The organism is Vibrio sp. J2-4, assembly GCF_021728155.1.
In the GTDB taxonomy this organism is placed as follows: Bacteria; Pseudomonadota; Gammaproteobacteria; order Enterobacterales; family Vibrionaceae; genus Vibrio; species Vibrio diabolicus.
Window position 1 is genome coordinate 230,686 of sequence record NZ_JAKKCN010000001.1, and the last position, 57,671, is coordinate 288,356.

Annotated in this window: 53 protein-coding genes and 2 tRNA genes (2 of these 55 only partly in view); 35 read left to right on the top strand and 20 right to left on the bottom strand. The window is 44.9% G+C overall.

The window, feature by feature from the left end:
- From prfA to ybaK, 7 genes are all read left to right on the top strand, one after another.
- Nucleotides 1-939, top strand: the 3' portion of a protein-coding gene (gene prfA / locus L3V32_RS01055) for a peptide chain release factor 1 (RefSeq protein WP_237283668.1). It extends 150 nt beyond the left edge of the window; 939 of the gene's 1,089 nt are visible here — the last part of the coding sequence; its start codon lies beyond the left edge, outside the window; it ends in the stop codon at nt 937-939.
- Between the two features lie 3 nt (nt 940-942).
- Nucleotides 943-1,797, top strand: coding sequence for a peptide chain release factor N(5)-glutamine methyltransferase (prmC, locus tag L3V32_RS01060; RefSeq protein WP_237283669.1), 855 nt, complete (start codon nt 943-945; stop codon nt 1,795-1,797).
- A 40-nt stretch (nt 1,798-1,837) separates the two neighbouring features.
- On the top strand, nt 1,838-2,221 hold the full coding sequence (locus tag L3V32_RS01065; protein WP_005382225.1) for a SirB2 family protein: 384 nt from the start codon (nt 1,838-1,840) through the stop codon (nt 2,219-2,221).
- A 6-nt stretch (nt 2,222-2,227) separates the two neighbouring features.
- Nucleotides 2,228-3,037 (top strand): SirB1 family protein, encoded by an 810-nt coding sequence (locus L3V32_RS01070; RefSeq protein WP_005384098.1) that lies wholly within the window; start codon nt 2,228-2,230, stop codon nt 3,035-3,037.
- 53 nt (nt 3,038-3,090) lie between these two features.
- Nucleotides 3,091-3,942, top strand: coding sequence for a 3-deoxy-8-phosphooctulonate synthase (kdsA, locus tag L3V32_RS01075; RefSeq protein ID WP_237283670.1), 852 nt, complete (start codon nt 3,091-3,093; stop codon nt 3,940-3,942).
- A gap of 150 nt (nt 3,943-4,092) precedes the next feature.
- Nucleotides 4,093-5,775, top strand: a complete 1,683-nt coding sequence (gene ushA / locus L3V32_RS01080) for a bifunctional UDP-sugar hydrolase/5'-nucleotidase UshA (protein WP_150916425.1) — start codon at nt 4,093-4,095, stop codon at nt 5,773-5,775.
- A 102-nt stretch (nt 5,776-5,877) separates the two neighbouring features.
- Nucleotides 5,878-6,351 (top strand): Cys-tRNA(Pro) deacylase, encoded by a 474-nt coding sequence (ybaK, locus tag L3V32_RS01085; RefSeq protein WP_046874289.1) that lies wholly within the window; start codon nt 5,878-5,880, stop codon nt 6,349-6,351.
- A 64-nt stretch (nt 6,352-6,415) separates the two neighbouring features.
- Here the strand turns inward: ybaK and rluF are convergent, their stop codons facing one another.
- From rluF to L3V32_RS01100, 3 genes are all read right to left on the bottom strand, one after another.
- Nucleotides 6,416-7,573: a 23S rRNA pseudouridine(2604) synthase RluF gene (gene rluF, locus L3V32_RS01090; RefSeq protein ID WP_237283671.1), complete on the bottom strand. Its 1,158-nt coding sequence runs from the start codon at nt 7,571-7,573 to the stop codon at nt 6,416-6,418.
- Between the two features lie 95 nt (nt 7,574-7,668).
- Complete coding sequence (gene smrA, locus L3V32_RS01095) at nt 7,669-8,250, bottom strand: DNA endonuclease SmrA (protein WP_237283672.1); 582 nt, start codon at nt 8,248-8,250, stop codon at nt 7,669-7,671.
- Nucleotides 8,251-8,382: 132 nt separating this feature from the next.
- On the bottom strand, nt 8,383-8,523 hold the full coding sequence (locus L3V32_RS01100) for a DUF3149 domain-containing protein (protein WP_005382236.1): 141 nt from the start codon (nt 8,521-8,523) through the stop codon (nt 8,383-8,385).
- A gap of 260 nt (nt 8,524-8,783) precedes the next feature.
- Between L3V32_RS01100 and L3V32_RS01105 the strand changes: the two genes are divergently transcribed.
- Nucleotides 8,784-8,860 (top strand) — tRNA-Pro (locus L3V32_RS01105).
- A gap of 303 nt (nt 8,861-9,163) precedes the next feature.
- Here the strand turns inward: L3V32_RS01105 and L3V32_RS01110 are convergent.
- Both L3V32_RS01110 and L3V32_RS01115 read right to left on the bottom strand, forming a co-directional pair.
- Nucleotides 9,164-9,586: a hypothetical protein gene (locus L3V32_RS01110; RefSeq protein WP_046874287.1), complete on the bottom strand. Its 423-nt coding sequence runs from the start codon at nt 9,584-9,586 to the stop codon at nt 9,164-9,166.
- Between the two features lie 128 nt (nt 9,587-9,714).
- Nucleotides 9,715-10,587, bottom strand: coding sequence for a TraB/GumN family protein (locus L3V32_RS01115; protein ID WP_006743037.1), 873 nt, complete (start codon nt 10,585-10,587; stop codon nt 9,715-9,717).
- Nucleotides 10,588-11,082: 495 nt separating this feature from the next.
- On the opposite strand from L3V32_RS01115, the gene L3V32_RS01120 reads away from it, so the two are divergent.
- Entirely contained in the window at nt 11,083-13,734 is a 2,652-nt protein-coding gene (locus tag L3V32_RS01120; RefSeq protein WP_237283673.1) for a beta-N-acetylhexosaminidase, read from the top strand.
- A 438-nt stretch (nt 13,735-14,172) separates the two neighbouring features.
- Nucleotides 14,173-14,865: an oligogalacturonate-specific porin KdgM family protein gene (locus L3V32_RS01125; RefSeq protein WP_237283674.1), complete on the top strand. Its 693-nt coding sequence runs from the start codon at nt 14,173-14,175 to the stop codon at nt 14,863-14,865.
- 55 nt (nt 14,866-14,920) lie between these two features.
- Here the strand turns inward: L3V32_RS01125 and L3V32_RS01130 are convergent, their stop codons facing one another.
- Entirely contained in the window at nt 14,921-15,370 is a 450-nt protein-coding gene (locus tag L3V32_RS01130; protein ID WP_012842060.1) for a DUF411 domain-containing protein, read from the bottom strand.
- Nucleotides 15,371-15,391: 21 nt separating this feature from the next.
- On the bottom strand, nt 15,392-18,121 hold the full coding sequence (locus L3V32_RS01135) for a heavy metal translocating P-type ATPase (protein WP_237283675.1): 2,730 nt from the start codon (nt 18,119-18,121) through the stop codon (nt 15,392-15,394).
- A 479-nt stretch (nt 18,122-18,600) separates the two neighbouring features.
- Here L3V32_RS01135 and chiP point away from each other — a divergent pair, with 479 nt between their 5' ends.
- From chiP to L3V32_RS01155, 4 genes are all read left to right on the top strand, one after another.
- A complete protein-coding gene (chiP, locus tag L3V32_RS01140; protein ID WP_237283676.1) occupies nt 18,601-19,722 on the top strand; it encodes a chitoporin in 1,122 nt (373 codons plus the stop codon).
- 125 nt (nt 19,723-19,847) lie between these two features.
- A complete protein-coding gene (locus tag L3V32_RS01145) occupies nt 19,848-20,441 on the top strand; it encodes a DUF2057 domain-containing protein (protein WP_012842058.1) in 594 nt (197 codons plus the stop codon).
- Between the two features lie 178 nt (nt 20,442-20,619).
- Nucleotides 20,620-22,047 (top strand): glutamate--tRNA ligase, encoded by a 1,428-nt coding sequence (gene gltX, locus L3V32_RS01150; RefSeq protein ID WP_046874282.1) that lies wholly within the window; start codon nt 20,620-20,622, stop codon nt 22,045-22,047.
- Nucleotides 22,048-22,687: 640 nt separating this feature from the next.
- A complete protein-coding gene (locus L3V32_RS01155) occupies nt 22,688-23,650 on the top strand; it encodes an OmpA family protein (RefSeq protein WP_006743033.1) in 963 nt (320 codons plus the stop codon).
- A 113-nt stretch (nt 23,651-23,763) separates the two neighbouring features.
- Here L3V32_RS01155 and L3V32_RS01160 read toward each other — a convergent pair whose 3' ends face one another.
- The 3 genes from L3V32_RS01160 to L3V32_RS01170 form a co-directional block, all read right to left on the bottom strand.
- Nucleotides 23,764-24,270: a hypothetical protein gene (locus L3V32_RS01160; protein WP_031780328.1), complete on the bottom strand. Its 507-nt coding sequence runs from the start codon at nt 24,268-24,270 to the stop codon at nt 23,764-23,766.
- Nucleotides 24,271-24,547: 277 nt separating this feature from the next.
- Nucleotides 24,548-24,624, bottom strand: a tRNA-Arg gene (locus L3V32_RS01165).
- A 177-nt stretch (nt 24,625-24,801) separates the two neighbouring features.
- Complete coding sequence (locus L3V32_RS01170) at nt 24,802-25,935, bottom strand: flagellar assembly protein FlgT (protein WP_048626114.1); 1,134 nt, start codon at nt 25,933-25,935, stop codon at nt 24,802-24,804.
- A 169-nt stretch (nt 25,936-26,104) separates the two neighbouring features.
- On the opposite strand from L3V32_RS01170, the gene L3V32_RS01175 reads away from it, so the two are divergent.
- Both L3V32_RS01175 and flgP read left to right on the top strand, forming a co-directional pair.
- Complete coding sequence (locus tag L3V32_RS01175; protein WP_005382013.1) at nt 26,105-26,743, top strand: FlgO family outer membrane protein; 639 nt, start codon at nt 26,105-26,107, stop codon at nt 26,741-26,743.
- Nucleotides 26,744-26,752: 9 nt separating this feature from the next.
- Nucleotides 26,753-27,184: a flagellar assembly lipoprotein FlgP gene (gene flgP / locus L3V32_RS01180; protein ID WP_053807681.1), complete on the top strand. Its 432-nt coding sequence runs from the start codon at nt 26,753-26,755 to the stop codon at nt 27,182-27,184.
- 112 nt (nt 27,185-27,296) lie between these two features.
- Here the strand turns inward: flgP and L3V32_RS01185 are convergent, their stop codons facing one another.
- From L3V32_RS01185 to flgA, 3 genes are all read right to left on the bottom strand, one after another.
- On the bottom strand, nt 27,297-27,722 hold the full coding sequence (locus L3V32_RS01185; RefSeq protein WP_046874280.1) for a flagella synthesis protein FlgN: 426 nt from the start codon (nt 27,720-27,722) through the stop codon (nt 27,297-27,299).
- Nucleotides 27,723-27,749: 27 nt separating this feature from the next.
- The gene (gene flgM / locus L3V32_RS01190; protein ID WP_237283677.1) at nt 27,750-28,064 is read right to left on the bottom strand and encodes a flagellar biosynthesis anti-sigma factor FlgM; all 315 of its coding nucleotides are present in this window, start codon (nt 28,062-28,064) and stop codon (nt 27,750-27,752) included.
- A 116-nt stretch (nt 28,065-28,180) separates the two neighbouring features.
- Nucleotides 28,181-28,927: a flagellar basal body P-ring formation chaperone FlgA gene (flgA, locus tag L3V32_RS01195; protein ID WP_237283678.1), complete on the bottom strand. Its 747-nt coding sequence runs from the start codon at nt 28,925-28,927 to the stop codon at nt 28,181-28,183.
- 76 nt (nt 28,928-29,003) lie between these two features.
- Between flgA and L3V32_RS01200 the strand changes: the two genes are divergently transcribed.
- From L3V32_RS01200 to L3V32_RS01275, 16 genes are all read left to right on the top strand, one after another.
- Nucleotides 29,004-29,930, top strand: a complete 927-nt coding sequence (locus L3V32_RS01200) for a chemotaxis protein CheV (protein ID WP_005382022.1) — start codon at nt 29,004-29,006, stop codon at nt 29,928-29,930.
- A gap of 11 nt (nt 29,931-29,941) precedes the next feature.
- Nucleotides 29,942-30,769 (top strand): protein-glutamate O-methyltransferase, encoded by an 828-nt coding sequence (locus L3V32_RS01205; protein ID WP_005393137.1) that lies wholly within the window; start codon nt 29,942-29,944, stop codon nt 30,767-30,769.
- A 307-nt stretch (nt 30,770-31,076) separates the two neighbouring features.
- Nucleotides 31,077-31,472: a flagellar basal body rod protein FlgB gene (flgB, locus tag L3V32_RS01210; RefSeq protein WP_237283679.1), complete on the top strand. Its 396-nt coding sequence runs from the start codon at nt 31,077-31,079 to the stop codon at nt 31,470-31,472.
- A 5-nt stretch (nt 31,473-31,477) separates the two neighbouring features.
- Nucleotides 31,478-31,891, top strand: coding sequence for a flagellar basal body rod protein FlgC (gene flgC / locus L3V32_RS01215; RefSeq protein WP_005393132.1), 414 nt, complete (start codon nt 31,478-31,480; stop codon nt 31,889-31,891).
- Between the two features lie 17 nt (nt 31,892-31,908).
- The gene (gene flgD / locus L3V32_RS01220; protein ID WP_237283680.1) at nt 31,909-32,619 is read left to right on the top strand and encodes a flagellar hook assembly protein FlgD; all 711 of its coding nucleotides are present in this window, start codon (nt 31,909-31,911) and stop codon (nt 32,617-32,619) included.
- Between the two features lie 30 nt (nt 32,620-32,649).
- Nucleotides 32,650-33,963 (top strand): flagellar hook protein FlgE, encoded by a 1,314-nt coding sequence (flgE, locus tag L3V32_RS01225; protein WP_005393123.1) that lies wholly within the window; start codon nt 32,650-32,652, stop codon nt 33,961-33,963.
- A gap of 289 nt (nt 33,964-34,252) precedes the next feature.
- Nucleotides 34,253-35,002 carry a flagellar basal-body rod protein FlgF gene (gene flgF, locus L3V32_RS01230; protein WP_005382031.1) on the top strand — a complete coding sequence of 250 codons (750 nt, stop codon included), beginning with the start codon at nt 34,253-34,255 and terminating at the stop codon, nt 35,000-35,002.
- Nucleotides 35,003-35,020: 18 nt separating this feature from the next.
- Nucleotides 35,021-35,809, top strand: coding sequence for a flagellar basal-body rod protein FlgG (flgG, locus tag L3V32_RS01235; RefSeq protein WP_005382032.1), 789 nt, complete (start codon nt 35,021-35,023; stop codon nt 35,807-35,809).
- Between the two features lie 30 nt (nt 35,810-35,839).
- On the top strand, nt 35,840-36,619 hold the full coding sequence (gene flgH / locus L3V32_RS01240; RefSeq protein ID WP_006743029.1) for a flagellar basal body L-ring protein FlgH: 780 nt from the start codon (nt 35,840-35,842) through the stop codon (nt 36,617-36,619).
- A 43-nt stretch (nt 36,620-36,662) separates the two neighbouring features.
- On the top strand, nt 36,663-37,754 hold the full coding sequence (locus L3V32_RS01245) for a flagellar basal body P-ring protein FlgI (RefSeq protein WP_006743028.1): 1,092 nt from the start codon (nt 36,663-36,665) through the stop codon (nt 37,752-37,754).
- A 16-nt stretch (nt 37,755-37,770) separates the two neighbouring features.
- On the top strand, nt 37,771-38,697 hold the full coding sequence (flgJ, locus tag L3V32_RS01250; protein WP_046874278.1) for a flagellar assembly peptidoglycan hydrolase FlgJ: 927 nt from the start codon (nt 37,771-37,773) through the stop codon (nt 38,695-38,697).
- Between the two features lie 159 nt (nt 38,698-38,856).
- On the top strand, nt 38,857-40,797 hold the full coding sequence (gene flgK / locus L3V32_RS01255; protein ID WP_237283681.1) for a flagellar hook-associated protein FlgK: 1,941 nt from the start codon (nt 38,857-38,859) through the stop codon (nt 40,795-40,797).
- Nucleotides 40,798-40,810: 13 nt separating this feature from the next.
- Nucleotides 40,811-42,004 (top strand): flagellar hook-associated protein FlgL, encoded by a 1,194-nt coding sequence (flgL, locus tag L3V32_RS01260; RefSeq protein WP_005393113.1) that lies wholly within the window; start codon nt 40,811-40,813, stop codon nt 42,002-42,004.
- 423 nt (nt 42,005-42,427) lie between these two features.
- Complete coding sequence (locus tag L3V32_RS01265) at nt 42,428-43,582, top strand: flagellin (protein ID WP_006743025.1); 1,155 nt, start codon at nt 42,428-42,430, stop codon at nt 43,580-43,582.
- Nucleotides 43,583-44,088: 506 nt separating this feature from the next.
- A complete protein-coding gene (locus L3V32_RS01270; RefSeq protein WP_005393103.1) occupies nt 44,089-45,222 on the top strand; it encodes a flagellin in 1,134 nt (377 codons plus the stop codon).
- A gap of 116 nt (nt 45,223-45,338) precedes the next feature.
- Complete coding sequence (locus tag L3V32_RS01275) at nt 45,339-46,463, top strand: flagellin (RefSeq protein WP_237283682.1); 1,125 nt, start codon at nt 45,339-45,341, stop codon at nt 46,461-46,463.
- An 81-nt stretch (nt 46,464-46,544) separates the two neighbouring features.
- Here the strand turns inward: L3V32_RS01275 and crr are convergent, their stop codons facing one another.
- The 5 genes from crr to cysZ all read right to left on the bottom strand — a co-directional run bounded on the left by crr (nt 46,545) and on the right by cysZ (nt 51,475).
- A complete protein-coding gene (gene crr, locus L3V32_RS01280; RefSeq protein ID WP_005382041.1) occupies nt 46,545-47,054 on the bottom strand; it encodes a PTS glucose transporter subunit IIA in 510 nt (169 codons plus the stop codon).
- Nucleotides 47,055-47,175: 121 nt separating this feature from the next.
- The gene (gene ptsI, locus L3V32_RS01285) at nt 47,176-48,900 is read right to left on the bottom strand and encodes a phosphoenolpyruvate-protein phosphotransferase PtsI (protein WP_005393100.1); all 1,725 of its coding nucleotides are present in this window, start codon (nt 48,898-48,900) and stop codon (nt 47,176-47,178) included.
- Between the two features lie 140 nt (nt 48,901-49,040).
- Entirely contained in the window at nt 49,041-49,298 is a 258-nt protein-coding gene (locus tag L3V32_RS01290; protein WP_005382043.1) for an HPr family phosphocarrier protein, read from the bottom strand.
- Nucleotides 49,299-49,598: 300 nt separating this feature from the next.
- Nucleotides 49,599-50,567 carry a cysteine synthase A gene (gene cysK / locus L3V32_RS01295; RefSeq protein WP_005382045.1) on the bottom strand — a complete coding sequence of 323 codons (969 nt, stop codon included), beginning with the start codon at nt 50,565-50,567 and terminating at the stop codon, nt 49,599-49,601.
- 164 nt (nt 50,568-50,731) lie between these two features.
- On the bottom strand, nt 50,732-51,475 hold the full coding sequence (gene cysZ / locus L3V32_RS01300) for a sulfate transporter CysZ (protein WP_031780324.1): 744 nt from the start codon (nt 51,473-51,475) through the stop codon (nt 50,732-50,734).
- A 251-nt stretch (nt 51,476-51,726) separates the two neighbouring features.
- Here cysZ and zipA point away from each other — a divergent pair, with 251 nt between their 5' ends.
- The 3 genes from zipA (at nt 51,727) to L3V32_RS01315 (ending at nt 56,705) form a co-directional block, all read left to right on the top strand.
- Nucleotides 51,727-52,683 carry a cell division protein ZipA gene (zipA, locus tag L3V32_RS01305; RefSeq protein ID WP_053807087.1) on the top strand — a complete coding sequence of 319 codons (957 nt, stop codon included), beginning with the start codon at nt 51,727-51,729 and terminating at the stop codon, nt 52,681-52,683.
- A gap of 90 nt (nt 52,684-52,773) precedes the next feature.
- A complete protein-coding gene (ligA, locus tag L3V32_RS01310; protein WP_041852978.1) occupies nt 52,774-54,786 on the top strand; it encodes an NAD-dependent DNA ligase LigA in 2,013 nt (670 codons plus the stop codon).
- 509 nt (nt 54,787-55,295) lie between these two features.
- Nucleotides 55,296-56,705: a hypothetical protein gene (locus L3V32_RS01315; RefSeq protein WP_006742721.1), complete on the top strand. Its 1,410-nt coding sequence runs from the start codon at nt 55,296-55,298 to the stop codon at nt 56,703-56,705.
- A gap of 339 nt (nt 56,706-57,044) precedes the next feature.
- On the opposite strand, the gene L3V32_RS01320 is transcribed toward L3V32_RS01315, so the two are convergent.
- Both L3V32_RS01320 and L3V32_RS01325 read right to left on the bottom strand, forming a co-directional pair.
- Complete coding sequence (locus L3V32_RS01320; RefSeq protein WP_074191004.1) at nt 57,045-57,224, bottom strand: hypothetical protein; 180 nt, start codon at nt 57,222-57,224, stop codon at nt 57,045-57,047.
- 325 nt (nt 57,225-57,549) lie between these two features.
- Nucleotides 57,550-57,671: the end of an NfeD family protein gene (locus L3V32_RS01325; protein WP_005393089.1), read on the bottom strand. It continues 340 nt past the right edge of the window; 122 of the gene's 462 nt are visible here — the last part of the coding sequence; its start codon lies beyond the right edge, outside the window; it ends in the stop codon at nt 57,550-57,552.

Below are 57,671 nucleotides of genomic sequence, written 5' to 3' on the forward strand. Positions count from 1 at the left end.
TGCTTCCAAGCTTATCAACAAGCGCAAGAAGATCTTGTCGCCGCTGAAGAGATGGCAAACGAAGACGACGAAGAAATGCGTGAAATGGCGCAAGAAGAAATCAAAGAAGCGAAAGCGACTATTGAGAGTCTTACTGATGAGCTACAGATTCTTCTTCTGCCAAAAGATCCGAACGATGATCGTAACTGTTTCCTAGAAATTCGCGCAGGTGCGGGTGGCGACGAAGCGGGTATTTTCGCGGGTGACTTATTCCGTATGTACAGCAAGTACGCAGAAAAGCGTGGCTGGCGCATCGAAGTGATGTCTTCAAACGAAGCTGAACACGGTGGTTACAAAGAGATGATCGCAAAAGTGAGCGGCGACGGTGCGTACGGCGTACTGAAGTTTGAGTCTGGCGGTCACCGTGTACAGCGTGTTCCTGCAACTGAATCCCAAGGCCGTGTGCATACTTCTGCATGTACCGTAGCGGTGATGGCGGAAATCCCAGAGGCGGATCTGCCAGAAATCAAAGCAGCAGACCTGAAAATCGATACGTTCCGTGCATCTGGCGCGGGTGGTCAGCACGTTAACACCACGGATTCTGCAATCCGTATTACCCACTTACCAACGGGTACGGTGGTAGAGTGTCAGGACGAGCGTTCACAGCACAAGAACAAAGCGAAAGCGATGGCGGTTCTTGCTGCTCGTATCGTTCAAGCGGAAGAAGAGCGTCGTGCCGCAGAAGTGTCTGATACACGTCGTAACCTTCTAGGTTCTGGTGACCGTAGTGACCGTATTCGTACATACAACTACCCACAAGGTCGTGTGTCTGATCACCGCATCAACCTGACCATCTACCGTTTGAACGAAGTGATGGAAGGTGACCTGCAGAGCTTGATTGATCCTGTGATTCAAGAGCACCAAGCAGACCAACTTGCGGCGCTCGCAGAGAACGGCTAATCGATGAGCCAAGTTCAATCAATTGAGCAAGCACTGAAAAGTGCGACGGCGAAACTGGCAGAAGGCGGCAAAGAGTCGCCTTCTCTCGATGCAGCTGTACTCCTCTGCCATATCCTTGGCAAACCACGAACTTATCTACTGACCTGGCCAGAAAAAGCATTAGAAGCAGAGCAACAAGCAAAATTCGACGCTCTACTTGAACGACGTTTAACTGGTGAACCCGTCGCTTATATTATTGGTGAACGAGAGTTTTGGTCTCTACCGTTCAAAGTTTCTCCCTCCACCTTGATCCCAAGACCGGATACAGAACGTTTGGTCGAAGTTGCACTCGTTAAGACCTATGAGCAAACAGGACCTATTTTAGATCTTGGAACGGGGACGGGGGCAATTGCTATCGCACTCGCATCTGAAATGCCAAAACGTCAAGTGATGGGCGTAGATCTCAAGCAAGAAGCGAAAGCACTTGCAGAGTACAATGCTGAGCAGCTAAACATCAAAAATGTGACCTTTGCTCAAGGCAGTTGGTTCGAGCCTATTGCAGAGGGTACGAAGTTTGCTTTAATTGTCTCCAATCCGCCGTATATTGATGAAAAAGATCCACATTTATCCCAAGGTGATGTGCGCTTTGAGCCAAAATCTGCATTAGTTGCTAAGGAGAATGGTTTAGCCGATATCCGCCATATCTCGGATCTTGCTCGTCAGTATCTTGAAGTGGGCGGTTGGCTGGCATTCGAACATGGTTATGATCAGGGTGATGCCGTACGTGAGATAATGCGTGGTTTTGGTTACCAACAAGTTGCCACGGAAAAAGATTACGGCGGTAACGATCGAGTAACGCTCGGTTGTTTTGCCTGTTAATCACGGAAGTCAGCAAACACTAACTAAAAAGAGAAGAAAAATGTACGTAGCTCTAAAACACATACACTTAGTGACGATTGCGCTCAGCGCGACACTATTATCGATCCGATTCGTGTTAATGATGATGAACTCACCGAAGCGAAATAATCGCTTTTTGAAAGTGTTTCCCCACATCGTTGATACTGCATTGCTAGTGTCAGGTATCGCGCTTATTTTCATTACTGGTTTCATCCCGTTTACTGATGCCGCACCGTGGTTAACAAACAAAATCACCTGCGTACTGGCGTACATTGCACTCGGTTTCTTCTCGTTGAAGCTTGCGAAAAACAACCTACTGAAGATATTTGGCTTTTTCGGCGCATTAGGTTGGTTGGTCATGGCTGCGAATATTGCTGTGTCTAAGAGCCCTACGTTATTTGGATAAGACGTCATGTTAGAGTTTTTTGACGAAGATTTTGACAATATACCGTTGGTGGAAGGTGCGCTTGAGCTAAACAAAGCGATCAACCCAGAAACCAAAGTACATTGGGCGAAACAAGAGTTAGAGCGTCTTTACAAAGATGCAGAAGCCACGCTTGTTCATGAAACCGATGAAGAGCAGCGATTTGATGCATTCCTACGACTGTTTTTCCATGAGTGGGGATTCAAAGGCGACGAGCAGGAATACTTTATTTCGGACAACAGCTTTATCGATAAAGTGTTGGAGCGCCGAAAAGGTATTCCGGTTAGTTTAGGTTCGATTTTATTATATCTAGGAAAAAAGCTGGGTTTCCCGTTGAAGGGAGTCACTTTCCCTACTCAGTTTCTGCTAAAAGTCGATTGGATGCATAAAAAGCCAGACTACATTAACCCATTTAATGGTGAGTATGTGGGGGAAAGAATTCTCCAAGCTTGGCTTATTGGGCAAGAAGGACCGTTGGCTCAGTTAAAGCCAGAACACTTTGAAGAAGCTGACAATCCAACCATTATTGGTCGCTGGTTAGCGTTGATCAAAAGCGCGATGTTACGTGAAGAGCACTACACGCTGGCGTTGCGTTGTACGAACCTTGCGTTAACCTTTGTGCCAGATGACCCATACGAGATTCGTGACCGTGGTTTTATTTTCCAACAGCTAGAGTGCCCTCAAGTGGCGGTGTCAGATTTTCAGTACTTTATTGACCAATGCCCTGACGATCCGGCTTCTGAGCTACTAAAATCACAAGTTAATGTGATGAGTGAAACGCACGTCACACTTCACTAATTTTATCGATGTGCCGAACTGTGGCGTATCGTGGACAGAAAAAGAGAATCAAAATGGAACAGAAAATCGTTAATATCGGCGACATTCAGGTTGCTAACGACAAGCCATTCACCCTATTTGCAGGTATGAACGTTCTTGAGTCTCGTGATCTTGCGATGCAGATCTGTGAGCACTACGTAAAAGTAACGGAAAAACTTGGCATTCCTTACGTATTTAAGGCGTCGTTTGACAAAGCAAACCGCAGTTCTGTTCATTCATACCGTGGCCCAGGCCTTGAAGAAGGTATGAAAATCTTCCAAGAGCTAAAAGACACATTTGGTGTGAAGATCATCACTGACGTTCACACTGAAGCGCAAGCTCAACCTGTCGCTGACGTGGTAGACGTTATTCAGCTTCCTGCATTCCTAGCTCGTCAAACTGACCTTGTTGAAGCAATGGCAAAAACAGGTGCGGTTATCAACGTGAAGAAACCTCAATTTATGAGCCCAGGTCAAGTGGGTAACATCGTTGAGAAGTTCGCGGAATGCGGTAACGACAAGATCATCCTATGTGAGCGCGGCTCTTGCCACGGCTACGATAACCTAGTCGTAGACATGCTTGGCTTTGGTGTGATGAAAAATGCATCGAAAGGCAGCCCAATCATCTTTGACGTAACGCACTCACTACAGATGCGTGATCCGTCAGGTGAGGCATCTGGCGGTCGTCGTGAGCAGACAGTTGAACTTGCGAAAGCGGGTCTAGCAACAGGCATCGCAGGTCTATTTATCGAGGCGCATCCAAACCCAGACCAAGCACGCTGTGATGGCCCATCTGCACTGCCGCTAGACAAGTTAGAACCGTTCCTAGCGCAAATGAAATCTCTTGATGATCTGATCAAGAGCTTTGCAGATATCGATATCAAGTAAACGCCAGATGACTGGTGATCAAATGCAATAGCCAACCTCGTGTTGGCTATTTTTTTATCAGATGGCGCATCATTCTCAGTTTCTTGCTGTAAAGGCTCTAGGCCGCTGGGAATGTGCATCAGTGACTCCCAATAAGAAAAAGGTAAATAAATGAAGCAGCGTCTGATTATTAAAACTGCGTTGAGTGCCGCTATTTTGGCCTCGTTAGCTGGGTGTGCTACGCAACCTGCACCAGAATGGAATGCCGATACAACCTATAAATTGACCGTGCTACACACTAACGATCATCACGGTCGTTTTTGGCAAAATCGATACGGCGAGTACGGTATGGCGGCACGTAAAACGTTAATAGATGATTTGCGTGAAGAAATACAAGCAGAGGGGGGCAGTGTGTTACTGCTTTCTGGTGGTGATATCAACACTGGAGTGCCTGAGTCTGATTTACAAGATGCGGAGCCAGATTTTAAAGGCATGAGCAAAATTGGTTACGATGCGATGGCGCTAGGTAATCACGAGTTTGATAATCCATTGGATGTGCTTTTCAAGCAGCAAGAATGGGCAAGTTTTCCGATGTTGTCTGCTAATATTTACGATAAAAATACTGGCAAGCGCCTATTCCAACCGTACGCGATGTTTAACAAACAGGGTATTAAGATTGCAGTAATTGGTCTTACAACCGAAGATACAGCGAAACTTGGCAATCCTGAATTCATTGAACAAATTGACTTCCGTGATCCAAAAGAAGAAGCCAAGAATCTAATTGCTGAGCTGAAAGACACGGAGTACCCAGACCTTATTTTTGCTGTCACACATATGGGACACTATGAGAATGGCAATAGAGGCATCAATGCACCTGGTGATGTAGCGTTAGCTCGTTATTTGAATGAAGGTGATCTGGATATGATTGTTGGTGGTCACTCACAAGAGCCGGTTTGCATGGAAGGTCCAAACGTCATCAAAAAGAGTTTTAAACCGGGTGATGAATGTCAGCCTGATCAACAAAATGGTGCTTATATTGTTCAGGCACATGAGTGGGGGAAATATGTGGGACGCGCCGATTACGAGTTTCGTAACGGTGAACTCTCGATGGTGAGCTACGATCTGATCCCAGTAAACTTGAAAAAGAAAATTAAAGTTGATGGTCAGTCGCAACGAGTTTTGATCCAAGAAGAGATTGAACAAGACGAAGCGATGCTTGAGTTTCTTCGTCCTTATCAAGAAAAAGGTCAAGGCAAGCTAAACGTGAAGATTGCAGAATCTAACGGTAAGCTTGAGGGTGACCGCAGTGTGGTTCGTTACCAGCAAACAAACTTAGGTCGATTAATTGCAACGGCTCATATGGAACGGGCAAAAGCAGATTTTGCCGTAATGAATTCTGGCGGCGTTCGCGATTCGATTGCAGCAGGTGACATTACCTACAAAGATGTGCTGACTGTGCAGCCATTTGGCAATATGGTCTCTTACGTTGATATGACGGGCAAAGAAGTATTGGATTACCTAAATGTCGTTGCAACTAAGCCTGTCGATTCTGGAGCTTACGCGCAGTTTGCGGGTATTGCGATGAGTATCAATAATGGTGAGGTAACCAATGTGTTCATTGGTAATAAGCAACTTCGCTTAGATGGTAATTACCGCTTTACCGTACCAAGCTATAATGCTGCTGGTGGTGATGGTTACCCTAAAATCGACGATCATCCTGGGTATGTAAATACAGGTTTTACCGATGCTGAGGTTTTGAAGGATTATTTAGAAACACACAGCCCTATTGATGTTAATGAGTATGCCCCTTCAGGTGAAATCACGTATTTAGTTGATACGGCGATTGATCAGTAACCCAACTGAGAAAAAGCGATTGACTCAAACTCGCTGATATCATTAACTAAAAGCGCAGATCCAATTCAATCTGCGCTTTTTGTTTTTATGAGGAGAATCTTGATGACTCCGGCCATTAATCTTGCGAAAAAGAAAAAAATTCCACACACGATTCATCAGTATGAGCACGACCCTAGAGCCGATAGTTATGGCTTGGAGGCTGCTGAAGTACTGGGGCAGGATCCGAAAACAGTATTTAAAACCTTGCTGTTCTGCTTGAACGGCGAGCCAAAGAACCTTGCGGTTGCGATTATCCCTGTTGATCAAAAGCTGAACCTAAAACTGGCAGCGAAAGCAGCGAAGGGCAAAAAGGCCGATATGGCTGATCCGGAAATCGCGCAAAAGACCACAGGTTATGTTGTTGGTGGGATTAGCCCACTGGGGCAGAAGAAAGTCTTACCTACTTTTTTGCACGAAAGCGCAGCAGAGCAAGACACAATCTGTGTAAGCGCAGGGAAGAGAGGATTAGAGATTGAACTCGCCCCGAGAGATTTGCTTGGATTAACTCGTGGTCAGTTTGCACCTCTTTGTTTGTAAACTCATGACAAATAAAAAGGACGCTCATGAGCGTCCTTTTTTGATCTTGCCTGTCAGTGAAGCGTTACTTCTTTAGACTCAATGTACCACCGGTGCGTTTAGCTGGTTTGCTTGGCTTCGCGACATTTGGGTTCATGTAATGCTGCTTAGGCTTACTCGGTGATTGAGGCTTGTTTGCTGAGTGCGTATTGCTCGATGCATCTGGTTTACGGTGTGATTTACCATGCTCGCTTTGCGGTCTGCTGCGTTCACCTTGTGGTTTCGTTTTGTAATGTTCTTTTGCTGGACGTCCGCCTTCGTCTTCACGCTGACGGCGCTTTTGTTGACCTTTTTTCGAATTTGGAGCATGACGAAAATCGTCTGCGTTATTTCCGCGGTAGGTACGTGGCTTTTGATTTCGTCGAGATACCGAGTCTTGGTTTTCTTCACGGCTGTCATATAACTTCGCGTCGGTCGCTTTACGAATATTGCGGCCTTTTGAGTCAACACGAGATGCCTCTTCTGTACCCACCGAACCATCGCACATAGCAAGAATCTCAGCGACTTCATCGTCAGTTAAGTAACGCCATTTTCCGTTCGGAATACCGTCAAGAGAGATATTCATGATTCGAACACGACGAAGCTTAAAGACTTCGTAACCTAGTGCTTCACACATACGACGGATTTGGCGGTTAAGTCCTTGAGTGAGCACAATACGGAAAGAGAACTTAGTCTCTTTCGTTACCTTACAAGGTAGAGTGACAGTATCGAGAATCTTAACGCCGCTCGACATCTGTTTGAGAAACTCACCTGTAATCGGTTTGTCCACGCGTACAACGTACTCTTTTTCGTGGCTGTTGCCAGCACGGAGGATTTTGTTGACGATATCACCATCGTTGGTCAAAAAAATCAGACCATCAGAGGGTTTATCCAAGCGGCCGATCGGAAAGATACGTTTTTTGTGACCGATAAAATCAACGATGTTCCCGGGTACATCTCGTTCTGTTGTACAGGTGATGCCTGTTGGTTTATTGAGAGCGATATAAATCGGCTTCTCTTTTGCTGCAACTGGCTTACCATCCACACAAACATCATCACCAGGTAGCAGTTTTGTTCCCATTTCAGGCTTGTTTCCATTAATGGTGACACGACCTTGTTCAATCAGTCTGTCTGCCTCACGGCGTGAACAAAAACCTGTTTCACTGATGAATTTATTTAATCGTTTAGCGTTGTCTTGTGACATTTTTGTCTCCTAACGTTTCACAACGGCGAATGAAGTTTCCTTCCCGTGAAAGGGAAGGAAGAATAAGGGCGGGCATTCTAGCATTAGGGTGAAATTTAGCCCAACCGTTTTTGGTGACGTTCGCGAGTTTCTAATTTCTTTTCCGCACTTTTTCTAAGTAGAACGTAAACGGCTCCGGTCCCACCGTGAAAGCGTTGCGCACTATGCACGCACTGAACTTCTCTGATTTGTTGTAGCCAGCTGCTAACAAAGCTTTTCATTAGTGCTGGTGGATTTGAGCGTTCTCCTCGGCCGTGGACAATAACGACCGTTCGTATGTCCATTGATAGGCACTGTTTTAAAAACTTTACGACTTCATCACGAGCTTCTTTCAATGTTTTACGATGCAGATCTAGGCGTGCTTGGATTGGATATTTGCCAAGACGAAGCTTGCGATAAACCCCGTCTTGTACGCCATCACGTTTAAACTCAACAAAGTCCTCTGGTTTCAGCATTTCTGCGTGATCAAGTGACAGGTATTTTGGGTCATCTTCTGTTAGCCAGATTGCCGCTTCTCTCTTGGCGAGCTGCGCTTCGGTTACTTGGTGTACTTTTTTGTGTTCGGCGGTGTCTTGAGTGATCGGCTTTACATCGCCCATCATCTGTTGGAACAGATCAAAATCGTCATCGTGAGACATAGTAGTAATCTCATTAAGAACAGGGAGGAATAATAGGATTATATCAATGAGTGGTGCATTGAGATCAAATAAAAAACCGGAGTAGGCAAGTAACCGACTCCGGTGCAAAGCGTTTCTAGAGCTAAGCGAGATCTAGTGAGGAGATTTGTCGTTCATGATCTTGTATATGAAGAAACCGCCGTAAAATAACATCAGACCAATTGCCCCAAAGATTACTATCATTGACGATAGACCCACTGCATTACCAAATAGGAGATCAAGCCAAAAGTCCATACGTTTCCTCCAAGATGTTCCCGACAGGCATAAAACTAAATGGCAGTGCCTTGTTGCACACTGATCTGGATCAATTATGTTGCTAAGGTTAATAAACTGTATTTTGTTGTGAGTTATCAGTCACATTTTACGTGCTAGTGTTTAGTTATTCATCAAACGAATTAAGACCTAAGGTTTTTTTGTAAAAAGCACTTGCGTCACAGTTCAGAATCCGTAATATACGCATTCGTTGACGGGGACAAGTCCTCAGTTAAACATCTCGGTGAATAGCGCAGTTTGGTAGCGCATCTGGTTTGGGACCAGAGGGTCGGGGGTTCGAATCCCTCTTCACCGACCATATTGAGAAAAAGGCTCTACAGAAATGTAGAGCCTTTTTCGTATTTGGTGATATTTATTTGGAGCCAGAGGGTCGGGGTCTGGAATGCCAGTCCAATCGAACCCCTACTTCACCGACCACTTTTAGAAAGCCTGCTCAATGAGCAGGCTTTCGTCGTTTTTAGCGCTAGTAATTTTAGACTTCAATAGTATCGAGCCAAATGGGTTCACCTGACGTTAGAATATGGCACTTCACCGACACGTATTGGGAGGAAGGCTCTACAGAGATGTAGGGCCTTTTCATTTTTTAGAGCGAGTAAATTTATTACTTGATGTCACACGAGATGGTGCTGATAGGAGTTTCAGACGTTGTGAAGCAAACATAAGCGGTCTTTGGATGGTTTGGACCAACTTTGATGTAACCTGCTTTTAGTTCGTCTTCATCAAACGTGACAGAGTGAGATTTGCTCGAGCTTCCATCAAAGTAAACAGCTTCAAAGCCTTGATTCATCATATGTGCGACGCGATTTCGGGTATGGTTAGTGGAAAAAGTGATGTTCGCACAACGCATCATTGGTTTTTCGGTAATAAGAAACTGGCCACTCTCTTTATCTAATAGCCCGCCTTTTGCTTCCGGGGTTATATCAATAGCTTGAAAATTTTCTACGTTACATGACGGTTTAGCATAAGCAAGCGATGAAGTGAGCATCATGCTGCTCACGCATAGGAATAAAGCTTTAAATTTCATATGAGTTATTATGTATCCGCATAGGTTAGAGTCGTTTTAGCAGAGAGAGTAAACCATTGTCAGTGATCGTGTTAGCGTTATGCCTGGCTATTCATCATTGATGAGGCCGGCTGTCTTCAGATAAGTTTCTAAATATGGCACCTAGCTTGGCGGGTTTTACCGAGTGGTTTTATGTCAAAGCCCCTTTTTTTAAGCAGCTCAATCAGATTATCTTTACCAACTAAATGCAAACTGCCGACAACAACGGTATAGCGACCCGAACGTTGAGGTAGGACACTGCCAGTATCAAGCTTTTTTGCCCAATCTCGATTGCGCTCATATAAGAAAGCCTGATTAAAATCTTCTGTTGCTTGATCGGTTAATGATGCCTCAACCAACATGCTACCATCACCGCTCTTCCAACTTTCTATCAAACACTGAACCAATTCTTCCCCACCGTCATATTCTTCAATTGACGAGAGGAGCATCTCTTTACCGCCTTCTGATTGACCTGCTATTAAATCGATTTGGAATTGCACGGACTCCAGTGGAATGACCGGGATTTGTTTTTTATCAGCGAGTCCTATTAAGTGCATGTCGACCCCTTTATCAGAGACATACCCCAGTTTGTTGACTAAAGCGAGTTGGATGGTTAATGCAGCCGTCCATGGTGGAGAATTTAAAAGTTGAGTTTCAGGCAACCCTAAATCTTGTGCTATCTCGACTAAGTGGCGACGTTGAGCCTTATCTAAAACATCTTTAGAAAGGATGGTTGTTTGTGGGTAAACCAAGCCTTCAGAGTTTCTGACATCAGCTTCGATAATCAATCCAGCGCTTTGGCTTAAGTGCTGAGTAATAGTTTTAGGGAGTGGGTACATCGTTTTATCGCCCACATGCACAGAGCCAATGATCATCAGCTCGGTTTCCCCTTTTTTTGCTAACCAATGTTGCGGTTCTGCATAAGAGGAAAAGGGAGCAAAGGCAACAAGTAGGGATGATATGAGTGTCAAGAGACGAAACATAGAATGGTCCTCAGGTAAGATACCTTTAAACTTTATACGCAAAAATGCTTGAGGTTAAGTGCAATTTCTCTAGTGGGGATATTCGACAAAATCGTCATTTCTAAAAATATTGACGAGTTTTGACGACGAATAAATGAGAGTCACTTCACGAAAGATAAATAGGTCATTCGCTTACTAATGGTTCACAAAATAATTAGGCGTGATCCAAATCTTACAAAATCAGTCGTAACTCATGAATATGAGTGACCTAGATCGCAGCAAACTCGTCAAAACAAGTTGTTCGATTTTGACGTAGCTTGTAACTTCATGAAAGTTAAGTTTTTATGGTTTTTGCTGAGTATCATTTTTTGAACTAGATCACTTCCTATTTCTATTTATTTTACGCTTAGAAATAACTGGTTGTATGTTGAATGCAACTGTTAGGCCCCTCGCATTTGAGGAGCCGCGATTTTTATCATTGTCGTTTTGAACCACTGACTTTTTTGGGGAAGTAAGATGTTTAAACCTAGTCTGATTGCTGTTTCTGTTATCACCACATTAGCAGGTTGCTCTGCTCTGCAAAGCTCTGAGCAACAAGTTGTAAATTCACTGGCTAATAGCCTTGATATTCAATACCAAGTGTTGACTAACCACGGTGCAAACGAAGGTCTTGCTTGTCAGGATTTAGGAGCTGAGTGGGCTTCTTGTAACAAGGTGAGCATGACGCTAGTTAACCAAGGTGAAGCGGTTAACTCTAAAGATTGGGCTATCTACTTCCACAGCATTCGTCTGATTTTGGATGTAGATAATGATCAGTTCAAAATTTCTCGTGTAACGGGTGACCTACATAAGCTAGAACCAACAGATAAGTTTGATGGCTTCGCTGCGGGCGAAGAAGTGGTACTTCCACTAATTGGCGAATATTGGCAGTTATTTGAAACCGACTTTATGCCGGGCGCTTTCGTGGCTGCACCAAACGCAGAACCTAAGATGATCGCTTCTCTTAACACAGAAGACGTTGCGTCTTTCGTGACTGGCCTTGAGGGTAACAACCTAAAACGTACGCCAGATGACAACAACGTATTTGCAAACGCTGTGTCTCGCTTCGAGAAGAACGAAGACCTAGTAAAACAAGATGTATCAACCACGTTACTACCAACGCCAATGTCTGTTGAAGCAGGCAAAGGTACAGTAGATATCGCGGCAGGTATTGCGCTGCCTAAAGACGCATTCGATGCGACTCAATTCGCAGCAATTCAAGATCGTGCAGAAGTGGTAGGTGTGGATGTTCGTGGTGATCTTCCTGTAAGCATCACTGTTGTTCCTGCAGACTTCACCGGTGAATTGGCAAAATCTGGTGCTTACGAGATGAGCATCAAAGGCGATGGTATTGCGATTAAAGCGTTTGACCAAGCAGGTGCTTTCTACGCAGTACAATCTATCTTTGGCCTGGTAGATAGCCAAAATGCTGATTCTCTACCACAACTGTCTATCCAAGATGCACCGCGCTTTGATTACCGTGGTGTGATGGTGGATGTGGCTCGTAACTTCCACTCTAAAGACGCCATTCTTGCAACGCTAGACCAAATGGCAGCGTACAAGATGAACAAACTTCACCTTCACCTAACCGATGATGAAGGCTGGCGTTTAGAAATCCCAGGCCTACCTGAGTTGACAGAGGTTGGCGCTAATCGTTGTTTCGATACACAAGAGAAAAGCTGCGTACTGCCTCAGCTTGGTTCCGGTACAACGACAGACAACTTTGGCTCTGGCTACTTCAGTAAAACAGACTACGTGGAAATCTTGAAATACGCGAAAGTGCGTAACATTGAAGTCATTCCCGAAATCGATATGCCAGCACACGCGCGTGCAGCGGTAGTATCAATGGAAGCACGTTACGACCGCCTGATGGAAGAAGGTAAGGAAGCTGAAGCGAACGAATACCGCCTGATGGATCCTCAAGATACTTCTAATGTCACTACGGTTCAGTTCTACGATAAGCAAAGCTTTATCAACCCGTGTATGGAATCTTCCACTCGCTTCGTAGATAAAGTAATTTCAGAAGTGGCAGCAATGCACGCTGAAGCTGGGGCACCGCTAACGACATGGCACTTTGGTGGCGATGAAGCGAAGAACATCAAGCTTGGCGCTGGTTTCCAAGACGTTAACGCGCAAGACAAAGTTAGCTGGAAGGGCACGATTGATCTGTCGAAACAAGACAAGCCATTTGCTCAATCTCCACAGTGTCAGGCGTTAATCGCAGACGGCACAGTGAGCGATTTTGCTCACCTACCGAGTCATTTTGCACAAGAAGTATCAAAATTAGTTGCTGAGAAAGGCATTCCAAACTTCCAAGCATGGCAAGATGGTTTGAAATACAGCGAAGGTGAGAAAGCATTCGCAACAGAAAATACGCGTGTTAACTTCTGGGACGTTCTTTACTGGGGTGGTACATCATCAGTGTACGAATGGTCTAAGAAAGGTTACGACGTGATCGTTTCTAACCCTGACTATGTGTACATGGACATGCCATACGAAGTTGATCCGAAAGAGCGTGGTTATTACTGGGCAACACGTGCAACCGATACGCGTAAGATGTTTGGCTTTGCACCAGAGAACATGCCTCAGAACGCAGAAACCTCTATAGACCGCGATGGCAACGGCTTTACTGGTAAAGGTGAAATCGAAGCGAAACCTTTCTACGGTCTATCAGCACAGCTTTGGTCTGAGACAGTACGTAACGACGAGCAATACGAGTACATGGTATTTCCTCGCGTACTCGCAGCCGCAGAGCGTGCATGGCACCGTGCAGATTGGGAGAATGACTACAAAGTCGGTGTTGAGTACTCGCAAAACTCTAACCTAGTTGATAAAGCATCGCTAAACCAAGACTACAACCGCTTTGCGAACGTACTTGGCCAACGTGAACTGGCTAAGCTAGAAAAATCTGGTATCGACTACCGCCTTCCAATTCCTGGTGCGAAAGTAGAAAACGGCAAGCTAGCTATGAACGTTCAGTTCCCTGGCGTTGAACTGCAATACTCGTTAGACGGTCAAAACTGGCTGACTTACGCAGACAATGCTCGTCCAAGTGTGAAAGGAGAAGTGTTTATCCGCTCTGTATCGGCGACAGGGGAAAGAGCAAGCCGCGTAACTAGCGTGAAATAACCTTAATCTTCTCAGCTAAATTTAAGCAAACCCTCAATGTCATGTTGAGGGTTTCTTTATTTTTATGGGAAATTAAGTGTGACCAATGTCTGATTATTTTTCATTGATAAATAAGTTTTAGCTTGTAATGGTCAGGGTTATTGTGAACTGGATCGACTTAATTTGCTAAATGTCAATAAATTACCTGTTTATGATCACACTTCTATTTTTTGAATCATTATAGAAAAATACGGTAAGTGCCTGTATTTACCATACTTTTATCAGGGTTGTTGAGCGTCGGTTTGAACAAGATCACTTTTTAAAATGTTTTATTTTCCATCGCGAATTAATTGGAACAATATTGCGATCGCCAAAGAGGCACATTCCAAAGTTTGCGATAAAAGGGAAGAGAAGCCCTTTAAAACCGTCGCATAACGTGAATAAATAAAGGCAGTAATTATGAAAAACATTTTTGCACTGAGTGCTCTTTCTCTCGCTTTCGCTTCTAGCGCTTTTGCTGGTTCTTCTTACGTAACAGGTAACGTTCAATTCCACGATGATGGTCGAATCCATGGTTCGGACGTTACGTCTACACTGGAAGCTGGTCATACTTTTGATAACCAATTCGGCGGCTTTACGGTTTACACCGAATTTGATGGTATTCAGTTGGGTAAACTGGAAACAGAAAACGGTGGCGCGGGTAACACAACACCAGTAATCACTGTGGGTGGTGAGCAGTCATTTAACATTACCGATCATTTATGGGTTGCAGCGGGTTACCAACACTTGTTCTCTGCTGGCGAGAACGTACAGTACCGTCCATTGGTTAAGATCGGTTACAACTTCGATAACGGTATCTCGCTAAGTAACCGTACTCGTGCGCATATTGATGCGACAGACGCAGATGCGGATACAGATTACCGTATGGATAACCGTATTGGTTACGTGATGAATGAAGATGTGACGCTAAGCTACAACAACGTCTACATGATTGAAGCGGAAACGATGGACCACGAGCTTCGCGCAACGTGGACACGTAAAGGTGTTCAGCCTTACTTTGAGTTCCGTAGCCAAGCACACGGTGCAGAAAACGCAAGTGGTGATAGCCTAGTTAACAATGCGTTTGTATTTGGTGCCTCTTACGGCTTCTAATCTTATATTTGTCTATTAAGAAAAAGCCCAGCAATTGATTTGCTGGGCTTTCTTGTTATTTGTCGTTGCCTTCGTGGTGGCTATATTCGAACACTTGGCCTTTTTCGTTAAACGCGTAAACAGTGTAGCTGTCTTTTTTATCGCCATACTCCATACCAGGGGAACCCATTGGCATGCCTGGTACCGAGAGCCCTTTTGCGTTACGTGGTGGATTTTCTAAGAATGCTTTAATGTCTTCGGCTGGAATGTGACCTTCGAACACATAACCGTTGATTTCTGCTGTGTGGCAAGAGTAAAGCTGTTCGTTCTTGATGCCTAGATCGCGTTTTATGGCGTTCATGTCATCGTGCAATTTCTCTTCGACCGTAAATCCGTTCTCTTCCATGTGTTTTGTCCATTCACCACAGCAGCCGCAGTATGGCGATTTGTGGTTAATGACATCAGCTGCCAATACGTTGGCGGATGCGGTCGCAAGCATTGCAAAGGTCAATAATTTCAACTTCATAATAGCCTCAAATATAAGTGGTTATTTTACTGAAAAAAGTCGTAGTCGATTTGCATTACTAACGACAGTAATAGATGACAGCGCCATTGCCGCACCTGCGACAACTGGGCTGAGCAAAAATCCAAATGCAGGATAAAGTACGCCTGCGGCAACAGGGATCCCCAGTGAGTTATAAACGAAGGCACCAAATAGGTTTTGCTTCATGTTTTTAAGTGTAGCGCGCGACAGTTCAATCGCATGTACCACCGCCATTGGTGACGTGTTCAGGATGGTCATTTGCGAACTTTCAATGGCGACATCACTGCCGCTACCCATTGCAATACCAAGGTTGGCTAACGCGAGAGCAGGGGCGTCGTTAATGCCATCCCCAACCATTGCCACAACATGGCCTTGGGATTGAAGTTGCTCAATGTGCTGAGCTTTCTCATCTGGCATTACTTGAGCGATTACTTCATCAATACCAAGTTCTTGACCGATAGCGTTGGCTACGTGTTGGTTGTCACCCGTCAGCATTACCGTTTTGATGCCTTGCGATTTTAATGCAGAGAGCGCTTGTTTTGCATCCGATTTGATTGGGTCAGCAATGGAGATCAGGCCGACTAACTCACCATCGAGCGCAACGGCAACCGGAGTCCATGCGTTCTGAGCGCATTCGTCAATTGCATCCTGAAGAGCCTCTGTTGCAACGTTTTCCGCTTGCATAAATTGAAGCGAGCCAATAAGCAGCGGTTTACCTTGATACGTTGCCAAAATGCCGCGTCCGCGAACGTTTTCAAATTTATCGAGAGTCACTTCTTGTGTGTCGTGCTGATTAGCAAAGTCGCATACCGCTTTTGCTAGTGGGTGCTCTGACTGACGCTCGGCGGCGTACGCTAACCCCAACAGCTCTTCTTGGCTGGTGGTGTGAGTAAACACTTGCTGCACACTTGGTTTACCTTGGGTAAGCGTGCCTGTTTTATCGAACACAACCGTATCTATTTTACTCGCTAGCTGCAGGGCATCAGCATCTTTGATCAAAATGCCGAGTTCTGCGGCTTTACCCACTCCCACCGTAACAGAAAGTGGGGTTGCTAAGCCTAGAGCACAAGGGCAGGCGATGATAAGTACGGTTGTGGTGACCACCAGCATATAGCTCGCTTTTGGCTCTGGGCCAACGGCAAACCAAACAAGCGCGGCCAGTATTGCTATGCCTACAACGACAGGGACAAACACCGATGAAATCTGGTCTGCCAATTTAGCGATGGCGGGCTTGCTGCTCTGAGCGCTGCGCACCATACGAATAATACGTGCGAGCATCGTATTTGCGCCGATTCCGGTAGCCTCTATAGTGAGAGAGCCGTCGGTATTCAATGTCCCTGCGGATACATGTGCCTCTTGTGCTTTTAATACAGGAACGGGCTCACCAGTTAGCATGGACTCATCGATATACGATTCACCATTGATTACCGTACCGTCGACGGGCACTTTCTCTCCCGGCTTGATACGTAACTTCATTCCTAAAGTGATTTCTTCTACCGCGATTTGTTTATCACCTTGCTCAGTGATGACGGTCGCTTGTTGAGGCTGTAAGTTCACCAAAGCCTGAAGCGAGCGCGTTGTGTTTGCTTTCGCTTTGGCTTCTATATAGTGGCCAAGTGAAATCAAACCAATGATCATCGCGCTGGCTTCGAAGTAAACATGACGAGATGCCATTGGGAACCAATCTGGGAAAATTACCACAAGCATAGAATAGAACCACGCTGCGCCAGTACCGAGCGCAACTAAGGTATCCATCGTGGCGCGCTTGTGAGTGGCCGCTAACCAAGCGTTACTAAAGAACAGTTTTCCGGCAGTGGCAAGCAGCAGCAAACACACAATACCGATCGCGCCCCAAACCAATTGGTCATTGGTGTTGCGAATCATCATGTTGCCACCAGCAACACCCCAAATCATCAAAGGGGCACCCACAACAAGGCCGGCAATTGCATCCAACTTAAAGCGTTTTTGCTGTTGACGTTGTTGCTGCGCTTGCTTTTCTTGCTGTGTCGCGGCGTCTTGTAAAACCTCGCCTTGGTAACCCGCTTGTTTGACAGATTGCAAAATAGATTGATGTAACGAATCTGAGTCTTCAGTCACAAACACCAGTGCGCTTTGTTCTGCGAGGTTTACCTGAGCTTTTTCAACCCCTTGTACATTAGTCAGGGCTTTTTCTACTGATGCGACACAGCTTGCACAGGTCATACCTTGAATCAACATCTGTAGTTGAGCCGTGCCTGCTGGTTGCTCGTCAGGCCTTGCTTGGTCGCCTTTTTCGCTTTGATGTGTCTGGCTTTGGTGTTGATCGGGAGTGATTGCCTTGTGCTCTTCAGCAACTGAGTTATCAGTAACAGCGCTATTGTTGGCCGTATAGCCCAAGCTGGCAACTAGCTCAATGACTTGTTGCTCGGAGAGTAGGGTACGAATCTCTAAGTGCGTTGTTGAGGCCTCGAAAGAAATAACGTCTTGATGAGAGTCTAATAAAGACGAGAGTTTTTTCACGCAGCCGCCACAGCTTAAGCCTGAAAGGTTTAACTCGTACTGATTTCCTGCGTGGTAACCAAGAGATTCAATTGATGAGACAAGCTCTTTGAGAGAGGACTCGGTTTTGACCTCGACTTGCGTTGGGGACAATGTGAGGATCTCTACATCGTGATTCGCATGTAAAGCCTTCTCAACTTTTCTCGCACAGCCCATGCAGTTGAGCCCTGATAAAGGTATAACAAACTGATACATAATCTGCACCTCAATAATAGTGATACATTGAGCTTAAACCTTCCTGCAAGGGTAAGGTCAATACCCATTTTTTGCTCTCAACAATTTCGTCAAAATCGCTTGAATCACACAAGTTCACTGCCATTTTACTTGCGAGTGATCTCAAGGTTTTTTCTCTCTGAATATAAAGTTCCGTTAAAACACCTAAAAGATGAATGAAGTCGCTCACGCTTTTGAGATGCTCTCAATGTCAGTTCAGTGTCAAAAAGTGCTTTTAACGTTTTTGATTTTTTATATTTAAATTTAAGTTTTTGATTTTTAATTGATTATATTATTTTTGATCTTCTCATTTTGAAGTCGCTCAGATTGCTGTAGGGAAAGTTTTTTAGTGCGAAAAAAGTTTGTCATATTTGCCCCGTCCAAACATTGTTTCAAGTTCCTGCCATGTCCTAGTTAGCGAATTTGAAAATGGAAAAAACTAAAAAATATAGGGGTTAAAAATGTCTTACCTAAAGAAAAGCCTACTTGCTACGGCAATCACAGGCATGATGTTCAGTGGTGCTGCATTTGCTGATGGTGCAAACAGTGACGCAGCAAAAGAGTTCCTAACCAAAGATTCATTCTCTTATGAAGTTTACGGGATCATCGCGATGCAGGCCGCGTACCGCGATTACGATTCTGGCAACAAAGCAACGGACGATGATCTAGGTGGCATGCAGCTAAACAACGAATCTCGCATCGGTTTCCGTGGTAAAAAACAATTTGCTAACTTCGGTCCTACTTTTATTTGGCAAATCGAAGGTGGTTACGTTGACCCTAGCTTTGGCGGCGAGGGTGCAGGTCTTGGTGAACGTGACACATTCGTCGGTTTTGAAAGTGCATCTTGGGGTCAAGTTCGTTTAGGTCGTGTATTAACACCGATGTACGAATTAGTTGACTGGCCTGCATCTAACCCAGGTCTCGGTGACGTTTACGACTGGGGTGGTGCAATCGGTGGTGCTAAGTATCAAGACCGTCAATCAAACACCATTCGTTGGGACTCCCCAATGTATGCGGACAAATTCTCTCTAGATATCGCGGCAGGTGCAGGTGACAAAGCGGGTCTGGGTGAAGGTGATGACTACTGGGGTGGTGTCGCAGCGCACTACAAAATTGGTCCAATTCAGTTAGATGCCGCATACGAGGGTAACCGTAACATTAAGATGGAAGGCCAAACGTGGGAAAACAACACATACTTGGTGGGTGCTCAAGGTTGGTTTGATAACGGTATTTCTTTCTTCGCGCAATACAAATACATGGAAGCTGACGCAAGCAACGGCGTGAGTGAGAAGCAAGACGCAATGTCTGCCGCTATCATGTACACCACAGGTGATTGGCAATACAAACTGGCTTACGCAGCGAACTTTGATCTAGAGCGTGATGGTAAGACAATTAACGATACAGCAGACGATGTACTATCTGCACAAGTTATGTACTTCGTAGACCCATCGGCAGTGCTTTACGTACGTGCTCGTACTCTAGACTTTGGCGACGGTGCGTCTCAACTGGATAAACCAACAGAAGGGCGTTGGAAATCTGCGGACTACGATGAGTTCTCTGTGGGTGTTGAATACTACTTCTAATAAAGAAGCAGCTAAAAGGGCGGAAACGCCCTTTTTGTCTTGATACTGATTCAAATAAGCCTTTGGAATGACTGGCCTGTAAGTTTTAGAGGCTTATCTAAATTGGTATAAAGTGAGAAACCACGATGAAAAAAACAACGACACTTCTCGGACTTTGCGCAATGCTTTCTGCGCCTGCTTTTGCTGCTCAACTGACTCTGCAAGCTGAACTGGTTCCTCGCGTTCTCAACGGTGAGTTCGTGTACCCTGAGTGGATTTCCAAAAATAACAGCATCGAGCTGAAGGACGGGGAAAATCAGTTGGCGGTGACGGTTGGACAAATTGTCTTTGAAGATGGCAAGCGCCGTAAGTTCGATTCGCAGCCACTGGTATTAGAGTTTGAAGCAGAAAAAGACGCCGAGCTATCGCTGACTTACAAAGCGTTCCGTACCATCGAAGAAGCGAAAGCTTTTGAACTCGATCCAAAAGTGGTATTGAAAGACAAACACGGAAAAGAAGTGGCATTCTCTATGGTTCAACTTCGTAAAGGTGGCTTGCAAGGTTTTCGTGATTACGAGCGAGAAGTGGCTGACTATAACAATGCAATGAACAAAGAATCGACCAAGGCAAGCATTGCGTCTTCTCCGGCGGAAACCAAAACAATCAAAGCATCGTTTAATGAGTTAAGCCGTGAAGAGCAGCAAGAATTTATGCAATGGGCGATGCGTAACCTGAAGTAATTTCGTTCTGCACTTTAACAGTAAATAGGAGGGCAGTACCTTTATTGGTGCTGCCCTGTTTGTATTTCTGGTGTCAAACCGATTGTAGAATTGACTTACGGTGGTAAAATGTCGCCACTTTTATCCTTGACATTACAACGAGAGATCTCTCGTTGCTCATTACCCCTAAGGAACTCAAATGACGGTTAAAACTCGTTTTGCTCCTAGCCCAACTGGCTATCTACACGTTGGTGGTGCGCGTACTGCACTTTACTCTTGGCTATACGCTAAAAACCAAGGTGGTGAATTCGTTCTACGTATCGAAGATACAGACCTTGAGCGTAACTCTCAGGAAGCGGTTGATGCAATTCTTGAAGGCATGGAATGGCTAGGCTTGGAGTGGGATGAAGGTCCTTACTACCAAACTCAACGTTTTGATCGTTACAACGAAATGGTTGATAAGCTTCTTGCTGAAGACAAAGCTTACAAATGTTACGCGTCTAAAGAGCTGCTAGATGAAATCCGTGCAGAGCAAGAAGCAAATAAAGAAATGCCTCGCTATGATGCTAACCATCCAAAAATCAAAGCAGCAAACGAAGCGGCAAAAGATGGCGATCCATGTGTTATCCGTTTCCGTAACCCGAAAGAAGGCAGCGTAGTATTTGATGATCAAATCCGTGGCCGTATCGAAATCCGCAACGATCAAATGGATGACCTAATCATTCGTCGTACTGACGGTTCACCTACTTACAACTTCTGTGTAGTAGTGGATGACTGGGACATGGGTATCACTCACGTTGTTCGTGGTGAAGACCACATCAACAATACGCCTCGTCAAATCAACATCTACGAAGCACTAGGTGCACCAGTACCAACGTTTGCGCACTGTGCAATGATCTTAGGTGATGACGGTGCGAAACTGTCGAAACGTCACGGCGCTGTATCGGTCATGCAATACCGCGATATGGGTTACTTGCCTGCAGCACTAAACAACTACCTAGTGCGTCTAGGTTGGTCTCATGGCGACCAAGAAATCTTCTCTCAAGAAGAGATGATCAACCTATTCAGCCTAAACGCAGTATCTAAGTCAGCGTCTGCCTTCAACACGGACAAACTGCAATGGTTGAACAACCATTACATCAAAAATTCAGATCCTGCGTACGTTGCAGAGCACCTACAATGGCACCTAGATCAACAAAAACTAGACGTAACGAATGGTCCTGCTATCACTGACGTGATCAAGCTAGTGGGTGAGCGTTGCAACACGCTGGTTGAGCTAGCTGAGCAAATCCGTTACTTCTACGAAGATTTCTCTGAGTTTGAAGCGGGCGCAGCGAAGAAACACTTACGCGGTGTGGCTAAAGAGCCTCTGGAGCTTGCTCTAGCGAAAGCTGAAGCACTGACCGAGTGGACAACAGCAAACATCAAAGATGGCGTTATCGCAGCAGTCTGTGAAGAGCTAGAAATCGGCATGGGCAAAATCGGTATGCCATTACGTGTTGCTGTAACAGGCGGCGGTCAGTCTCCTTCTGTAGATGCAGTAATGGAACTGGTTGGCAAAGAGCGTTGTGTTGCTCGTATTAAGATGGCGCTTGAGTTCATTGCTGAGCGTGAAGCAAACGCATAATTGCTTTGAACTAAACGTTCTTTTGAATAAATAGTCACAAAGCCGCGGTAAACACCCGCGGCTTTTTTGTATCTGAACCTTAGATAATGAGAAACCTTCTCATATGTCGGTGAAGGATGTAGTATTTAGGACCGTAATTCACCTAGGTATGGATAAGATTTTTTAATCCAAATATCTTTGTCGTGAATAAAAAGTGAGCGGTTATATATCAAATATATGTCTGATTTTTATCCATGATCCTTAAAGTTCCCTTTTTTTTGTCTCATTTTTAAGAAAAAACTTTGCTTAAGTTGTAGTGTTCCAGAAAATAAAGCAAACGTTTGCGTCATGATTGTGTGGGGATTTTTTTGCTTAAGATCACATGTTGTTGAGATTTTTGATGACAATAAATTGACAGAATTGGGATTTTTCTCGCGATTTCTTAGCGTTATAGTTCACCCCGTCAGTGATACCGAGATGGCGATATGTATCACTGAACAGGAAATGTACGTAAGTAGCTTTCATAAAAAAAATGCATGTGCATAAAAAGAAGCTGACTAAGTATCTCACTCAAGGAATGAATAAAAAGAATTGAAATACAACGTCAGTCAGACGGCGCATTTCGGCATCTAACAAAAGAACTTCTTTAGAGGAATCAATAATGAAAAAATTAGCAGCGGTAATTTCAGCGTCTCTACTTATGGCTTCAGCAGCACAAGCAGAAGTATACGTTGGTGGTAAGATGGGTAAGTCATGGATGGAAGACGCGTGTGTAGCGGGCCAGGCTTGTGACAAAGACGACTCTACTCTTGGCGCTTTTGTTGGTTACGAAATGAATAAATACTTCGCAGTAGAAGCAGGTTTCGACAACATCGGTGATTTTAACCAAACTTCTTTCGGTGGCCATGTAGAAGCAATCACTCTTGCACCTAAATTCAGCCTACCAATCACTGAAGACATCGCACTTTACGGTAAAGTGGGTGGCGCTTACGTAATGTTTGATGGCAAAGATGATTACTCTTACCTAGGCGCAGCTGGCCTTGAGTTCAACCTAAGCCAAAACGTAACTGCTCGTGCGGAATACCAAACTCTGACTGATATCAGCAACGATGTAACTCGTGCGACAGGTAACACAGCAACACTGGGTGTTTCTTTCAAATTCGGCGGCAACGATGAGCCAGTAATCGTAGAAGAGCCAGTTGTTGTTGAAGAAGTAGTTGTAGAAGAAGTCGTAGAAGAGCCAGTAGTTGTAACGAAAACATTCGAAACTCAAACAATCGGCACTGGTAGCTTCGATCTAAACAGCACAACTCTAAAACCAGAGAGCGCTGCAAAACTTGATAACCTAGTTGCTTTCCTAAACGAGCACCCACAAGCGAACGTTGAAGTTGTAGGTTACACAGATACTTCTGGCCCAGCAGCTTACAACCTAAAAGTTTCTGAGAAACGCGCTGAATCTGTAGCTAACGCACTTGTTGAAAAAGGCATTGATTCATCACGTATTCAAGCTCGTGGCGAAGGTGAAAACAACCCAATCGCTTCAAACGACACTCGTGAAGGTCGTCAGCAAAACCGTCGCGTAGAAATCGTTGTTCCAGAATTTGAATACCAAGTTCAGCAATAAGCTCCTATCCGACCGTAGTATAGAAGACTGAAGCTGAAAGCCCCAAAGAGTTCGCTCTTTGGGGCTTTTTCATTTCTATTTGAAACGGACTGAAAAGCTAAAAACGGTAAACATCACTTGAGGTCAATGCTGTTTAAGCGCCCCATGAATGTTAGGATTTCCAAGTTGTCTTTATGTGCTTCTAACAACGCTTTTTTGGTTTGCATGTAGGCGGCAAGCTTGCCGTATTTACTAATAGAGCGAACCACCGTTTTGTATTTGTAGTCACCGTCATCATTGAACTCTCGCCACTTAGCGATGTAACACGTATCTCGGTTATCTGGGTTTTCAAGAGTGGGGTTAGGCTTGTGAACAATTTTTGGCTCAACGCTGTGTGGGAGTCTGGTCATGAGGTAAGGATCCTTCAAAAGACGTCGCCAAAATTTGCCCCACATTTGCCGGCCTAATTCGTTTCTCAGCTTAATGGCTTTTTGTAAGCCTTTCTTTTCTCCAATACGAACAAACCCAACCGAGCGGTGCAATACCGTGTCCTCGGGGGTATGGATATGAATCTTAAAGGCAGTCTTGCCTTTAGAAATAAAGCGGTGTCCAGTGTTAGTTATTAAATTGCTCTTAGACATAGTGCTAACTAATAATTTTATTAATAGCTAAAAGGGTAAGCAAAACTCATAGATAATTAAAGTAATAAAATACAAAACTGTAAATAGGGCTTGTTGAAATGATTTCAAGGGGAAGAGGTCGGAACAGTAAAAGGTTTTATCTCGTCGAGTAAAGGAGCGAGGCGATCATATTGATTACTGAGGAAATTGTTTCACACGTTACTTGGAAACGCTCTGTGAAGCTCGAAATAGTGGATACAAAAAAGCCTTAGCTCAAGTGGGAGCTAAGGCTATGATATGGCGCCCCCAGTAGGATTCGAACCTACGACCTGTCCCTTAGGAGGGGACTGCGCTATCCAGCTGTGCCATGGGGGCGTAATACCAATAGTTGCAGTTCATTGAACCGTTTTACTGAATGCAAACCTAGCAACTTTGTTTAGGTCTTTATCAGCATCACTTTGAACGACTTACTACGGTCATTGGTATAATCAAATAAGATGCGCTGCCTATGATATTCAAAAGTGAGCATATCTCAAGACTTAATGTTTGCTTTTATAGGATCTTGTTCATTACGTCGCCAATTTGAACACTAGATGCTAAATTTGGCTGATCAATCGTCAGCTCGGCTTCGTGTTCGTATATACGAGATACCGTCAATGTAATTTCACTTTGCGATACTTTATTTCTTGGTAATCCGTTTTGGTCGATAAATGATGCGGTGTGCCAAAGCTGCAATTTGTCTCCCTCTTTTACGCCATGCATACGGCCGAGATCCATCGTTACTGTATTGCCGAAGACAGCAACGACCTCTGGCAGCGTAATTTTGCAAGACAGCTCTGACTCTAGATCCAGCATTATATTGCGACTAACGCGTAGCATCATCTCGCCATAGGTCGACGCCCAAAAGCGCGCACTGCGAGTATCCACTTGGCTCGTTTTGGCAAATGGCCAACGCGCCACTTCACGGTAGGCTTTGTTGAAGACTTCATGGCCAGTTTTACCATCAAATACTTTCATCTCTAACGCAAACTGACGATTGATGATGTCATCTTGCAGTAGTTGAGATTCGACCGTTGCAGTGAGATCGGTAATGACTCCCCCAATGATGTATTGTGCGCCGTTGTCTTGTGCAATCATTTGAGTACGAGCGGGATAGTTACTGCTAATTGAATAGTCCGTTGTACCCACAGATACAAAGCTGCGAGAGGTTTGATCCAGCTGGCGATTCACCACGCGGCTAAAATCGTCACCCACTTGGTAAATCTGTCCCATCACCGCTTGTTGTGGTGAGGCAACCTCAATATTGCCGACAAGGATCGTCTTTTTGTATTGATCGGTGTGGCAACCCGTTGCCGATGGATAAATATCGACGCGAATTTTTACCTCGACTTTACCTCGACGTTTACGCTCAGACTCGACCAAAATGTAACGGACTTCATGGTTGGTAAACTGGTACTCGTTACGGCTTTCTTCTAGTAGCGGCATCAAATTGCTAATACTGCCAATATCTGCGCCCGAAAAATTGACGGCTTTGAACAGCGCGTCTTCCAACGCATGGAGCCTTGCCGTCTCTTCTGAAGAAACGATAGTGGCAACGCCTGTTACTTCATACCAAGATGCCATTACTTTAAAAGGCACAAGCATCACTAAAGTGATTGAAAACAGACTGTTTAATATTTTTTTCATTGATTACAACCGTTCGGGTATAAATATTGCTTTAACAATTTCAGTGAAGTTTGGTGGATTTTTCTTCGTTAGGCAAACAAAGAAAAGCAAAGACTGTTCCAATATTCACTTTCTTAGAAAGGAATTAATCAAGAACGGTATCACCTAAGATTATCTGGAGAATCAAACCATGAAAAAGTGGCTTGTCGCCGCATCGATGATGACGCTTCTGACATCGTGCGCGTACTCACCGATTTACAATGGTAAAGAACCGTACTCGGGAAGCCAGTTCATGCTGATGGATAGTCCACGTCATACGATGGACTTTTTCATTGAAAGCATGACCGAAGACCTGATGGTTTCTAATGTGGCGGTATCTGCGCGGACACCGATTGCGATTACCTCGTTTGTTGATCTACAAAATATGGATGCAACAAACTGGTTAGGTAACTCGGTCTCGGAAGGTTTTATCCATCAGTTCCAGCGCCGAGGGTTCAAAGTGGTTGATTTCAAAACTACGGGCTCTATCCAAGTGACGCAGCAGGGCGATTTTGCTTTAAGCCGTGATTGGCAAGATCTGGCGCAAGAGCAACAAATTCAGTATGTACTGACCGGCACGATGCTGCGCCAAGAGGGCGGGGTGCTGGTCAATGCACGTGTGGTCGGTATGCAGAGCCGTGTGGTTGTAGCAACCGCGCAGGGTTTCCTTCCGGCTGACCGTATTGGTCGTGACTTAGATACGTTAAACAGTATCCGTACGCAAGATGGCGTGTTGATTCGCTCAGACCCAACCATTCGTCAGCCGTACACTGTAATTCTGCGTCCATAGGATAGAAGCATGAAGAAGTTATTATTTATTATTACCACACTGGTATTGGTGGGGTGTCAGCCACTACAACAGATGCGTCAAGATGAAATCTTAGTGGCAGTGGGTTATGCGAGTGTCAGTGAGCAAACAGGTCGTACTGTTGAAGAGAAGCGTGTACGAGCGATGCGCGCATCAAAAATTGATGCATACCGTGAACTGGCAGAACAAGTATATGGTATGCGTGTTAGTGGACGTGCAGAGCTGCAAGACCAGCGTTTAGGTATTGAGAGCACTACAGGCGCGGTTGATGGTGTGATTCGCGGTGCAGAAGTTGTGCGTAGTTATCTTGTTGAAGACAGTTACGTGACAGAGCTGCGTCTGGATATTCGTAAGATGGATAAGTTGCGTGATTACGGAGAAGTTCAACAGGTGCCTGAGAAGCGTCAACAAACCTTGTTCTAATGCACTGAGCGCATTACTTCAGAAGACCAGATAATCTTTCCAGCGGCTGATTGGCAACAATGAGTCGCTTTTTTATATCTACATTCTAGAGATGGTGGGGCAGGAGTGACGTTTAGGCTTTTATATTGGTGCCAAGTGTCGAAATAGTATGGGTTTTGCCACCGGCATTGTAGGTCATGCCCACTTTGCCATGAGTTCGCTGAAGCATGTTATTGAGTTTATTGAAACTCAGCTGTGCGCGACTAAGCGATTCACCATTTACTTTGTTGACTTGTTGACAGTCGAGGACGATCGATTGGATTTGAGCAACAACCTGACTTAGGTGCTCATCTTCAGTAAGTTGATTGACGTGCGGGTGAGAGGCGATTCGCTGATCAGTCGTTCTAAGCTGATCAATGAGTGTCATCTTCTGTTTGGCAATACTCTCAATCTCGGTAGAGACACGCGCAGTTATCGCTTGTGTTTCTTGACGCAAAACAGCAGAAAGTGCCTTAGCATTTTCTAGTTGGAAATTGACGAGATCGACTAATGCTGCCATAAAATACTTACCTTCGGCCTAAGTCAGTTAGCTTTTGCCTTGCAATTCGTTTTCAAACTTAATCATGTTGTCGGCCAATTTTTCAGGATCGACTTTGTATGAACCGTTTGTGATTGCTTCTTTGATTGCCGCCACTTTGGCACTGTCATAGGCCGGAGAAGCTGCCATATCTTTTTGGAGTTTGCTAACGGCTTTGCTTTGCTGGCTGAGTGATACAGCGTCTTGTTGTACGGGTGCTTTTTTCGATTCAGTCGTGCTGGTAGCATTGGAATCGTTACGCGCAGGTGCACGACTTGTCGTCGTCATCATTTGCCCTGAACGTATATTATCTATACCTGCCATGTTTAACCTTTGCCTTGTATCGTAATACTGGTATCCAGGCTATCGACCAGTGCAAAAATAACTTTAGTCATTTTTTGCATTTTTATTGATCAGTTTAAACACGCTACCAGTGGGTATTAAAAATTAACAGTGATTTCCGCAATGCCAGTCACTATGCCTTCTATTATACGCTGTGACTTATCATTTTTCACTCTTACTTGATCGCCAGCCGCACCATCTTGCAATGCTGTGCCTTGAGTGGTGATTGTCATGCCAGAATTCACCGCTTTAATTGTGACCTTTTCATTCCGGCAAACGACACAGACATCATTACGTTCAACAACATCACCTAGGCGAACGTTGCGTTTTAGCTTTGCGCCAACCACTTGATCGTAGTTAGAAAAGCCATCTTTGCGAAAGCGCTGTAGCTCGATCATGGAAGTGGTGACATCCGACGCGCTGACGATTTCTCCTCTCCCTAGTGTTCGTGTTGCGACGATCATTGGCACCGATACAGAGATCCGTACAGGCACATAGACTTTCCAGTCATCCGGTGAGCATTCCACTAGAACATTGATGTTGCTTCGAGTACTGCTGGTGGAAGAAGCTGACGTATCCAGGGGCACTGGGCAATCCGTTGCTTTTATTCTCGAGTCGATATCTGCCGCATTAACAGATAGCTCGCCACCATCAGGCTGATCAACTGTAGCAAGAATATGTTGTTCTGCTGCCGTTTTTATTTGCTCGATCTGATTATCTGAAGCTGAATGAACAAAAAAGCTAAACATACTGAGCAAAATGCCGATAGACTTAGCGTACTTTGTAATTAGCGCTCTACATATTGTCATAGTCAATGGTGTCGAAGTGAAAGTGAAATACGCCATACTGTCTCCCTGGTATCGTGCTTGCCAGTGGTAGAGTATCATTTAAAAACAAAAAGTTTGAGATGGAGATGAGCATATGACGGGGATTCTTGACTCGGTGAATCAGCGTACGCAACTCGTCGGTCAGAACCGATTGGAATTATTGACCTTTCGACTGATGGGCCGACAGCGCTACGGCATTAACGTATTCAAAGTGAAAGAAGTACTGCAGTGCCCTAAGCTGACTTCAATGCCAAATCTACACCCGCTGGTAAAAGGTATCGCTCATATCCGCGGCCATACCGTGTCCGTTATTGATTTGAGCCTGGCAATTGGTGGCCGCCCAACCACTGATCTGGATAAATGTTTTGTTGTTATCGCAGAATTTAACCGTACGATCCAAGCATTTTTGGTATCATCGGTTGAGCGTATTATCAATATGCATTGGGAAGCGATTTTGCCACCGCCAGACGGTGCGGGTAAAGCGCACTACTTGACCGCAGTGACGAACATCGACAACGAGCTGGTTGAAATCCTTGACGTTGAAAAAATCCTGGCGGAGATTGCGCCGGTTGATGAAACGATGGATTCCGCTATCGGTGAAGAAATCGCGCAAGCAGAACAAGAAAAGCCTATTGTACGCCGTATATTGATTGCTGATGACTCGACTGTCGCGCGTAAACAGGTAGAGCGTGCGATTACATCAATCGGTTTCGAGGTCGTATCTGTCAAAGATGGCAAAGAAGCGTACAATAAGTTGATTGAAATGGCTCAAGAAGGCAATATCTACGATCAAATTTCGTTGGTTATTTCCGATATTGAAATGCCAGAAATGGACGGCTATACCTTAACGGCTGAAATTCGCAGACATGCCGATTTGAAAGACCTTTATGTTATCCTCCATTCTTCATTAAGTGGTGTATTCAACCAGGCTATGGTTGAGCGTGTAGGTGCCAATACCTTCATTGCGAAATTTAACCCAGATGAATTGGGTAACGCGGTTAAATCTGCATTAACACAATAAAAGAGACATTAATGACTGCTATTACAATCAGTGATCAAGAGTATCGTGACTTTAGCCGTTTTCTAGAATCGCAATGTGGCATCGTGTTAGGTGATAGCAAGCAATACCTTGTGCGTAGCCGACTGAGTCCTTTAGTGACGAAGTTTAAGCTCGCATCGTTATCAGATTTGCTACGTGATGTTGTTACAGGGCGCAATCGTGAATTACGAGTGGCCGCTGTGGACGCGATGACGACTAACGAAACCTTGTGGTTTCGAGATACTTATCCGTTCACAGTTTTAGCTGACAAATTATTGCCAGAAGTAGCGGCAAGCAAGCGCCCAATCAAGATCTGGTCTGCAGCCAGCTCATCGGGCCAAGAGCCGTATTCTATTGCAATGACGATTCTGGAAACGCAACAGCGCAAGCCGGGTTTGTTACCAAACGTGTCTATTACAGCAACAGACATTTCAGCAAGTATGCTCGAGATGTGTCGTGCAGGTGTGTATGACAATTTGGCTCTAGGGCGCGGACTTTCACCTGAACGTCGCCGCACCTTCTTTGAGGATGCGGACGGTGGCCGTATGAAAGTCAAAGACAACGTCAAACGTTTGGTGAACTTTCGTCCACAAAACTTGATGGACAGTTATGCACTGATGGGTAAGTTCGACATTATTTTTTGTCGCAACGTGCTGATTTACTTCTCACCGGAAATGAAATCAAAAGTGCTTAACCAAATGGCGAGCAGCTTAAACCCAGGTGGTTATCTGCTGTTAGGGGCATCAGAGTCGCTAACTGGTCTGACTGATAAATTTGAAATGGTGCGCTGTAATCCGGGTATCATTTACAAGCTTAAATAGCGGTATCTCTTCATTGATAAAAAGCCTGACCTAGTGTCAGGCTTTTTTTGTTTGCTGGTTTCCTGACTTCGAGTGTTTCCACGTTTTCACTTGCTAAATTGAAGCGCGATTTTGCTTTGTTCCCTCATCACGGTGTATCTTTATTAAGTGAACAAAGTGAAACGACATGACATTCCAGTCACTTTGGCTCACTTATTGCTATTCCAATGGGTGATAGCTATTAAGTAGATAGAGCGCTTTATGTTTTTGGCATGCTAATTGCTTTTTGGTTATCAATCACGGTCAGTTCTTAATTGTAGAGGCAAACATGGCTATATCTTTTGACAATGCACTAGGCATCCACCAGCACACGGTGGGCGTACGTGAGCGCAATGCTGAGGTGATTTCCACCAACATTGCACAAGCCAACACGCCTGGTTACAAAGCAAGAGGTTTAGACTTTGCGAAGGAATTGCAAGCGGCAACATCTGGGGCAAGCATTGGTCTTAGTCGTACGGATGGTCGGCATATTCCTGCCACTACAACGTTGGTCGGGGACAAGCTATATCGTCTTCCTATGCAGCCTGATACGGGTGATGGCAACACGGTAGACTTGGATTTAGAGCGTAACTTGTTTATGCAAAACCAAATCAGACACCAAGCATCACTCGACTTTCTAGGCAGCAAATTCAAGAACTTAACCAAAGCAATCAAAGGGGAATAATTTAGATGAGCTTATTTAACGTTTTCAATGTGACAGGTTCCGCAATGAGCGCTGAATCCGTTCGTCTGAACACTACCTCAAGCAACTTGGCGAACGCCGACAGTGTCAGCAGCTCTGCAAAAGACACTTATAAAGCGCGCCATGCTGTGTTTGGAGCTGAGTTAAGTAACGCCATGCGTGGCGGTGATACGGTGCCAGTGAAAGTGATGGGTATTGTAGAAAGCGATAAACCGCTGAGTGCGGAGTACAACCCAGACCATCCCCTTGCAAACGAAGAAGGCTACATCTACAAGCCGAACGTCAATGTAATGGAAGAAATGGCGAACATGATTTCAGCTTCTCGCGCATACCAAACCAATGTGCAAGTAGCGGATTCTAGTAAACAAATGCTGCTGCGTACGCTGCAGATGGGTCAATAAGGATAAGGAGGTAGCGTATGGCCGGAATTAACAACGTTGGTCAAAGCGGCTTGTCCTATATCGACCAGCTTAAAAGTCTACAAGAGAGTAACAAGAAGACGGAAGAGAGCACGGGTAAGCAAGACCTAAAACAGGAAGACTTCTTATCATTGCTCACGAAGCAATTGTCTCAACAGGACCCTTTTAAGCCGGTAAGTAATGACCAGATGATTGCGCAAATGGCTTCATTTGCGACCGTTGATGGCATTGGCAAGATGAACACTCAGTTTGAGAGTTTGAACTCGTCAATGACATCAAACCAAGCGTTACAAGCTTCCTCTTTGGTAGGACGTGACGTATTGGTCCCAGGAGCGGCAGGTGTGAAGCAGGACGACGCGCCAATGGCGGCAATGGTTAAGCTTTCACAATCTATCGATAATCTGTTTGTTCGTGTAGAGGATGAAGCTGGCCAACTGGTTCGTACTTTTGAGGTAGGGGCGAAACCAGCCGGCGACACGCGTGTGCTTTGGGACGGTAAAGATGAAAGCGGAAATCCACTGCCTGCTGGCAAATACAAAGTGAAAGCGTCTGGCTTGGTTGAAGGGGAGTCGCAAGAGTTCCCAGTATCGACGTATGCCAACGTAAACAGCGTATTGCTCGGCAAAGGTGACGGAAACGTATTACTCAATCTGGCTGGTTTTGCATCGCCAGTTCGACTTGCAGAAGTATTGGAAGTTGGCAAAGCGTAGTCATAGCTCGCTAGATTAGGAGATTTTGGAATGTCATATGTATCTTTAAGCGGTTTGTCCGCCGCCCAACTGGATTTGAACACCACCAGTAACAACATTGCGAACGCCAACACGTACGGCTTTAAAGAGTCCCGTGCTGAGTTTGCTGATGTTTACTCTAACTCTTTATTTACTAACGCAAAAACCACGCCGGGTGGTGGTGCGCAAGCAAGCCAAGTGGCGCAGCAGTTCCATGAAGGCTCAAGCATTTACACCAACAACCCAATGGATCTGCGTGTTTCGGGTACAGGTTTCTTCGCCGTGGCGAAGGAGCGTCTGACTCCACAACAGAATGAACTGACACGTAATGGTGCATTCCATTTAAATAAAGAAAACTACATGGTGACCGCGAACGATGAGTTCTTATTAGGTTACCAAGTGGATCCAAGCTCTGGTGAGGTTTCTTCATACGAGCCACAACCTATCAATATTCCTGCTGAATTTGGTAAGCCAAAGCAAACAGCAAACATTGAAGTGGGCGTGAACTTGCCAGCAAACGGCGATTTGAAAGATCCAACTCAGTTTGATTTTTCAGACCCAGATACATACAACCGTTCAACCTCTTCGACTATTTATGACTCGATGGGTCAGTCTTACAAGCTAACGACGTACTACTTGAAAGATCAGACTCAGCCAAACACGTGGAACACTTACTACACAGTGACAGATAAAGAAGGCGAAAAGCCTTTAAATGTTGCGGCAGGTGATGCACAAACGCCAACAGGCCATGTGGGTCATACCATGAAGTTCAACAACGATGGTACGTTGGCGAGCTTGAACAATGGTCAGCCAATTACGTCTGTGGCATTAGGCGATCCGGCGACGAACACGACACCAGTCGATATGAATGGTGCCGATCCTGCGCAGACGCTTAACTTCGGTTTAGGCTCGGCAACACAGTTTGCTGCTCCGTTCGAACTGACTAAGTTCGATGAAGACGGTGCAACAACGGGTTTCCTAACCAAAGTTGACTTCGATGAAAACGGCAGCGTAATGGGGACTTACTCAAACGGTGAAAACGTCACATTGGGTCGTGTCGCGCTAGTACGTGTTCCAAACGAGCAAGGTCTGGATAAGAAGGGCGGTACGCAATGGGATTCAACTCAGTTCTCTGGTGACAAGATTTGGGGTGAATCTAACAAAGGCTCTTTTGGCACCATCAACAATGGTATGCTGGAACAGTCAAACATTGATATGACGCAGGAGCTGGTGGACCTGATTTCTGCTCAGCGTAACTTCCAAGCAAACTCACGTTCGCTAGAAGTGCACAACCAGCTACAACAAAATATCCTGCAGATCCGATAATCTGCATCATCAAGTTAGGCGAGCTTTCGCCGCTTGGCTTGATAACATCATGACATTCATCTGATGCTTAGCCTGAAAATACCTCAGTTCAGGTTAAGCATGCTTTGATCTCTGATTTGCCGCCGTTGCCGCCATGTGGATCAAAACCTTGCCCCTTGTTGCAGTTTTCTGCCACTGAAACCCCTCTTAATCTTTTGTTTCTTATTTAAATATTTGATAAATAAGCTCATTTTATGTTGGCATAACTATTGCTTTTACTCCGTGTACAGAGAAGTTTTTGGAGTAATTTATGGATCGCGCACTGTTTCTCGCAATGAGTGGGGCCAAGCAAAATATGCAGGCACTACAATTGCGTGCTAATAACTTGGCTAACGTAAGCACGACAGGGTTTCGTGCGGATTTAGCGCAGGCTCGCTCAATGCAGGCTTATGGTGAAGGCCATCCTTCACGTGTTTTCAGCATGACAGAGCGTCCAGGGCATAACTTTGCTCAAGGTAGCGTGATTACAACAGGGCGTGATCTGGATGTGACGATTGAAGGCAGCGGCTGGATATCGGTACTCGATCACACGGGTAAAGAAGGGTTGACCCGTAACGGTAACCTAAAAGTCGATCAAAATGGCATGCTTACTAACGCAAGTGGCCATTTGGTGCTGGGTGAAAACGATGCGCCGATTACTTTGCCTATCCCTCTCTCTAAAATTGAAATCGGTCGGGATGGCACCATCTCTGTGCTTCCTCAAGGTGCCCCGGCGGAAGAATTCCAAGCGGTTGATCGCATCAAGCTTGTTAAGCCTAATGATCAAAGCTTATTTAAAGACACCAATGGCTTATTTCGCCATAAAACTCCAAACCAACCTTACGAAGCAGACGCTACTGTTAGCCTCCAGACAGGAGCGATTGAAGGCAGTAACGTGAATGCCGTAGGTGAAATGACCGCATTGATTGACTTACAGCGTCAGTTTGAAATGCAAGTCAAGATGATGAGCACTGCTGAAGAGATGGATAAATCTTCAGATTCACTGCTTCGTATGAGTTAACAGAGTTAGAGGTTCACTATGCATCCAGCACTATGGGTAAGTAAAACAGGTCTAGACGCCCAACAAACCAACATTGCCACGATTTCGAACAACTTGGCGAACGCCTCTACGGTGGGCTACAAAAAGAGCCGTGCGGTATTCGAAGATTTGTTCTATCAGAACATCAACCAGCCTGGCGGCCAGTCATCTCAGAACACTGAGCTTCCGAGTGGCTTGATGCTAGGCGCGGGTTCTAAAGTGGTTGCGACGCAAAAAGTGCACACGCATGGTAATGCGCAGACAACGACCAACGCACTGGACATGATGGTTGAAGGCGACGGCTTCTTCCAAGTGACGTTGCCGGATGGCAACATCGGTTACACCCGTAACGGTCAGTTCACGTTAAATGGTGAAGGCACGTTAGTCACGTCCGGTTCTGGCTACCCTGTAGAACCTGAAATTGTGATTCCAGAAGATGCGATTTCTATCACTGTCGGTACGGATGGTGAAGTATCGGTTCGCGTCCGTGGTCAGCAAGACAACCAAGTCGTTGGTCAGCTAACCATTACAGACTTTGTTAACCCAGGTGGCCTAGAGCCAATTGGCCAGAACCTTTACTTACCAACGGGTGCCAGTGGCGATCCACAAGAAGGTGTTCCTGGTTTGGACGGTTTGGGTGAAATCCGTCAATCCATGCTGGAAGCGTCTAACGTGAATGTAACGGAAGAGTTGGTCAACATGATCGAAGCCCAGCGCGTTTACGAAATGAACTCAAAAGTGATCTCGTCAGTCGATAAGATGATGAGCTTCGTTAACCAGCAGTTATAACGGTTAAGAGCAAGAATTGAGGAGCTCACGATGAAACGTATTTGTCTACTTGCTTTGATTGCCACGATGTCGGGTTGTGCCATGTTAGAGCCGATTGAAACGGATGAAGTGACACAAGCAACGACGGTGGTTGATGCGGTAGAAGGCGATAAATCGAAAGAAGAGAGCAGCGGTATCGTGGATACACTGCGTGGCAGAAGCGATCCGGTTGCGGGTGATCCTGCATGGGCTCCTATTCATCCGAAAAAGAAACCTGAGCATTATGCTGCTGCAACAGGTTCACTGTTTAGCGCCGAGCACATTACCGATCTTTACGACGATTCCAAGCCACGTGGTATTGGCGACATTATTACCGTGACACTGGATGAGACTACCAGCGCCACGAAAAGCGCCAATGCCGATTTATCGAAAACCAATGAAGCGCAAATGGACCCGCTTCAAGTGGGTGGCGAAGAGCTGCAAATTGGTGGCAAATACAATTTCTCTTATGACTTAAATAACTCAAACTCATTTGCGGGTGACTCTTCTGCTAAGCAGAGTAACAGCATCAGTGGTTACATTACTGTTGAGGTGATTGAAGTTTTGGCAAATGGCAACCTCGTTATCCGTGGAGAAAAATGGATGACGCTTAATACGGGTGATGAGTACATACGTTTAAGCGGCACTATTCGTCCGGATGACATTAGTTTCGACAATACTATTGCATCAAACCGCGTTTCTAACGCAAGAATTCAGTATTCTGGCACCGGTGTACAACAAGATATGCAAGAGCCGGGTTTCTTGGCACGATTCTTTAATGTAGCGCTATAACACGCCGTGCTGACGGCAATTTGACTGCAAGAGATAAGTAAGCATGAAAAAACTCCTTTTAATACTGATGAGCGTTGCTCTGTTTTCTACCGCTGCCCAAGCTGCACGTATCAAAGACGTCGCGCAAGTGGCTGGTGTACGAAGCAACCAACTCGTGGGTTATGGTTTGGTTTCAGGCTTACCTGGCACAGGCGAAGCGAACCCGTTTACGGAGCAAAGTTTCGCCGCCATGTTGCAAAACTTCGGCATTCAGATGCCGCCGGGCACAAAGCCGAAAATAAAAAACGTTGCCGCAGTCATGGTAACGGCAGAGTTGCCGCCATTCTCTAAACCAGGTCAGCAAGTAGACGTGACAGTCTCTTCTATCGGTAGTGCCAAAAGTTTGCGTGGTGGTACGCTACTGCAAACGTTCCTCAAAGGTCTCGATGGTCAAGTTTACGCGGTTGCTCAAGGTAACTTAGTGGTGAGCGGCTTCAGTGCTGAAGGTGCTGACGGTTCAAAAATCGTAGGTAACAATCCAACCGTTGGTCTTATCTCTAGTGGTGCGACAGTAGAGCGCGAAATTCCAAACCCATTTGGTCGTGGCGATTACATCACGTTCAACTTGCTTGAGTCAGACTTCACAACGGCTCAACGTATGGCGGATGCGGTAAACAACTTCCTTGGCCCACAAATGGCGAGCGCGGTAGACGCGACGTCGGTACGTGTACGTGCCCCTCGTGATGTCAGCCAGCGTGTGGCGTTCTTATCGGCAATTGAAAACTTAGAATTCGACCCAGCAGATGGCGCAGCCAAAATCATCGTTAACTCTCGTACGGGTACCATCGTAGTTGGTAAACATGTTCGCCTTAAACCTGCTGCGGTAACGCATGGTGGCATGACGGTTGCGATCAAAGAAAACCTGAATGTTAGCCAACCGAACGGCTTTTCTGGTGGGCAAACCGTTGTCGTGCCAGACTCGGATATCGAAGTCAGCGAAGAGCAGGGCAAGATGTTTAAGTTCGAGCCAGGCTTAACGTTGGATGATTTGGTCCGTGCCGTTAACCAAGTCGGCGCAGCGCCGTCGGATTTGATGGCTATCTTGCAAGCATTGAAACAAGCTGGTGCCATTGAAGGCCAGTTGATCATCATTTAATGGTTAGGAGGTAGGTATAATGAACAATCCTAACGACATTGGTTTTATTCATGACATCAGTTCGCTGGATACCCTGCGTCAAAAAGCAGTGAAGGAAGGTAAAGATGGCGAGCAAGAAGCACTGCGTGCAGCGGCTCGTCAGTTCGAATCTATTTTCACCTCCATGATGTTGAAATCCATGCGAGAAGCCAATGAGGGCTTTGAGTCCAACATGATGAACAGCCAGAACGAGAAGTTCTACCGACAAATGCTGGATGAGCAGATGGCGAGCGAGCTCAGTTCGTCTGGTTCAATGGGCTTGGCCGATATGATTGTTAAGCAATTAACGGCTGGGCAAGGTAACGACAAGAGTGAAACGGCAATGCGTGATGCGGCAAATAATGCCGTGGAATATCGTCGTGTTGACCCGAAAAAAGCGCGTGAGATTGAACAGCGCTTGATTGAATCTGGTCAGCTATCTCGACCAAGCAATGAACCAACTCGATTCGATTCGCCAGAATCTTTTGTTAACTCGATGAAGCCATACGCGGAGAAAGCCGCGAAAGCCCTAGGTGTCGAGCCATCTCTGCTACTTGCGCAAGCGGCTTTGGAAACCGGGTGGGGACAAAAGGTCGTGAAGAACGCGCGTGGCAGCAGCAACAACTTATTTAACATCAAAGCAGATCGAAGCTGGCAGGGTGACAAAGTGACGACTCAAACGCTAGAGTTCCACGATAATACGCCAGTGAAAGAGACGGCAGCGTTTCGCGCCTACTCAAATTACGAAGACAGCTTTAATGACTTTGTGCGCTTTTTAAATGACAACCCACGTTACGAGACAGCATTGCAACAGCGAGGGAATTCAGAGTCCTTCATTCGCGGCATTCACAGCGCGGGTTACGCGACCGATCCGAATTACGCAGACAAAGTCCTGCAGGTGAAGCAGAAAATCGAAAGTATGTAATTTACTCTTCGCCAGTTCATGTTGTTTTCGAAGGCTTGCCACAGTGCAAGCCTTTACTTTTTCTGAACATTCACACCTCTCTTTTATTTGGCACACCTTTTGCTTTAATGTGTCTAGGTGATCGGTTTTGCCGATTTTATTTCGTTTTTGGGGGCATGTATGGCGTCAGATCTTCTGAATGTAGGTACTCAAAGTGTGCTTACTGCTCAGAGACAATTAAACACCACTGGTCATAACATTTCTAATGTTAATACAGAGGGTTATAGCCGCCAGTCTGTTATCCAAGGTACGAATGATCCGCGCATGTTTGGTGGCTCTACTTACGGCATGGGTGTGCATGTGGAAAATGTTCGCCGCTCGTGGGATCAGTTTGCCGTGAATGAACTGAACTTGTCGTCAACCAACAATGCCAACAAAACGGATACCCAAGACAATCTTGATATGCTCTCTAGCATGTTGAGCTCAGTTGCATCGAAGAAAATTCCAGAGAACTTGAACGAGTGGTTCGATGCGGTCAAAACCATGGCAGATACCCCGAACGATTTGGGGGCACGGAAAGTGGTATTGGAAAAGGCGAAAATCTTCTCTGATACATTAAATGACTTCCATGAAACCGTGCGATTGCAATCTGATGTGACCAATAAAAAATTGGATATGGGCATTGAACGCGTGAACCAACTTGCGTTGGAAATCCGCGATGTACATCGGTTAATGATGCGTACACCCGGTCCACATAATGATTTGATGGACCAGCATGAAAAGCTGGTTACTGAGTTATCTGAGTACACCAAAGTTACCGTCACCCCACGCAAAAATGCCGAAGGGTTTAATGTTCACATCGGCAATGGACACACGCTAGTTTCTGGCACGGAAGCAAGCCAGCTCAAAATGATTGACGGCTATCCTGATGTTCACCAAAGACGCTTAGCAATGGTGGAAGGGGATGGCATTAAAGCGATCAAGTCTGACGACATGGATGGCAAAATCGGTGCCTTGCTTGAAATGCGCGACAAACACATTCCGCAACTTCAGGATGAAATGGGCCGTTTAGCGACGGGCTTTTCCTACAAAATTAATCAGCTGCAATCTCAAGGTCTGGATCTTAACGGTAAGATAGGTAAAGACGTATTTACCGACGTGAACTCTGAGCTGGTGGCAAAATCTCGAGTTTTTGCTGCGCCTGACTCTCAAGCAGATGTTGCGGTTTACATTGATGATATTTCAGCGATCAAAGGTGGTGAATATTCGCTACGTTATGATGGCGACCAGTATAGCGTGACAACACCGAAAGGTGAGCAAATGTCGTTGAACATTGATCAATCAGATTCTTCGTTTGTTCTGGATGGTATGAAAGTGCAAATCGGTGAAGGTCTTGCCGCTGGTGAGCGCGTATTATTGCGCCCAACACGAAGTGGCGCAGCCATCATAAAGATGGAAACCAATGATGCAAAAGCCATTGCAGCGCAAAGTTATGAAGCTTCAACCACTTTTGCTCAAGGTAACGCCAAGTTCAAAATTCGTGAGGCGGGGGATGTCAAAGAATTTGAGGTCACCGTACAACCAGCCGACGAGAAACATGAGAAACCATGGTTAAAGATCACGGACAACAAAGGCAATTTGCTATCGGACAAATACTCATACCCGCTAGACAAAGATAACCCGATGATTGAAATCTCAGTGCCGAAAAGTCATCCGCTGTATAAAAATGGCGATGCGACTGTATTTGAGCTGAGCGAAGGTGCGCTGATGAATGACAAGTTCACCGCGAACTTGGTGCCTTCGGAAGGTGGTAATGGCAACTTGAGAAAAATGCAGAAGATCCAAACAGATAAGATGATGGACGGAAAATCCAGTACTTTGATTGATGTTTATCATAACCTCAATACCGAAGTCGGATTGAAATCTTCTACAGCAAACCGATTAGCCTCTGTCGCTCGCTTAGAGCATGAGGCGGCACAAGAGCGCGTTGCTTCTATCTCTGGCGTTAACCTCGATGAAGAAGCGGCCAACATGATGAAGTTTCAACAAGCGTACATGGCTTCATCACGTGTGATGCAAGCGGCGAATGATACCTTCAATACCATTTTACAACTGAGGTAAGGAGAAGAGATAAGTGCTAACCCGAATTTCTAGTTTCCATAACTATCAGTCCGTACAAAATGATTTGCGTCGTCAAGAGAATAAGGTTCACCATAACCAAGAGCAACTTGCTTCAGGGAAAAAGTTACTGAAACCTAGCGACGATCCCCTTGCGTCGCATTACATTCAAAATATTAGTCAGCAACAAGAACAGCTACAACAATATCTTAGCTCGATAGTGTTGGTGCGTAATCGTCTAGAAAACCACGAAGTTAATATCGCCAATGCGGAGAATTTTGCCGACGAGTCGAAGCGTTTAACGATGGAGATGATTAACGGTGCGTTTTCTGCGGAAGACCGACAAGCAAAGAAGCGTGAGCTAGAAGAGATTGCGAACAACTTCCTTAACTTAGTGAACTCGCAAGATGAATCTGGTAACTACGTGTTTGCTGGCACTAAGCCAAAAAGCCAACCATTCTATCGCGATAAAGACGGTAGTGTTCAGTACGCTGGAGACGATTACCAGCGCAAAATGAAAGTCTCCAGCATGCTTGAGATGCCAATGAACGATCCTGGCAGCAAGCTGTTTATGGAGATACCAAACCCATTTGGCGATTATCAGCCGAATTACGATCTACAAAACGGTTCTGAGTTGCTATTAAACAGAGCCACTAACGTTGATACGAAGGATGATGCGGCGTATCGCGTGACATTTGTCGATATGAACAACGGCAAATTTGGTTATCAACTAGAGCGTAACGGTAAAGTCGTGGATGCCGATGAGTTTTCTCCAGAAAAAGGCATTGAGTATAAAGGCCTGAAAGTGCACGTAAAAGGTCAAATTACGCCTGGCGACAGCATCGAGATCGAAAAGCGGGCAGAGTTCAGCATTTTCGATACCTTCAAGGATGCAATGGCGTGGTCAGATAAATCGGTGTCGGATACGTCGGCGACCGCCAAATTGCACCAAATGACAGAAGAATTTCACGCTGCTTTTATCCATTTGAATAAAGCGCGTACTGATGCTGGTGCTCGATTGAGCACGCTCGATATCCAAGAGCAAAACCACGAAGACTTTAATTTGTCTCTGGCGAAAGCGAAGAGCAACTTTGAGGATTTGGATTACTCTAAAGCCGTTATCGAGTTCAGTGAAAACTCACGAGCGTTACAGGCATCGCAACAAGCATTCGGTAAGACCAAAGATCTAACTCTGTTTAACTATATTTAGTCTGACTTAAGACACACTGTCTGATTTTTGATGCCTTATGTGCAAAGCCTTAAGTGCGATAAATCGACGTAAATTGAGAGTCATGATATGCGGCACGATTTTACCCAAAGCGGCAATGACGCAAGAGGCAAGTCGGGCGGCAACAGAGTAGCGGTCAATATACATGAGACAAGATGAACCTCATTATCCTGAAATGGTTTGGTGCTAACGCTAACTTGTTGTTTATTTAATTCTTTTAAAAGTAGTGAAATAAATTTTGTAAGTTGGCACACAAATTGTATTGAAAATATTAGAACAGATTTCGAGATTCTAAACCCTGCGTTTAAGGCAGATTTAGCAAGTAATTTTTACGGTCAGTGCTTATCCAAATGAGAGTAAAGCTGGCCGCTTCGCAAAAGCTTGCGAACTCAAAAGGAGAGCAAAATGGCTGTAACAGTTAGTACTAACGTCTCCGCGATGACCGCGCAGCGTTACCTAAACAAAGCGACTGACGAATTAAATACGTCGATGGAGCGTTTATCTTCAGGACATAAGATTAACAGTGCAAAAGATGATGCGGCAGGTCTACAGATCTCTAACCGCTTAACTGCACAGTCTCGTGGTCTAGATGTCGCAATGCGTAACGCGAACGATGGTATCTCGATTGCACAAACCGCTGAAGGTGCGATGAATGAGGCAACATCTGTCATGCAACGTATGCGTGACCTTGCTATCCAATCATCGAACGGTACTAACTCTCCGGCTGAGCGTCAGGCGATCAACGAAGAGTCAATGGCATTGATTGACGAGCTAAACCGTATCGCAGAAACCACGTCATTCGGTGGCCGTCGTCTATTGAACGGCTCATTCGGTGAAGCGGCATTCCAGATTGGTGCGAGCTCAGGTGAAGCAATGATCATGGGGCTAACCAGCATTCGTGCGGACGATACTCGCATGGGCGGTGTGACCTTCTTATCGGAAAACGGTAAAGATAAAGATTGGGGCGTTGACCCAGCTAAATCGGACCTAAAAATCACTTTGCCAGGTATGGGTGAAGACGAAGACGGCAATGTCGATGATCTAGAAATCAACATTAACGCAAAAGCAGGTGACGACATCGAAGAGCTTGCTACGTACATTAATGGTCAGTCTGATATGATCAACGCGTCTGTAAGTGAAGATGGCAAGTTACAAGTTTTTGTTGCACATCCAAACGTTCAGGGTGAGATTTCAATTTCGGGTGGATTGGCGTCTGAGCTTGGTTTGAGCGATGAACCTCTTAGAACATCAGTACAAGATATTGATATGACAACCGTACAAGGTTCTCAAAACGCTATCTCTGTGCTGGATTCGGCACTGAAATACGTGGATTCACAACGTGCGGACTTGGGTGCGAAGCAAAACCGTCTGAGCCACAGCATCAACAACTTGGCAAACATCCAAGAAAACGTTGACGCGTCGAACAGCCGAATTAAAGACACGGACTTTGCGAAAGAAACCACGCAAATGACCAAAGCACAAATTTTGCAACAAGCAGGTACATCGATTCTTGCTCAAGCGAAACAGTTGCCAAACTCTGCAATGTCACTATTGCAGTAGTTTACTTAGCCTGTACTCAATACATTCAGACGTGGATGGGAATGCAGGCTTTTGGCAAGCAACTTTATAATAGAATGAGCGGCTCTCTCATCTCTCACCTGCCAATCATTTTCAATGTAAAGTTGCACTCGGTATGCCGGAAATGTGTTCATTTCTCTTGATCTCCACATAGGCTCTGGCGACCAACCTAGCCCCAGTTCTCTCAAAGGAAAAGGGGCTTTTTCTTTTCTAATTCTCACGTCTATCGTCTGCGAACTTACCTTTAATTGTTTCCTTTTGCTGGTTTTCTATACAATTTGGCCCTCTCGGCTCGATTTGTGGAAACTTGAGCACTTTTTCTTACTTTTCTTCAATTTTATTAGCTAAATCTCGCAATGTTATTTTTTTAAATTTTTTTCTAAAGCTTCTGAATTTGGTGTCGTTAATAGGGGTAACTTTGAGAGAACTACTTGGTTTTCCGAGACGTCGGAAACCGCTATACCGGAAAATCAATTGGAGAAATCACCATGGCAGTGAATGTAAACACTAACGTATCAGCGATGACCGCTCAGCGTTACCTAAACAACGCAAACTCAGCTCAACAAACTTCTATGGAGCGTTTGTCTTCGGGTTTCAAAATCAACAGCGCAAAAGATGACGCTGCGGGTCTACAAATCTCGAACCGTTTGAACGTACAAAGCCGTGGTTTGGATGTGGCGGTTCGCAACGCGAACGACGGTATCTCAATTGCACAAACCGCTGAAGGTGCAATGAACGAGACCACTAACATTCTTCAACGTATGCGTGACTTGTCTCTACAATCAGCAAACGGCTCAAACTCGAAATCAGAGCGTGTGGCGATTCAAGAAGAAGTGACCGCGCTAAATGACGAACTAAACCGTATCGCAGAAACCACTTCTTTCGGTGGTAACAAGCTACTAAACGGCACACACGGCGCGAAATCGTTCCAAATCGGTGCGGATAACGGTGAAGCAGTGATGCTTGAGCTAAAAGACATGCGTTCAGACAACAAAATGATGGGCGGTGTGAGCTACCAAGCTGAAAGTGGTAAAGGTAAAGACTGGAACGTTGCTGAAGGTAAGAACGACCTAAAAATCAACCTAACGGACAGCTACGGCCAAGAGCAAGAAATCAACATCAGCGCAAAAGCAGGTGACGATATCGAAGAGCTTGCGACTTACATTAACGGTCAAACTGACCTAGTGAAAGCCTCAGTAGACCAAGACGGCAAACTGCAAATCTTTGCTGGCAACAACAAAGTCGAAGGCGAAGTCGAGTTTTCAGGCGGCCTATCTGGCGAGCTAGGTTTGGGCGAAGGTAAAAAAGTAACAGTAGATACTATCGACGTAACCTCAGTTGGTGGCGCACAAGAATCTGTGGCTATCATCGATGCGGCACTGAAATACGTAGACAGCCACCGCGCAGAGCTGGGTGCATTCCAGAACCGTTTCAACCATGCAATCAGCAACTTGGACAACATTAACGAGAACGTGAACGCGTCGAAGAGCCGTATCAAAGATACTGACTTCGCGAAAGAAACGACTCAAATGACCAAGTCACAAATTCTATCGCAAGCGTCAAGCTCAATCCTTGCGCAAGCGAAACAAGCGCCAAACTCAGCGCTAAGTCTGCTAGGTTAATCACCTTGATAAGACAAGATACAAAAGCCAGGCTCATCCCTGGCTTTTTTGCTTATCGGCTATAACGTTTAGATGCGTCCCAACAGGATGTTCGACAAGGCACTCATATCGATTAGATGGTCTCTTTAAATACTAATGTTGCCGCGATGGTGGCGCAGAGACACTTGAGTCAAGCAGCAGCGCAAAACGTCGAATCACTACGCAACCTGACTTCTGGTTTTCGAATTAACTCGGCGAGTGATGATGCGGCAGGTTTACAGATATCCAATACTCTCCATGTGCAAACGAGAGGGCTTGATGTCGCCTTAAGAAATGCGCACGATGCTTATTCGGTCGCGCAAACCGCGGAAGGCGCGTTACATGAGAGCAGTGATATTTTGCAACGGTTACGCTCTCTAGGGCTTCAAGCGGCAAATGGTAGTAACGATGCAAGTGACCGACAAAGCATCCAATACGAGGTCGTAGCGCTGCAGGATGAGCTTGATCGTGTCGCGATCACGACAACATTTGCGGATAAAAACCTGTTTGATGGATCTTACGGTTCACAAAGTTTCCATATTGGAGCGAACGCTAACTCAATCTCTTTGACGTTACGTAATATGCGTAGCCATATCCCACAGATGGGAGGGCAGCATTATGTTGGTGATGCGGTCGATAAAGATTGGCGAGTCACTCAAGATAACCAAACCCTCAAAGTCGAATACCAAGACAGTAAAGGGCAAACCCAAACGGAATCCATTGGGCTCAAATTGGGTGATCGTGTAGAACAGATCGCCACTTACATCAATGCTCAACAATCGGTAGTGAGTGCCTCAGTAACGGAAAACAATGAACTGCAATTCTTTGCCTCTACGATGAAGGCGCCAGAGGGCGTGGTTCTCGATGGGAGTTTAGCGGATGAGCTTGATATAAGCACTGGTCAATTAGTCACAATGGATGACATCGATATGTCGACGGCTGGTAAGGCGCAGCTTTCAATTGGGGTGATTGATGCAGCGATTAAGTACGTTGATTCGCACCGAAGTGAAATTGGCAGCTTTCAGAATCGTGTAAATGGTTCGGTGGATAACTTAAATACCGTGAATCGGAGTGTTACGGAATCCAAGAGTCGAATAAGAGACACGGATTTTGCAAGAGAGTCTACGGAAATGGTGCGTTCTCAAGTGCTCCAAGATGCGACAACTGCGTTATTGGCTCAAGCAAAACAAAGGCTGAGTTCGGCACTTGGTCTACTCAGTTGAATCCGGTAAGAAAGCATAAACTTCAGGTAATAAAAAACGCTGCCAATGGCAGCGTTTTTTTCGTGTTCGGCTAAGTAAACATTACTTAGTTACACGTAGAACTGGAGTTTCACCAACAGTCACAGAACCAGAAAGCTTGTTCAGCTCTTTGATTTCGTCCATGTTAGAGATAACAACTGGAGTTAGCGTTGACTTCGCTTTCTCTTCTAGAAGAGCTAGATCGAATTCAATTACAGTGTCGCCAGCTTTAACAGTTTGACCTTCTTCAGCGATACGAGTGAAGCCTTCGCCTTTTAGTTCAACTGTGTCGATACCGAAGTGAACGAAAAGCTCAACACCGTCGTCAGACTCGATAGAGAATGCGTGGTTAGTTTCGAAGATCTTACCGATAGTACCGTTTACAGGAGCTACCATTTTGTTGCCTGCTGGCTTGATAGCAATACCGTCACCAACGATTTTCTCAGCGAAAACAACATCTGGCACGTCTTCGATGTTTACAATCTCACCAGAAAGTGGCGCGATGATTTCGATAGCACCAGCGTCAGCGCTGTCATCAGATACAAGCTTCTTAAGTTTGTCAAACAGACCCATTGTGTCATGCTCCTAAGGTTTGGTTTTATTCTGTCGAATTATAGTATACCAATATAGCGCATTAGACGACTTTTTTCGCCGTCTAATGACCATTAAGTATTGAATTACTTGGTACTACCGATTACTGAGCTTTCTCAGCAATAAACTTTTCTACCACTGCTTCGATTTCTGCAGCTGTTGGTAAAGAAAGGGCTTCTTCAGCCATTGCTTTCACTTCTGCGAAGTTAGAGTTACGAACTACTTTCTTCACTTTAGGGATTGAAATGCCGCTCATTGAGAACTCGTCCAGACCCATACCTAGAAGTAGAAGCGTTGCACGCTCGTCACCTGCAAGCTCACCACACATACCAGTCCATTTACCTTCTGCGTGAGAAGCGTCAATAACTTGCTTGATCACGGTTAGTACTGCTGGTGATAGTGGGTTGTAAAGATGAGAGATCATCTCGTTACCACGGTCTACCGCTAGCGTGTACTGAGTTAGGTCGTTTGTACCGATAGAGAAGAAAGACACTTCCTTCGCTAAGTGGTGTGCGATCGCAGCAGCAGCAGGAGTTTCAACCATAACACCGATTTCGATGTTTTCGTCGAATGCGTGGCCTTCAGCGCGTAGCTCTTCTTTGTACTCTTCGATCGCTTTCTTAAGCTCACGGATTTCTTCAACAGAGATGATCATTGGGAACATGATACGCAGTTTACCGTGTGCAGACGCACGTAGGATGCCACGTAGCTGATCACGAAGGATTTCACGACGATCCAGACTGATACGTACAGCACGCCAGCCTAGGAATGGGTTCATCTCTTTTGGAAGATCCATGTATGGGAGATCTTTATCGCCGCCGATATCCATAGTACGGATGATCACAGCTTGACCGTTCATTGCTTCCGCAACTTCTTTGTACGCTTGGTACTGTTCTTCTTCAGTTGGAAGTGCAGTACGGTCCATAAATAGGAATTCAGTACGGTACAGACCAACACCTTCACCGCCGTTACGGAGGATACCGTCACAGTCTTTCACTGTACCGATGTTACCGCAAACTTCTACACGGTGACCGTCAGTCGTTTCTGCGTGCAGGTCTTTCAGTTTCGCTAGCTCTTCTTTTTCAGCTAGGAATGCCGCTTTAACCGCTTTCGCTTCTTCTAGTTCAGCTTCTGATGGGTTAACAACAATCTTGTTGTTCATCGCGTCAAGAATCAGCATATCGCCATTCTTAACTTTTTTCGTGATGTCGTTAGTACCAACGATAGCTGGAAGCTCAAGAGAGCGAGCCATGATTGAAGTGTGAGATGTACGACCGCCGATATCACAAGCAAAACCAAGTACGTAGTCTAGGTTAATTTGTGCCGTTTCAGATGGCGTTAGGTCGTAAGCAACTAGGATAACTTCTTCATTGATGTCGCTAAGCGAAACAATGTTGATACCCAGTGCGTTTTTCACAAAACGAGAACCGATATCGCGGATGTCAGTTGCACGTTCTTTTAGGTATTCGTCATCTAGTGACTCAAGAGCACATGCTTGCTCTTCGATAACTGAGTGGATAGCGTGATCCGCAGTCATCTTGTCGTTTTTGATAAGTGCTAGGATCTCTTCTTCTAGCTCTTCGTCTTCAAGAAGCATGATGTGACCTTCAAAGATCGCTTCTTTTTCTTCACCAAACGTTTCAAGCGCTTTTTGCTTGATTGTTTCTAGCTGAGCTGCAGATTTGTTACGAGCGTCGAAGAAACGCTGAACTTCAGCTTCTACTTGATCGTCAGAAATAGTGTTTGTGTTTAGGACAATTTCATCTTCTTGAAGTAGTAGTGCTTTACCGATTGCAATACCAGGAGATGCTAGGATGCCTGAAATCATAGCCTTACCTTAAGTTTGGTCAACTTTATAAAACGGGAGAATAATGGGTGCGCTAACGAATAGTTTTAGCTTAGTTTTGAGCCTATTTCCAACGAAGCCATTTTGCTTTCACAAAATGGCTTCTGGAGTAGGAGACCGGATTAGTGTAGTTGGTCCATTAGAGCAACTAGGTGGTCAACTGCTTGCTGAGCTTGTGGGCCTTCAGCAGAAATAGTTACTTGAGTACCTTTTACTAGGCCTAGTGTTTGTAGTTTGAATAGGCTCTTAGCGCTAGCGCTTTTACCGTTAGAAGTCACAGTGATGTCTGCGTCGAATGCTTTTGCTTCTTTAACAAACTGTGCAGCTGGACGAGTGTGAAGGCCGTTTTCTGCTGTGATTTCTACTTGCTTCTCGTACATGTGATATACCCCAATAAATGTATTTTTTTGTTAGTTTGTGACTAGATTTTAGCTTAACTGCTTTACATCTTGTGCGCTAGCACGGGAAGAGTTCAAAGCGCGTCAGTTCTGATACTAGTCAAAAGTTTGGTAACTACGCAACTGTTTGCGTGCGTAATCACTTTGAAACCTTTTTGTGTTCTGCTTCTTTATTTTGAAGCTAGAAATAAAACACCCTGATATTACCAAAGGTAGGGCAGGGATCAACAAAAAAGCCCCTAAACGGGGCTTTTTTAAACTAAAAATTGATTTGAACACATATTATTGTTGGTTCTCTTTTTCGGTAAAGATACCTGCAAAGAGTGCTGTGCTTAGGTAACGCTCACCTGAACTTGGTAGAACGGTTACAATTGTTTTTCCTTCAAATTCAGGGAGTTCTGCAAGTCGGTTGGCTGCAACAACAGCCGCACCAGATGAGATACCAGCTAGGATACCTTCCTCTTCCATTAGGCGACGAGCCATCTCAATCGCTTCTTCTGAGGTGACTTGTTCAACGCGGTCAATAATGTCTAAATCGAGGTTACCTGGGATGAAACCAGCGCCGATACCTTGGATTTTGTGCGGAGCAGGTTGGATTTCTTCGCCAGCAAGTGCTTGTGCAATAACTGGAGACTCTGCTGGCTCAACTGCAACAGAAGTGATGGCTTTGCCTTTTTCACCTTTGATGTAACGGCTTGTACCTGTGATAGTACCGCCCGTACCGACACCAGCAACGAATACGTCGATTTCACCGTCTGTCGCTTCCCAAATCTCAGGGCCCGTAGTCTTTTCGTGAATTTCTGGGTTCGCAGGGTTGTCAAATTGTTGAAGAAGTAGGTACTTCTCAGGGTTGCTTGCTACGATTTCTTCTGCTTTAGCAATCGCCCCTTTCATGCCTTTCGCCGCTTCAGTCAGCTCAAGGTTAGCGCCCAGTGCTTTAAGTAGCTTACGGCGTTCTAGGCTCATTGATTCAGGCATGGTCAATGTTAGCTTGTAACCGCGAGCGGCCGCTACGAATGCTAGAGCAACACCTGTGTTACCACTGGTAGGTTCTACAAGCTCTACACCTGGCTTAAGAAGCCCCGCTTTCTCTGCTTCCCAAATCATGTTTGCACCGATACGGCACTTAACACTGAAGCTAGGGTTACGCGCTTCAATTTTCGCGAGAACTTTGCCTTTGCTTACTTTGTTTAGACGAACGAGAGGTGTATTACCGATAGTAAGAGAGTTATCTTCGTAGATTTTGCTCATAGTGATGTTCCTTCATTACACGTTGTGTGAATATGGATAGAAGAATATGCGGTATGAAAAAAAGGGAAAAGGATTAAAAAGTTATATCTTATTAGGTTGGCCCAGAACTCGATAAAAGAAAAGGGAAAAGCTGGCGCTGATCCCTTTCCTTAATCTCTAATCGACTATCGTTGGTGCTTAAACTCCGCCACCCACATAGCGGTTGCGCCACATATTGCTACAGGCATGACAATGAGGTTCAAAATTGGGATCGTCGTAAACACAGACACCAATACCCCAAAGCCATAGGCCTTACCTTGCTTTTGTTTCAATTTGTAACGCATGTCGTTAAATGGGATTTTATGGTTATCAAACGGATAGTCACAATATTGAATCGCGAGCATCCAGGCGGTAAAGATAAACCATAAAAATGGGCCTACTGTTTGTCCAAGGGCAGGGATGAGCAATAACAGGAATAGGCCTATTGCTTTAGGTAAGATGTAAAGCAGCTTTCTCCACTCACGAGCTAAAACGCGAGGAACATCTTTCAGAACGGCAGTGAATCCATCATCATTTACTTTTTGTCCCGTTAAGTACTCTTCCACTTTTTCAGCTAAGAGGCCATTGAATGGCGCGGCGATAAAGTTCGCGAGCGTGCTGAAGAAGTAAGAAAAAGTTGCGAGTATTGTCAGAGCGAGTAAAGGCCAAAGAATGTAAGTTAACCAGGATAAAAACTCAGGTAGCTGCCCAATCCAGTCTTCGATCCATATATTAAGGTTTGAAAATAGATAGAAGATGGCACCACCTACAAGCAAGATATTTGCAAGTAGAGGTAAAATGACAAAGCGCCTGATTTTAGGGGCAAGTGCCAATTGTATCCCGTATAGAAAATAACCGAATCCGGTTCTCTGCTGATTGTTTTGCTTCATGTCTATTTTGGCTTCGTGTAAATGAAAACTCATTGTACCTGTGAGGGCTTTTCTTTCAATGCCCTGACAAATGACGTCTTGTTAAGTGGAATCGTGGCAAGAATCACAACAAAAAACGGAACTTCTTGCATTAAGTTGTTCTAAATCTACATATAGTTTTGGTAAAGTAAACGTATCATTCAGATTTATTGCACTTGGGTTGCTGCTCAAGGAACTGCGAGTAGTAAAAACAAGTATATTGAGAGTAAATAATGCAGGAATTGCGATTCGTACTCATTGTTGTTGGCGCATTAGCCATCGCGGCATTGCTGTTTCATGGTTTGTGGAGCAGTAAAAAAGAAGGCAAAGCAAAGTTTGGTAACAAACCGCTTGGTAAGCTGGATGTTGACCAAGGGGACAAAAATGATCTTGTCGAGAAAGAACGAGACTTCGCTCCCGCTCCTGAAGATGACTTTGAGATCATTCGTAAAGATCGCAAAGAACCAGATTTTGGAATGGCGAGTTCTTTCGACAACAAATTTGAATCTGACCCGCTATTCGGTGGCCCATCTGAAGTAACACAGACACAGCAGGAGCCAGATGACATCCCTTCATTTGTTGCAGAAAAAGATAAAGAAGAGGACGCTGAACCTGTTGTTCAAGCACCAGTAGCTGAAGAGCCACTCCAGCCTGCTGTGGAAGAAGAAGCTATTCCCGCCGCGTTTGATATCGCTGAGAAAGAACAGCAAGTCGAAACGGTTAGTGAGCCTGTAGTTGCAGAGCCTAAGGAAGAGCCAAAGCCTGAACCTGAAATGCAAGTGATTGTATTGAATGTGCACTGCGCGGGTGAAGAGCCATTTGTTGGTACTGCTTTATTTGAGAGTATGCAACAAAACGGCTTAATTTATGGCGAGATGGATATTTTCCACCGTCATGTCGACTTGTCCGGTAACGGCAAAGTGCTGTTTAGCGTCGCTAATATGATGCACCCTGGTACGTTTGAGCATGCTGATCCTGCTGAGTTTACAACGAAGGGGATTTCATTCTTCATGACATTGCCTTGTTATGGCGAGGCTGAACAGAACTTCAACTTAATGCTCCGAACTGCGCAGCAAATTGCTGATGATTTAGGTGGCAACGTTCTTGATGACCAGCGTAACTTAATGACACCAGACCGTTTAGCGTCTTATCGACGTCAAATAGTTGAGTTTAATGCCGCTAACGCATAATCTTAACAGCAAATAATAATAGGGCTCCGGATGGAGCCCTTTTTCTTGGATTTCCCAACCTCACCGATTGAAAATACACGGGGCTTTACTATGTCTGAATCAGTACTTCAGCGATTAGAAGAACTAAAAGAGTCGTTGCATTACCACGCTGTGCGTTACTACGTGGAAGATAACCCAGAGATCCCTGATGCCGAGTACGACCGCTTAATGCGAGAGCTCCTGGATATTGAAGCTGAGAACCCTGATTTAATTACCGTAGATTCACCAAGTCAACGTGTCGGTGGACAACCTCTCTCTGCGTTTAGCCAAGTGACACATGAAGTACCGATGCTTTCGCTTGATAATGCGTTTGATGACAGCGAACTTGATAGTTTCCATAAGCGAGCACAAGAGCGGGTGGGCAGTCAGAGTGTGAAAGAATACTGTTGTGAGCCGAAACTGGATGGACTCGCAGTTAGTTTACTGTATGAGAACGGTGTGTTAGTTCAGGCGGCAACACGAGGCGATGGCACTACTGGCGAGAACATCACAGAAAATGTACGTACGATTAAAGCCATTCCTTTAAAACTCAGGGGTAATGACTGGCCAAATCGTCTTGAAGTTCGTGGTGAAGTCTTTATGCCGAAAGCTGGGTTTGAAAAGCTCAATGAATTAGCAAGGAAGAAAGGCGAGAAAATCTTTGTTAATCCACGTAATGCTGCGGCAGGTAGCTTACGACAATTGGATTCACGCATTACTGCTTCTCGTCCCCTTAGCTTCTATGCATACAGTGTAGGCGTGGTGCAAGGCGCGGAATTGGCGGCAAGTCACTACGAACGCTTCTTGCAAATTAAATCTTGGGGATTACCAATGTGCCCGGAGACCAAGCGAGTTGAAAGTTTGGCGGATGTAAAAGCTTACTACCAAGATATCTTGCAGCGTCGTGATGCCCTTCCTTATGAGATCGATGGTGTCGTCATTAAAATTGACGATATTGCCGTGCAAGAGCGTCTTGGATTTGTTGCTCGCGCTCCACGTTGGGCGATTGCCTACAAATTCCCGGCTCAGGAAGAAATGACGACGTTGAATGAGGTGGAATTCCAAGTCGGTCGTACTGGTGCGATTACACCTGTTGCTAAACTAGAGCCTGTATTTGTTGGCGGGGTAACGGTAAGTAATGCGACGCTTCATAACGCAGATGAGATAGAACGTCTGCAAGTTAAGATCGGTGATCACGTTGTGATTCGTCGAGCGGGTGACGTTATTCCTCAAGTTGTTTCTGTCATCAAAGAGCGTCGACCAGAAACAGCGCGAGATATTATTTTTCCAACTCAGTGTCCTGTTTGTGGTTCGCATGTTGAACGAATCGAAGGAGAGGCGGTAACACGTTGTACGGGTGGCTTAGTTTGCCAAGCTCAACGTAAACAAGCGCTAAAGCACTTTGTGTCTCGTAAAGCGTTAGACGTTGACGGTCTAGGCGATAAAGTGATCGAGCAACTTGTTGACCGTGAGATGGTGAAAACTCCTGCTGACTTATTTAAGTTATCTGCGGGGATTTTAACGGTATTAGATCGCATGGGGCCAAAGTCTGCGCAGAACATTGTGAATGCGTTAGAAAAATCCAAAGAAACAACGTTACCTCGCTTTTTGTATTCGCTGGGGATTCGTGAAGTTGGCGAGGCAACCGCCGCAAACCTAGCAATGCACTTTAAAACGTTGGAAGCCATCCAAAATGCTAATGAAGAGCAGTTAATTGAAGTGCAAGACATCGGTGCTGTGGTTGCTCAACATATTACGACTTTCTTCAGTGAAGAGCAGAACCAAGCGGTGGTTAAAGATTTGCTTGAACAAGGGATCCACTGGCCAGAGATTAATACTACTGAGCAGGTAGGAGAGCTACCGTTAGAAGGTAAAACAGTCGTATTGACAGGAACACTTTCTCAATTAGGTCGCACAGAGGCTAAAGAAGCCCTCCAATCCCTAGGTGCAAAAGTGACAGGTAGTGTTTCTAAGAAAACGGATATTTTGTTTGCTGGTGAAAATGCAGGTTCGAAGTTGGCAAAGGCACAAGAACTGGGTATCGAGATCAAAACAGAACAAGACTTACTCGAGTTGATGAATTAAGTCTCATCAAAAAAGCTAAAAAATAACTAAAAGCCCGACATGCTTACCATGTCGGGCTTTTTCTCGCCCATAATTAAGTGCTTTTTTATTGAGTTTTTATGCTTTTTATCTTTTCAGTGATCAAGATCTCCCATTGAATTATTAAGGTTTTTTACTTCTTTAGTCTGCGAGTGACTTCAAGTTGGAATTCTAGGGTGTGATTTAAGTTATTGATATTTAATGTTTAACTGTCTTTTCGTGTTAGTGTTGTTAAAAGTAAGATCTGGATCAACAACTTATATGGAACTTTGGACTGGCTCATATTTTTTTAGAAAAAAAATAAGTTCCGTTTGGATGTTTTTAGCTGCGAAGTTAGTCTTAATCACGTGGATACACGGTGTGTATGCAGGAACTAAAAAAAGCCAAATTAGAAATAATGAGGTTTGATCAGGAATTTACTTCTCTCCTTCGGCGGCCAACTAAAGGTGAGATAGAAAAATACAGCTATATCCATTTTTAGGAGTTTTTCCATGGACAAATTTTTTAAGGTTTCAGCGTTAACCGCAGCAATGTTTGGTGTTGTTGCTGTTGCTCCAGCTACAGCGTCTACTGAAAGTGCAGCAGGTGGCGAGTACGTAGAGAAAGTGAACGAATTTATGCAAGACTCTAGTCTTAATGCATTATTTCTAGTTGATACTCGTTCTCGTACTCGTACAACAGGTAAGCCTGGCGGTGAAAACGGTGACCGTTGGAGTCGTCTAAACTACTCTTCTTACAACGCAATTTTAGACTTTACTTCTGGCTACCACGATGGTTGGGTTGGTGCAGATGTTGCGGCTTACTATTCTGGCGACCTTTACAACGATAGCCTTTACAATTCAAACGAAGGCTACCTATGTAATGAAATTTCAACTTGTAACAACCTAGACTGGGGTGCAGGTGATGGTCAACAGCTTAAAGTTTACAAAGCAGCACTGAAGTTCAAAGCAAACGAAAGCTTCAACGCGCGCTTTGGTATGCTACAAGCGGGTGGTAACGGTACTATTGGTAACGTTTGGAGTTTCGTACCTGGTACTTACCGTGGTTTCGAATTGAACGCTAAATTAGGTGATTTCAACCTAAGCTACTTTGGTGCAGACCAATTTACAGCACCTTGGCTACTTCACGAAGATGACTACGCGCCAGCGCTTTGGTCTGACACTTCATGGAGCTACCTACACTCTCTAGGCCTAAACGGTAACCTAACTGACAGCTTGTTTATGCAACTTGGTTTGGGTCAAGCGACTGGCGTTCAATATGCAAATGGTATCGACTGGGGTGCAGGTCAAGTAACTAGCTACCACAACGAAACGGACAACACTTCTTACAAGGCTTACTTGAAGTACACTGTGAGTGACCGTACAACTCTAGCATTTGATTTCTACGGTGTTGACGATGATGTGAAATACGATGGTCTAGGTTTCCACACTGGTCTATCTTTGAATCAATCTTTCGGCAAGCTAGCTTGGATGTCTGAGCTACGCTACACAGACACAGACAACCGTGCTGACTTCGTTCCACGTACAATTCATACTTACGGTATGAACAACGGTACTTGGTCTCAGTGGTGGGATGCACTGTCTGACTGGAACAAAGCGGGTGAGCTAGCGTGGTACAACCGTCTATCTTACAACCAAGGTAACGGCTGGAACTACTACCTAGGCTTTGGTTACGGTACTGGAGCTGATTCTGCAGCAAGCGGTGCATCAGGTGACTGGGATTACGAAAGTGAATACGCAGTTAACGCGACAGTATCTTACTCTCTACAGAGTGGTGCACTGAAAGGTTCTACGATCCGTCTACACGGTACAATCCTAGAGCGTGATGAGTACGCTGGTGCTGGTGATGCGGATGAAACAGACCTACGTCTACAAGTTCTTATCCCTTACAGCTTCCACTAATACTTAGTGAGATGATAAAAAGGAGCCGCTAGGCTCCTTTTTTTATTTTACTTCTCGACCATCATATATTTTGCAATATAACGGCGGTAGCATATGCACGTTACCGTTTGGTAACTCACACTTTATCTCTGGGGCTAGCGTACGGCCACCTGAAGCACCATTAGCATGAGTAGTTAATGGAGCTAGGGCAAAACATGCTATCAATAGACCAGCTAAAAATTTCATAATCATCACCTTAATGTAGACATTGAATATCTACTTGCTTGGATAAATAATGACTTTACTGAAAAGTAAGGTATCAATAGTTTCTTAATATTGAACTAACTACTGACTTCTATATTAGTTCCATTCCCCGCCTCTAAATCGACACATTTCACTTGGAATATTAGTGACATCACCACTGGGCAATTTACATTCGACTATCGGTCCTAAATTAGTTGTACCACCATTTCCGTTGGTGTAGGCAAAGGAAGAAAAAGAAAAGATACCGCATAACATTAAAAAGAGAAGTTTCTTCATAGTACATCCTCTTACTTACCAAATAAAAAGCATTCAACTTAAATGCTTATGCGTTAAGTATGTATGGGGGGGCAAAAAGATCAAAAAATAATTCAATAAAGTTTTATTTTTTAAAATAAATTTAGAAAGATAATTTATATCGATATATTTCTATCTTATTGATTATCGTATGATGAAGAATTAAATAATTGGAAGAAGAGGGTAGGATATTAATAATATTTCTGCTACTTATTTTTTGTTCGATTTTAATTAAATCAATGAAATGAAAGCGGTTGTTTAGATTAAAGTAATGGAGCATAGTTATGCCCCATTACTTTGGCATAAATTACTTAGAATCAGGCTCAATGATTAAAATAATACCATCGATATCTTTTATTTTAACGCGCGTTCCTGCTGGAAGTGCTTGATCCGACTGTGCCGACCACGTGGTATCGGCAACCTTGATAC

Coding starts and splice junctions, on each gene's coding strand:
- prmC (WP_237283669.1), top strand. CDS start 943: ATGAGCCAAGTTCAATCAATTGAGCAAGCACTGAAAAGTGCGACGGCG.
- L3V32_RS01065 (WP_005382225.1), top strand. CDS start 1,838: ATGTACGTAGCTCTAAAACACATACACTTAGTGACGATTGCGCTCAGC.
- L3V32_RS01070 (WP_005384098.1), top strand. CDS start 2,228: ATGTTAGAGTTTTTTGACGAAGATTTTGACAATATACCGTTGGTGGAA.
- kdsA (WP_237283670.1), top strand. CDS start 3,091: ATGGAACAGAAAATCGTTAATATCGGCGACATTCAGGTTGCTAACGAC.
- ushA (WP_150916425.1), top strand. CDS start 4,093: ATGAAGCAGCGTCTGATTATTAAAACTGCGTTGAGTGCCGCTATTTTG.
- ybaK (WP_046874289.1), top strand. CDS start 5,878: ATGACTCCGGCCATTAATCTTGCGAAAAAGAAAAAAATTCCACACACG.
- rluF (WP_237283671.1), bottom strand. CDS start 7,573: ATGTCACAAGACAACGCTAAACGATTAAATAAATTCATCAGTGAAACA.
- smrA (WP_237283672.1), bottom strand. CDS start 8,250: ATGTCTCACGATGACGATTTTGATCTGTTCCAACAGATGATGGGCGAT.
- L3V32_RS01100 (WP_005382236.1), bottom strand. CDS start 8,523: ATGGACTTTTGGCTTGATCTCCTATTTGGTAATGCAGTGGGTCTATCG.
- L3V32_RS01110 (WP_046874287.1), bottom strand. CDS start 9,586: ATGAAATTTAAAGCTTTATTCCTATGCGTGAGCAGCATGATGCTCACT.
- L3V32_RS01115 (WP_006743037.1), bottom strand. CDS start 10,587: ATGTTTCGTCTCTTGACACTCATATCATCCCTACTTGTTGCCTTTGCT.
- L3V32_RS01120 (WP_237283673.1), top strand. CDS start 11,083: ATGTTTAAACCTAGTCTGATTGCTGTTTCTGTTATCACCACATTAGCA.
- L3V32_RS01125 (WP_237283674.1), top strand. CDS start 14,173: ATGAAAAACATTTTTGCACTGAGTGCTCTTTCTCTCGCTTTCGCTTCT.
- L3V32_RS01130 (WP_012842060.1), bottom strand. CDS start 15,370: ATGAAGTTGAAATTATTGACCTTTGCAATGCTTGCGACCGCATCCGCC.
- L3V32_RS01135 (WP_237283675.1), bottom strand. CDS start 18,121: ATGTATCAGTTTGTTATACCTTTATCAGGGCTCAACTGCATGGGCTGT.
- chiP (WP_237283676.1), top strand. CDS start 18,601: ATGTCTTACCTAAAGAAAAGCCTACTTGCTACGGCAATCACAGGCATG.
- L3V32_RS01145 (WP_012842058.1), top strand. CDS start 19,848: ATGAAAAAAACAACGACACTTCTCGGACTTTGCGCAATGCTTTCTGCG.
- gltX (WP_046874282.1), top strand. CDS start 20,620: ATGACGGTTAAAACTCGTTTTGCTCCTAGCCCAACTGGCTATCTACAC.
- L3V32_RS01155 (WP_006743033.1), top strand. CDS start 22,688: ATGAAAAAATTAGCAGCGGTAATTTCAGCGTCTCTACTTATGGCTTCA.
- L3V32_RS01160 (WP_031780328.1), bottom strand. CDS start 24,270: ATGTCTAAGAGCAATTTAATAACTAACACTGGACACCGCTTTATTTCT.
- L3V32_RS01170 (WP_048626114.1), bottom strand. CDS start 25,935: ATGAAAAAAATATTAAACAGTCTGTTTTCAATCACTTTAGTGATGCTT.
- L3V32_RS01175 (WP_005382013.1), top strand. CDS start 26,105: ATGAAAAAGTGGCTTGTCGCCGCATCGATGATGACGCTTCTGACATCG.
- flgP (WP_053807681.1), top strand. CDS start 26,753: ATGAAGAAGTTATTATTTATTATTACCACACTGGTATTGGTGGGGTGT.
- L3V32_RS01185 (WP_046874280.1), bottom strand. CDS start 27,722: ATGGCAGCATTAGTCGATCTCGTCAATTTCCAACTAGAAAATGCTAAG.
- flgM (WP_237283677.1), bottom strand. CDS start 28,064: ATGGCAGGTATAGATAATATACGTTCAGGGCAAATGATGACGACGACA.
- flgA (WP_237283678.1), bottom strand. CDS start 28,927: ATGGCGTATTTCACTTTCACTTCGACACCATTGACTATGACAATATGT.
- L3V32_RS01200 (WP_005382022.1), top strand. CDS start 29,004: ATGACGGGGATTCTTGACTCGGTGAATCAGCGTACGCAACTCGTCGGT.
- L3V32_RS01205 (WP_005393137.1), top strand. CDS start 29,942: ATGACTGCTATTACAATCAGTGATCAAGAGTATCGTGACTTTAGCCGT.
- flgB (WP_237283679.1), top strand. CDS start 31,077: ATGGCTATATCTTTTGACAATGCACTAGGCATCCACCAGCACACGGTG.
- flgC (WP_005393132.1), top strand. CDS start 31,478: ATGAGCTTATTTAACGTTTTCAATGTGACAGGTTCCGCAATGAGCGCT.
- flgD (WP_237283680.1), top strand. CDS start 31,909: ATGGCCGGAATTAACAACGTTGGTCAAAGCGGCTTGTCCTATATCGAC.
- flgE (WP_005393123.1), top strand. CDS start 32,650: ATGTCATATGTATCTTTAAGCGGTTTGTCCGCCGCCCAACTGGATTTG.
- flgF (WP_005382031.1), top strand. CDS start 34,253: ATGGATCGCGCACTGTTTCTCGCAATGAGTGGGGCCAAGCAAAATATG.
- flgG (WP_005382032.1), top strand. CDS start 35,021: ATGCATCCAGCACTATGGGTAAGTAAAACAGGTCTAGACGCCCAACAA.
- flgH (WP_006743029.1), top strand. CDS start 35,840: ATGAAACGTATTTGTCTACTTGCTTTGATTGCCACGATGTCGGGTTGT.
- L3V32_RS01245 (WP_006743028.1), top strand. CDS start 36,663: ATGAAAAAACTCCTTTTAATACTGATGAGCGTTGCTCTGTTTTCTACC.
- flgK (WP_237283681.1), top strand. CDS start 38,857: ATGGCGTCAGATCTTCTGAATGTAGGTACTCAAAGTGTGCTTACTGCT.
- L3V32_RS01265 (WP_006743025.1), top strand. CDS start 42,428: ATGGCTGTAACAGTTAGTACTAACGTCTCCGCGATGACCGCGCAGCGT.
- L3V32_RS01270 (WP_005393103.1), top strand. CDS start 44,089: ATGGCAGTGAATGTAAACACTAACGTATCAGCGATGACCGCTCAGCGT.
- L3V32_RS01275 (WP_237283682.1), top strand. CDS start 45,339: ATGGTCTCTTTAAATACTAATGTTGCCGCGATGGTGGCGCAGAGACAC.
- crr (WP_005382041.1), bottom strand. CDS start 47,054: ATGGGTCTGTTTGACAAACTTAAGAAGCTTGTATCTGATGACAGCGCT.
- ptsI (WP_005393100.1), bottom strand. CDS start 48,900: ATGATTTCAGGCATCCTAGCATCTCCTGGTATTGCAATCGGTAAAGCA.
- L3V32_RS01290 (WP_005382043.1), bottom strand. CDS start 49,298: ATGTACGAGAAGCAAGTAGAAATCACAGCAGAAAACGGCCTTCACACT.
- cysK (WP_005382045.1), bottom strand. CDS start 50,567: ATGAGCAAAATCTACGAAGATAACTCTCTTACTATCGGTAATACACCT.
- cysZ (WP_031780324.1), bottom strand. CDS start 51,475: ATGAAGCAAAACAATCAGCAGAGAACCGGATTCGGTTATTTTCTATAC.
- zipA (WP_053807087.1), top strand. CDS start 51,727: ATGCAGGAATTGCGATTCGTACTCATTGTTGTTGGCGCATTAGCCATC.
- ligA (WP_041852978.1), top strand. CDS start 52,774: ATGTCTGAATCAGTACTTCAGCGATTAGAAGAACTAAAAGAGTCGTTG.
- L3V32_RS01315 (WP_006742721.1), top strand. CDS start 55,296: ATGGACAAATTTTTTAAGGTTTCAGCGTTAACCGCAGCAATGTTTGGT.
- L3V32_RS01320 (WP_074191004.1), bottom strand. CDS start 57,224: ATGAAGAAACTTCTCTTTTTAATGTTATGCGGTATCTTTTCTTTTTCT.